Here is a 55,398-nt window from a genome sequence, read left to right on the forward strand (position 1 = left end):
GGGTCGCGGCCCGCACGCATAAGTACAAGAGGCACAGGGGTCGCGGCCCGCACGCATAAGTACAAGAGGCACAGGGGTCGCGGCCCGCACGCATAAGTACAAGAGGCACAGGGGTCGCGGCCCGCACACGTAAGGGCGAGAGGCACGGGGTCGCTGCCCGGCGAGGCGGTCGGGGGTGGATCAGGTGTTCGGTCTGCGGGCCTCGAAGAGGTGGCGGGTGCTGTGGGCGACGAACGGGCCGTCGGACTCGATCCGCTCGTGCAGGGCGCGCAGTTGGGGCCGGTAGGCCTCGACCGTGAAGCCGGGGACCATCCAGATGACCTTGCGCAGGAAGTGGACGACCGCGGCGATGTCGTGGAACTCCATGCGGAGTTCCTCGGCGCGCAGGTCGACGATCTCCAGGCCGGCGACCTCGGCGTCGGCCCGTTCGCGCTCGGGGTGACGGCCGCCGCGGACCTCTTCCGGCTGGGGGCCGAGGAAGTACTCGACGAGTTCGAAGACGCTGTGCGGCCCGACGTGCTGGGCGAAGTACGTGCCCCCGGGCCGGAGCACCCGGGCGATCTCCTGCCAGGGCGCCCGAACCGGATGCCGGCTCGTGACGAGGTCGAACGCCGCGTCGGCGAACGGCAGCGGCGCGTCCTCGGGCGAGGCGACGACCGGAACGCCGCGCGCGGCGAGCAGGGCCGTGGCCTTGGCCACGTTCGGCGGCCAGCCCTCGGTGGCGACGGTGAGCACGGGCGCCTTCGCGGCCCGGCCGAGAGCGAAGTCCAGGACCTCCCCGCCCCCGGTCTGGAGGTCGAGCGCGGCGGTCGCGCCGGCCAGCCGGTCGGCCAGCGAGACGGCGTATCCCCAGCTGGGCCGCGCCTCGGTGGCCCGCCCCTCGAACCACGAGAAGTCCCAGCCCTCGGTGGGCACGGTGGCGCCCTCGGCGACCAGCTCCTCGAACGACCTGCCGTCCTGTCCCATGCGGCTCATGATCGCAGGGCGTTGTCCGAGGCCGCTGCTAGTTTTCGGCACCATGAACGACTCGACGTACACCGCTGGTGAGAAGGAAACGCTCCGGGCGAGCCTGGACCGGCACCGGGACGCGGTGCTGTGGAAGCTGGAGGGCCTGGACGACGAGGCGCTGCGCCGGCCGATGACGCCCACCGGCACGAACCTGCTGGGCCTGGTCAAGCACCTCGGCTCGGTGGAGTACGGCTGGTTCGTGTCGAGTTTCGGCGGCGAGGCGGAGCCGCTGTGGTTCGACCCGTACACCGACGAGGACATGCGGGCCGACCAGGGCGAGACGACGCGGCAGATCGTCGAGTTCTACGGCCGTGCCCGCGCCGCCGCCGACCGCGTGATCACCGAGCGCTCGCTGACGGACCTGGGGCGGCCCGCGTGGCGCGAGAGCGAGATGTCCCTGCGCTGGGTGCTGGTCCACATGATCGAGGAGACGGCACGGCACGCGGGCCACATGGACATCCTGCGCGAGCTGCTCGACGGCACGACGGGCGATCAGCCACGGAGCTGATCACCGAGCACGAGCAGCGACGCGTACGTCGTCGGTGTCCCGAGGCGCCTACGGCACCAGGGGTCGGACTTGCTCCGCTGTGAAGCGTACGAAGCCCTCCGGGTCGGGTTCGTCGGCCGTCGGCTGGAGCACGACGGTGTCCGCGCCGGCGTCGGCGAGCCGCTGCACGGCCTTGGCGACGGTGTCCGCGTCTCCGGCGACACCGAGTTCGGGCACGGATCCGACGCCTTCGGCGACGAGTTCGGCCTTCAGCCGGGCGGATGCGTCGGGCCCGGTGGCGGCGAGCAGGTACACGACGATCTCGTGCGGCTCGGCGTCGCCGCGTCCCGCTGCCCGGCGGCCCTCGTCGACGAGCTGCCGTGCCCTGCGCACACCCTCCGGCGGGGTCGACGCGGTGAGCAGCGTCCCGTCGGCGGCCTCGCCGGCCAGCCGCAGCGAGCGGGGTCCGGTGACCCCGGCGATGATCGGCACCGGGTCGGCGGGCGGCCAGTCGAGGGCGACGTCGTCGAGCCTGACGTACCGCCCCTCGACGGTCACCCGCTCGCCGCGCAACAGGGCCCGCAGCACGTCCAGATGCTCGCGCAGCAGCGTCACCGGCGACTCGACCCGCGCACCGACCTGTCCCATCCAGTCCTGCACGCCGTGCCCGAGGGCGAGGATCGGCCGGCCCGGGAACATCCGGTACAGACTGGCGGCCTCCATTGCGGTGATCGCGACGTTCCGCAGCGGCACGGGAAGCAGTCCGACACCGACCCTGAGCCTCTCGGTCCAGGCGAGGGCCGCGGCCGCGGTGGAGATCCCTCCCTCCCGGAAGCAGTCCTCCCAGAGCCACAGCTCTTCGAGTCCCGCCTCGTCGGCGAGCCGGGCGACGGATCGGAGTCGTTCGGGGGCCAGCTGGGGACGGAATACTGCGCCGAGTCCGGTCATGGGGCCTTCCTACCCGGGTAGCACTCGGCGGACAACAGAAAATCCTGGAGGTGGCTGAGGATGGGGCGACGCCTGCGAGACGGGCGGGGGGTGCTGGTCGTTCACGGGGAGCTCGGTGACGTGCCGGTGCCCCTGGAGATCGCCGCGTCGTACCGGGCCCGCACGAAGGGGCTGCTCGGGCGGGACGGCGTCGACGGGGCGATGCTGCTCACGCCGGCCGGCGGCGTGCACACGTTCAGGATGCGCATGCCCATCGACGTCGCCCACCTCGACCGCGGGCTGCGCGTCATCGCCGTGGGCACCATGAAGCCGGGCCGGCTGGGAATGCCCCGGCTCCGCTCACGGCATGTGCTGGAGGCGGAGGCCGGGGTGATGGCGGGGTGGGGCCTGGCAGTCGGGGTCCGGGTCAGCGTGGAGGTGGATTGAGGCCCCGGTTCGCCGGTCAGCCGTCCGAGCGCGGGAAGGACACCTCGACGCGTCGGTTCTTCTTGCGGCCCTCTTCCGTGGAGTTGGGCGAGATCGGGTACTGCTCGCCGTATCCCCGCACTTCATAGGTGACCGAGGAGTCGTTCAGCTCCGACTCCAGGACCCCCTGCACGGCGTTGGCGCGCTTCCGGGACAGGACGTCGCCGTGGGCCGAGGAGCCCAGGTTGTCGGTGAAGCCGAAGACGCGGATCCGGGTGGCGTTCTGCTTCCCGATCTCCTCCGCGATGGAGGCGATACGGGCTTTCGCCTCGCCGGTCAACTTCGCGCTGTCCTTGGGGAACAGCACCTCGGCCTGGAGCGCGAACTTCACGTCCGCGTTGGTGTCCTCCCGACGTTCCTCACCGGTCTGGTCCTCGACCACCTGCTTGATGTCGAGGACCTTGGCTTCTGCCAGCGTCGCGCCCTCCGGGAGCTTCAGATCGGGGTCGTTGGCGTCCACCTCGACGGGCGCGGCGGCGGTGGCCTCGGTGCCGGGCGGCACGCTGGGGTCGTCGTCCGCGTCGGCCGTGGTGGCGACGAGGACGTTGGCGGCGACCATGATCGTGGCCGCGGCGAGGGTCAGGGTGAGGCGGGGAGCGCGGGTCATGGGGGGCCTCACCCGGAGATCGTGATCGGGGCGCTGGCGAACGTCGGCAGCTGGAAGGTGACTTCGGCCGTGTCAGCAGGCGGCGAGGGGAACTGCATGAACACCGGTACGGACGCGCCCGGCTTGATCCTGGGCATGTCCGTGGTCGCCAGCGGACGGCCGTCGGTGTCGCGCAGCACGTAGTAACGCTTCTTGTTGCTGGAGTCGACGAGCGTGGCTCCGCCCAGTGAGTCGCCGTGCCGGGTGATCTCGGTCTCGTCTCCACGTGTCTGGATCGGGACCCGAACGGCCTCGGCGCCGTCGTTCACGATCTCGCCGCTCACGGTGACGAAGCCCCCTGAGTCGCGCTGAGCAGAGGTGATCCTCAGGATCAGTCCGTCCTCGCCCTTGAGCTCGGCAAGGAGATCATCCGTTCCCTCTTGGGCACTCGGGTTGGACCCGTCGTCCTTCGAGGCCGAAGCCGACGTCTTCGGCTTCTTGTCGCCGCCGCCTCCACTGCCGCAGCCGGCCACGCCGAGGGCCAGTCCGGCCGCGACGGTCATCGCGACCATCCCCCTGAGGGCCTTCGTGGTGAACCGAATGCTCATGCCTCTGCTTCCTTCGTCATTCGTCGTTCGCTGTCAGTCGGCCAGGTGGACGTCGAAGAGATCCTCGGGGTGCGGAAGGCTGGCCGGATCATCCGGATCCGGGTCCCAGTTCCCGTCGTCACAGGTGAGTTGCGGAAGCGGCAGTGTGTCACTGCCGTCGCCCTCGTCGTTGTCCTCTTCGGGGAGGTCGAACCCGCAGAGAGGCTCGATCACGGCCGTGGCCGACGCCGTCGACTTGAAGTCCTCCGTGCCGGGGACGATGGACTCACCCACGGACTTGTTGGTCTCCACCACCACCGTGTAGCCGAGCAGCTCCGACTCCCCACACTGCTCGACAGTGGCGTCGTTCTGGTCCGCCAGCTCGTAAGCCCGCCAGCACCCGTCGAACACCGCGCCGTCTCCGTCGAGAATGTCCTGCCACTTCGTGGGGTCGTTCACGACCTCCAACCAGTCCCCCGCCAGTTGGTCCCGGGTTTCCTGCGCCGCGGCCAGCGCCGCCGCGTCCGCGGCTGTCTGGGCGCCGTTCCGATTCGCCGCGGCCTGACCGACCGCAAGGTAGGCGAACGCGAGAAAGAGCAGGCCCGCCACCACCATGATGTAGATGGGGAAAGCCTGCCCTGCGTCGCCGTCCGTGCGGCGCCTGATCAGGTGAGTTCGTCGATCTTGTCGACGATCGCTTGGTAGATCGTCTCGCCGATGTCCGTCCCCGTAATCGCCAACACAATCGCCACCACCACCGCGATGATGCCCAGATACTCCACCGCCGTCTGCCCCTTGTCGTCGCGCGTGGCGCGAGAGCGCAGGTAGGCGACGGTGGTGTTGATCCAGTTGCTCATGGTGTTCCCCTCTGGGCTCCAACGTGCTGTGAGAAGTCTCGGGAGAAAAGTAAGCGGGAATTCCCCGAAGACCAGAGGGTCCCTGGGCCCAATTCCGGGCATCGGCCGAAAAACGTTGCTCCGTCACCGCCGGTCAGCTCCGTCCTGGGTGGGAACCCGGGGCCGTACCCAGCCAGTTGGCGGCGGCCTGCGCCCGGCTGGTGCTGTGGAGTTTGGCGAAGATGCGGTTGATGTGGTTCTTGACCGTCTTCTCGCTGATGAAGCAGGCGGCGGCGATCTGCTGGTTGTTCATGCCCGCCGCGATGAGGTCCATGATCTCCGCCTCCCTCCTGCTCAGCCGGAACCGTGACCTGTCCAGGGACGACTGTCCCACATGTGATTGCACTTGCGAAAGCAGTTCGCCGGAATTCCCTGCAACAGTCGGGAGTTCATCGTTTGCTCGCGCGAGCGACACCGTTGCGGCAGCCGCCGCCGTGGGCGTGAACCGGGTCCGGCCCGCCCTGATCTCCCGTACGGCCTCGATCAGTTCGTCGGTGGTGAACTCACCGTGGACCAGGTAACCGGAGGCGCCTCGCCGCAGGGCCTCGCGGACCGTCTCCGACTCTCCGCTGTACGTCAGCATCATCACCGGCGCGATCCGCACCAGATACGGAAGGGCGGTGATGCCGTCCGTGCCCGGCATCCGTACGTCCAGCAGGATCACGTCGGGGTGGTGCAGGCGGGCCGCCTCGTGGGCCTCGTGGCCGTTCGCCGCCTCGGCCACGACCCTTATGTCGGCGTGGGCGGAGAGCAGGGCCGTCAGGCCCGCCCGGACCACGGGGTTGTCGTCGGCCACCACCAGGCGCAGGGGCGTGGGGGGCGGGGGTGACTGGGCCGTCTTCATGGGGTGGTCGCCTTCGTCGTCGTGAGGGCCGCCAGCGGCAGGTGCAGGCGTACCTCCGTGCCACGGGCGTCGATGCCCTTGCCGAAGTGGATGCGGGCGCCTATCGAGGCGGCTCGTTCGGCCATGCCGAGGAGGCCGAAGTGACCGGTCCTGCGGAGGTGTTCGAGGGTCGTGCCGGGAGGGAGTCCCTCGCCGTCGTCCTGGACGGTCAGGCAGAGCACCTCGCCCTGGACGCCCGCCCGGACGCTGACCCTGGTGGCGTTCGCGTGGCGGTGGGCGTTCTCCATGGCCTCCGCGGTGATGGTGAGGAGCTGGCGGGCGACGGCGGGCGGAACGGGAGGCGCGGGGGCGTCGCCGCGCGGGCCGTAGATCGCCGGTACGCCGGTGCGGGCCGTGAAGTCCGCGGCCTGCCGGGTCAGTTCGGGGGCCACGTCCGTCATCCGGTCCGGGTCGGACTCGCGGCGCAGGTCCGCGAGGAGTTCCCGGGACTCCGCCGCCGCTCTGCGGGCCGAACGGGCGACCAGTTCGGCCTGGTCCCGGATCCGGGCGGGGTCCAGGGGGGCCGTCGCCGCGGAGGCGGCCAGGCCGTCGGCGGCCAGCGCCACGCCGTGCAGCGTCTTCGCCACCGAGTCGTGCATCTCGCGGGCCAGGCGGGCCCGTTCCGCACTCACCGCCTCGGTGACCGCGAGACGTGCCTGGACCGTCGTCAGGGCCTGGGTGGCCGTGCCGAAGCGGAGCATCAGGTGACGGAGGGACGATCCCAGCGCGCCCGTGATGACGCAGAGGCCGGGAAGGAGCAGCTTGTCGACCAGGCTCGCCGACCTCGCGTCGGTGTTGATGGCGTAGGCCAGGAGCAGGATCAGGGACTGCACGCTCGCGAAGACCGCGGCGCCCCGGTAGCCGTAGACGATGCCGGCCAGGAGCGGGGTGCAGACGCTGACGTAGGCCAGGGTCGTGTCCGGGCCCGCGGAGACGAGCAGGAGGGAGGTGAAGAGGGTGTCCGCGGCCAGGAGGGTGGGGTGGCGCAGGAGGAGCGGGCCGAAGCGTTCCCAGTCGCGGAACAGGACGTAGGAGCCCATGAAGGTGACCACGACGGCCGCGCCGACCAGCCGGGTGCCCAGGCCCGGCGCGGCGTTGAGCAGAGCGGCGGGTGCGGAGAGGGCGATCATCGCGAGCCGGAAGCCGAAGACCTGGCGGCACAGCGCCTGAAGGGCGTTGACCTGAAGCGGTATCGTCGAGGTCCGCTCGGTCCGCTCGGTCCGCTCCGTGCGCCGGGCGTCCGCGCTCGGGACCGCCGTGCCGGGCTGCTCGGTCCGCCGGGCGTCCGCGCTCGGGACCGCCGTGCCGGGCTGCTCGGTCCGCCGGGCGTCCGTGCTCAGGGCCGCCGTACCGGCCCGCTCGCTGCGCGTGGTCCGTCCGGAGCGGGCGGACAGGCGCCGCGCTCGCAGGGACCCGAGGCCGAACCTCGACGCCCGCGCTTCCCTCCCCGCTCCCGTTCCGGTCCTCATCCTCAACGGCATGCCCGCCACGGCCCCTCCCCCCTACTCCCCCGTCAGCGACCCGAAGTCCGTGCCCGAGCCCAGCAGCAGTCCCGCCCCCAGCAGGAGCATCGTCGCCGGAACCATGAACGTGGTGATCATCAGCGTGGCCCTGGGTACCGCGCGGGCCGCCTTGCGGCGGGCGTTCTGGGCGTCGGTGCGGCGCATGTCCTTGGCCAGGGCGACCAGCGTGTCCACGATCGGCGCGCCCAGTTCCTCGCCCTGCTGGAGTGCCGTCACGAACATCGCCACCTGTTCGGAGTCGTTCCTGCGGCGCAGTTCCGTGAAGGCCTGGCGGCGGCTCATGCCGAGGTCCATCTGGCGCAGGGTGATGCGCAGTTCGTCGGCCCAGGGGCCCTCGTACTTGGAGGCGACCCGGTCGAGCGCCTGGCGGAAGCCCAGGCCCGCGCTGACGACGACCGCGAGGACGTCCAGGAAGTCCGGCAGGGTGCGCTCGATCTCGTCCTTCCTGATCCGGATCGCCGACCAGATGCCGACCTCGGTCCAGAAGGCGCCGAACGCCAGCAGCAGGAGCGCGACCAGGATCTGGCCGCGCAGCAGGAACACCAGGAAGCCGACCGCGCCGAGGAAGCCGTACACCGCCCGCCTGGCCGCGTAGCGGTCGATCGTCAGACCGCCGGGGTTGCCCGCGAGGTCGATCCTGCGGCGGTACTTGGCGACCAGCTTCGGGCCCATCAGCCGCAGTACGGCGGGCGCGTAGCGCATGCCCATGCGGTCGACGAGCGAGTCCACGGCGCCGGTGCGGGTCGCGCCGACCTCCAGGGCCAGCGCGAGATCGCTGGGCAGCCTGGTCTCCGCCCGGTACATGCGGACGGCGGCGAAGACGCCCCCGACACCCAGGGCCATCACCGTCGCGAGGAGGAGTCCGATTCCCATGAGCCGTCCCCGCCCCTCAGACGTCGATCCGCGACATACGGCGGATGAGGATGAAGCCCACCGCGTACAGTCCGAACGCGATCAGCACCGCCGCCTGGCCCAGGGGTGAGCCGGTCATCCGGTCCAGGGCGCCGTCCTTGACCCCGTTCATCAGGAACAGCGACCCGATGCCGAGCACCGGGACGGCGTACGACGTCATGCTGACCTGTGAGAGCTGGGTGCGGACCTCGCGCCGGGTCTCCTTGCGCTCCTCCAGCGTCTCGGTGAGGTTGCGCAGGGCGCTGACGACCTGGCCGCCGGCCCGGTTGGACAGCACCAGGGTGGTCACGAGGACGACCAGTTCGCGGGACGGGAGGCGTTCGGCGAGCTCACCGAGGGCGTCGTCCATGGAGGCGCCCAGCGCCAGCTGGTTGGAGACCTTGGCCAGTTCCTCGCCGGCCGGCGCCTCCAGCTCCTCCGCCGCGAGGCCGATCGCGGTGCGCAGGGCGAGACCGGCGTGGGCGGCGTTGGCGAGGATGCGGGCCAGTTCGGGGAGTTGGTTGATGAACCGCTCGATGCGCTTCTGGCGCTGCCAGTTGAGGAACTGGACCGCGGCCCACACGCCCAGCAGGCCGGCGATCGGTCCGAAGAAGGGGGCCAGGGCCGCCTGGCCGACCAGCCACAGCCCGGCCACCGTCACCAGCATGTAGACGAAGAACTCGCCGGGGGTGACGTCCAGGCCCGTCGCCGTCAGCCGCAGCTCCAGCTGCTTGCCCAGCCGTGTGCGGCGCAGACGCCGGTCCAGGTCGGCGAAGCGGCGCCGCCGGCCGCCGGCGCCGGTGAGCTGGCCGGTGGCGGAGAGCCGTTCGACCAGGGCCTGGCGCTGGGCCCGGCCGGCGGCGTAGGCGTGGACGCCCACCACGGCGAGCGCGCAGGTCAGCAGCGCGACGCCGGTGGTGAGCGTGATGCGGGTCTGGAGGTCCATGGGGGTCCTACCTGGCTTCTCGGGTGGCGAGCTCGAGCGGTGACTGGGCGACGCCGAAGGCCTGGGGGATCGGCTGGCTCGCCATGTAGAGGCGGTCCGCGGTGCGGCGCGGCAGCGGGTAGTACGCGAAGGCACCGTGGACGCGGCCGTCCGGGGTCATGGGCTGGGCGTGGAAGCGGGCGACCGTCGCCAGGCGGTACGGCTCCGCCCCGTGGCTGTCCAGGATCGCGATCTCGGTGATCCGGCGGGCTCCGTCCGGGAACCGGGTCAGCTGGATGAGCACGTCCACCGCGGAGTTGATCTGGTCGTGCAGGGCCTCGAAGGGGACGGCGACGTCGGACATGGACGCGAGGGTCTTCAGCCGCATCAGGGCGTCCTCGGCGCTGTTGGCGTGCACGGTGGCCAGCGAGCCGTCGTGGCCGGTCGACATCGCCTGGAGCATGTCGAGGGACTCGCCGCCGCGGACCTCACCGACGACGATCCGGTCGGGGCGCATGCGCAGGGAGTTGCGGACCAGGTCGCGGATGGACACCTGGCCCTTGCCCTCGACGTTCGGCGGGCGGGACTCCAGCCGGATCACATGCCCCTGCTGCAGCTGGAGTTCGGCGGAGTCCTCGATGGTGATGATGCGCTCGGACTCGGGGATCAGACCGGACAGGGCGTTCAGCAGGGTCGTCTTCCCGGTGCCCGTCGCGCCGGAGACGATGACGTTGAACTTCGCCTGCACCAGCCCGGCCAGCAGATACACCATCGGCTCGTCGAGGGAACCGAGGCCGGTCATCTCGTGCAGGGTGAAGGAGCGCGGGAAACGGCGGATGGTGAGGGTCGCGCCGGTCAGGGAGAGCGGGGGGATGATGACGTTCACCCGCTCGCCGGAGGGCAGCCGGGCGTCGACCATCGGGTTGGACTCGTCGACCCGGCGGTTCACGGTGGAGACGATCCGCTCGATGGTCTGCATCAGCTGGTCGTGGGAGGGGAAGCGCAGCGGCAACTGCTCCACGCGGCCCCCGCGTTCGACGAAGATCGCGTCGGGCCCGTTCACCATGATCTCGGTGATGGAGGCGTCCTCCAGGAGCGGTTCCAGGATGCCCAGGCCGAGCGCCTCGTCGACGACCCTGCGGATGAGCTGCGAGCGCTCGACGGTCGACAGCACCGGGCCCTCGCGGCTGATGATGTGCCCGAGCACCCGCTCGAGTCGCGCCCGGCGTTCCGCCGCGGCCAGCGAGCTCATCTCCGCGAGGTCGATCTCCTCCAGGAGCTTGGCCCGGTAGGAGGCGACGAGGTGGCCGTCCTCGCCCCGGCTGCCGTTCTCCTCCGGGGTGTTGATGCGGGACCGCAGACTCATGGGTACCTCGTTCAGTGGTCGAGCGGCATGGTGGCGGTCTTCTGCGCGGGGTCGAAGTCCCAGCCGGGGACGATCGAGGGGATCTCGACGGTGGCGGTGACGGTGACCTGGTCGCCGCCCCGGGCCTCGGAACAGGAGACGGACAGCCAGTCGCTGATGGCGTTGACGCAGCCGTCCTGCGCGCTGTCGTCGAGGGAGGCGGCCCGCGCCCCCGCCCTGGCGGCCGTCCCCGCCTGCTGGGCGCTGTAGGCGATCAGCCCGACCTGGACGCCGGCCATCGCGACGAGGATCAGGACCGGGACGAACCCCAGGTACTCGAGGGCGACCTGCCCGCGGTCCCGCCCCGTACGGCGGGGGAAGAGTCGGTACGGCATCTCAGTCCTTCTCCTCCTGTACGGCGCCGGCGTGGCCCTCGACCGTGAACGGGAAGCCGATCGCGCCGGGGAAGAGGACGGGCACCCGGAGCGTCACATCGGCCGTGACGTAGCCCCCGCTCGCGCCGCACTGCACGCCCGCGTCCCCCTGCCACGCCTCGGGCAGGTGCTGCAGCCCCGCCTCCTCGCAGCCCGCCTGCCCCTGCGACGCCGTCGCCGCCCTGGCGGCCTCGTCCGCAGCATTCCCCGCGAGCGTGAACGTGTACCCCACGAGCACGAACTGCCACATCAGCACCAGGGTGATGACGATCAGCGGCAGCATCCCGAGGAACTCGACCGCGACCTGCCCCTTGTCGCCCCGCCCCCGCCGCGTCACCGCCCTATCTCCTTCCGCCTGCGGAACGTCAGCGCGGCCCGGTCGCCGCCGCCGCGCGTCCGGCCCTCGCGGCGGTGCGGTGCCGCCCCCTCGGTGCCCTTGACCAGGCCGAGTTCGCCCGCGAGACCCCAGAGCGCCTGTTTGACGGTGCTCTTGGGGTCCAGTTCGTGCACCCGGCCGGCGTCGACGGGGCCCTGGAGTTCCTTGAAGTTGGCGGGGATCGCGGTGGCGGCGATGCCGGTGCCGGTGATGCGCTGGATCAGGGCGGGCTGGATCTCCGCGCTGCGGGTGTGGCGGTTGACGACGATCATCGTCTCCTCCGCCTTGCGGATCTGCAGGCGGTCCCACATCCGCACCGTGCGTTTGGCGGCGCGCACCGCGACCACGTCCGGGGTGGTGACGAGGAGGGCGGTGTCGGCCATCTCCACGGCGGCCGCGCTCGCGCCCGACAGCTGGGACCCGCAGTCGATGACGACGACCTCGTAGCGGGAGCGCAGGGCGCTGACGATGTGGCGGGCGGCGCGGTCGGTGACCTCCTCGCCGCGTTCGCCGTCGCCGGGGGCGAGCAGCAGCGCCACGCCCGTGTCGTGCCGGAACACGGCGTCCGCGAGGACGCGCGGCGTGATGTCGTTGATGGCGGCGAGGTCGACGACCGAGCGGCGGAACTGGATGTCCAGGTAGGAGGCGATGTCGCCGGTCTGGAGGTCCATGTCGAGCAGTGCGGCGCCGCGGCCCGACGCCTGGGCGGCCAGGGCCAGCTGGATGGCCGTGAGGGTGGCCCCCACGCCGCCCTTGGCGCCGCTCACCGTCACCACGGTGCCGCCGACCCCGCTGAACACATCGGAACCGGCGCCCAGATGACGCCGTACGCCCATGGACCACTGGGCCACCGCGTTGACCCGGCTGGCCAGTTCCTCGTAGCTGAGGGGCAGCGCGACCAGACCTCGTGCGCCGTAGTCCATGGCGGCCTGGAAGAGGCCGGGGCTCGCGTCGGAGGTGACGAGGATGACGCCGACGGCGGGGAAGCGCAGGGCGACGTCGCGGATGAGCTCCAGGGCCGGGACGGGGCCGATGCGTTCGTGGACGACCACGACCTCGGGGAGCTCGTCGATGGACTCGGCGGCCAGGCGGGCGAGCGTGTCGACGAGCTGGGTGGAGTCGGTGACCGGGGCGACCGGCTCGGCGTCGGGGAGCTGGCTGAGCAGCGTCGTGAGGGACCGGACCGCGTCCGCGTCGCCGACGGCCGGGAGGATCCTCGTGGGCATGGGGGCCTCTCACTTGTCCTTGGCGAGTTCGTACGTGCGGTTCGTCGCGGGGATGTCGGAGTCGGCGCCGGGTGCGACCAGGGCGAGCCGGACCTCGTCGGCGAACGACTCGGCGTACGTCAGGCGCTGGGCGTCGATCGGCTCCAGCGCGAAGGTGATGGGAACGGCCTCGGTGGGCTGCCGGGCCTTGTCGTCCTCGTCCGGCTTGAGGGAGGTCAGTTCGCCCACGTCGATGACCCGGGCGTTCTCCACGATGAGCCGGGACTGGTCGGGGTCGCCGTCGCGTTCGCCTTCGAAGGTGGCGTAGACGTTGACCTTGGAGCCCGGGGTGATCTTGCCGGCCACGCCGGTGGCCGCGTCGATCATGATGGCGAGTTCCTGCTCGCCGGTCTGGAGGGCGGGCTGGTCGACGATCATGTCGCTCTGCAGCAGGGAGCCCGACCTGAGGGCGGTGACGGCGATCTTGCCCTGGATCTCGCGGAGGCTGGTGACCGCGTTCTTCGACAGCCACCGCTCGGGCATCTCGATCTTCTCGAACTGGTCCGCGGTGAGCGGTGTGTAGGGGGCCACGTTCTTCTTGAGCCGGTACGCGGTGACCTCGGGACCGACCTTGGACTTCACGTCGTTGATGACGGACAGGACACCGGCGAAGGCGCCGAGGGCGCAGACGATCGACAGGAGCAGGAGTATCACGCCGCGGCGCTGACGGGAGTTCATGAACCGTGCAACCTCATTGGGGGAATCGGTCGGGGGCGGTCGGGCGGGGCTCGGGTCCGGTCAGCCTGCGCGGGCCGGTTGCTCGTGGACGGGCGGGGTGGCGGAGCAGAAGACGCAGCGGTCGCCGATGACGTCGATGCCACACCAGTGACAGGAGTTCTGCCGTACGGAGGTGACGAGCTGGTAAAGCACCGACAGCTCGGGCAGATAGGCGCAGAACTCGATGAGCTTGGGCGTCCCCCACCAGGTGGCCGACTCGGCGGGCAGGGGGACCTCGCGCAGGCCCTGCGCGTTCCAGGACGGGGCCAGGGTCGCGGTGACCCAGTCGGACTGGAGCTGTCCCTGTGCGACCAGCATCGACGTGCCGAACTCCGGGCCGGGGAGGGTGACTCCGGGCGCGATGCGCGCGAGGTGCGGGGCCGGGTGGGCGAGCACGCCGAACTGGCTGCCGGGCATCCAGGACTTGGCGTGCGACTTGAGGTCGACGGGGACGCGGTCGAGCCGGGTGACGGAGCCGAGGAGGGCCCCCGCGTGTATGTAGTGGGTGAGCAGCCGGCCGGCCGAGGCGAGGACGCCGGGGCTGAGGTCGCAGGAGGCGAGCTGGCGGAGCTGGCGGGCCAGGACGGCCAGTCCGAGCGGGGGCAGTTCGGGCCGGAACACGGCGATCCGGTCGCTCTCCAGCAGGGACCGTACGGTGTGCAGGCGCTGCCGCACGCCCCGGGGGACGGCCTGTGAGCAGACGACGATCACATGGCCGTGCTGCTCGACGAGGGTCTGCATGCCCGCCAGCGACCGTTCGAGCGGCTCGCGGTCGAGGTCCTGGAGCACGACGGCGGGCACGGTTCGCTCGTCCTGCGCCGGCAGCGCCATGTCGGCGCTGGTCACGGCAATGGCAGTTGGCACGCGTCGCTCCCCGTTCCCGCCCGGTCCGGTGAACCGGTGTTACTCCGGTGCACCGGGATGACTTCATTGCGTGACTATCCCAGCACTGTATCCACGGCTCGATGGCCGGAGAACAGCGTTTGTGCAGCCGGGAAGGAACTCTGCGCGCACAACTCCCGTCAAAACGGGACAGGTTGCGCACACCAATTCTCCACGACCGGAATCTCTTGACACCCGGATTGGTCTGGACCAACTTGGTTGACATGTTCATACTTAGACGACAGGGGCGTCGTGGCCGACCGGCACGCCTCTGGGCGGCGGCCGTCACCGCCGCCCTCTCCCTGACCTTCCTCGGCGCGGGCCACGCGTCCGCCGCGGACGTCAACAACGCCAAGAACGCCGGCTTCGAGGCCGGCCTGAGCAACTGGACCTGCTCCGCGAACAGCGGCACGACCGTCTCCTCCCCGGTGCACGGCGGCGCGACCGCCCTGAAGGCGACCCCGGCCGGGCAGGACAACGCCCGGTGCACCCAGACCGTGGCCGTCAAGCCCAACTCCTCGTACACGCTGAGCGCCTGGGTCCAGGGCGGCTACACCTACCTCGGCGTGACGGGCACGGGCACCACCGACGTGTCGACCTGGACGCCGGACTCGTCGTCCTGGAAGCAGCTGTCGACCACCTTCACCACCGGCGCCTCGACGACCTCGGTGTCGGTGTACACGCACGGCTGGTACGGGCAGGCGGCGTACTACGCGGACGACCTGTCGGTCTTCGGCCCCGACGGCGGCGGTGGCACCGACCCCACCCCGACGGTCCCCGGCGCGCCGGGCGGGCTCACGGTCTCGGGCACGTCCTCCTCGTCGGTCTCCCTGGCCTGGAACACCGTCTCGGGCGCGACCGGCTACAACGTCTACCGCGGCGGCACCAAGGTGACCGCGGTGACCGGCACCTCCGCCACCGTGACCGGGCTCGCGGCCTCGACCTCGTACTCCTTCCAGGTCACGGCGACCAACGCGGCCGGTGAGTCGCCGAAGTCGACGGCGGTGACGGGGACGACCACGGCGGGCCCGGTGGGCCCCGCCCTGCCCAAGCACGCGGTGACCGGCTACTGGCAGAACTTCAACAACGGCGCCACCGTCCAGAAGCTCGCCGACGTCCAGTCGCAGTACGACATCATCGCGGTCGCCTTCGCGGACGCGACCTCGACGCCGGGCGCGGTCACCTTCAACCTGGACTCGGCCGGGCTGGGCGGCTACACCGTCGACCAGTTCAAGGCGGACATCAGGGCGAAGCAGGCCGCCGGGAAGAAGGTCATCGTCTCGGTGGGCGGCGAGCGCGGCACGGTGGCCGTGAACGACTCCGCCTCGGCGGCGAACTTCGCGAACTCGGTGTACTCGCTGATGCAGACATACGGCTTCGACGGTGTCGACATCGACCTGGAGAACGGCCTCAACGCCACCTACATGACGCAGGCCCTGCGTTCGCTGTCGTCGAAGGCGGGCTCGTCGCTGATCATCACCATGGCGCCGCAGACCATCGACATGCAGTCGACGTCGAACTCCTACTTCCAGACGGCCCTGAACATCAAGGACATCCTCACGGTCGTCAACATGCAGTACTACAACAGCGGTTCGATGCTGGGCTGCGACGGCAAGGTCTACAGCCAGGGCTCGGTGGACTTCCTGACCGCCCTGGCCTGCATCCAACTGGAGGGCGGCCTGGCCCCGTCCCAGGTGGGCCTCGGCCTGCCCGCCTCGACCCGCGGCGCGGGCAGCGGGTACGTGTCACCGACGATCGTGAACAACGCCCTGGACTGCCTGGCCAAGGGCACCAACTGCGGCTCGTTCAAGCCGTCCAGGACCTATCCCGACCTCCGGGGCGCGATGACCTGGTCCACGAACTGGGACGCGACGGCGGGCAACGCCTGGTCGAACGCGGTGGGTCCGCACGTCCACGCACTGCCGTAACCACCCGCGTCACCGGTGGGGTGAGGCGCGGCGGCCCCTCACCCCATCGGCCGGTAGTGGCCGAGCACCCAGGCCAGCTGCGGGAACCACTCCTGCAGCCGCGCCCGCGGTCTGGCCTCCACCACGCACTCGTAGAACCGGCCGTCCACGTGCACCACGGCCACCATCAGGGCCTTGCCGTCCGGGCTCGCCTTGTAGTGCACGCCCTGGATCTCCGGCCAGCGGAACTCCATCGTGAAGGCCGACATCTCGAAGACGACGCCCGACGCGTCCACGACGACCGCGTTGCGCTTGTCGACGGCCAGGAACTCCGGGCCGCCCGGAGCCGGCTGGGGCGGGACCGGGGCGTACGGGGGCGGTACCGGCGCGTGCGGGGGCGGCGCCGGCGCGTACTGCGGTGGGGGCGGGCCGAAGCCCGGGCCGGGCGGGGGTGGCTGCTGGGTCATCCGTCGGGTCCTGGATCCTTGTTCTCGTGCGCGGGGTCAACTTCTCGGTGCTGCGGTGAAACATTCTCCCCGGCCCACCGCATCAGTGAAGTGAGGACCTCACCGACAGCCGGCGCACAGCAAACAGGGGGACGCATGAGCCAGGCCCGCGCGGACGACTATGCGCAGTTCGCGGTGGCCCGGGCCGGGCATCTGTACCGCTCGGCCTGTCTGCTGACGGCCGGGGACACCCATCTCGCCGAGGACCTGGTGCAGGAGACGCTCGGACGGCTGTACGTGCGCTGGGCGCGGGTCTCGCGGACGGACAACCCGGCCGGCTACGCGCAGACCGTCCTCACCCGGACCTTCCTCGCCCATCAGCGGCGGCGCAGCAGCACCGAACGGGCCACCGACGTGCTGCCGGACCACGCGGCCGAGGGCGGGCCGGGTGACCTGCCGTTGCGGCTGACCCTGCTCCAGGCGCTCGCCCGGCTGCCCGCCAAGGACCGGGCCGTGGTCGTCCTGCGGTACTGGGAGGACCGGTCCGTCGAGGAGACCGCGAACGCGCTCAACGCCAGTTCCGCCGCGGTGCGCACGCGGTGCACCCGGGCGCTCGGGCGGTTGCGTGCGCTGCTCGGCGAGGACCTCGGCGAGTACGCGACCCCCTGACCCCCGGCGTCCTCCAGCCGACCCGACCCTGACGAACGGTGGATCTGCCATGCCTGTGGAACACGACGAGGAACACTTCGAAGGGCGGCTCGGTCACGCCCTGCACGACCTCGGTGACCGCTTCGAGGCCGACCGTGCCGCACTCGCCGACGCGGGCCGGGCGCGGGGGCACCGGCTGCGGCTCAGGCGCCGGGCCGCGGTGGCCGGCGGCGCGGCCGGCATCGCGCTGGTCGGTGTGGGCGGGGCCCTGCTGGTGCCCTGGGACGGCACGCCCGCACCGCGGCCGGCGAGCTCCGACGTGGCGGAACGGCCGTCGGGGAAACCGGCCCCGGATCCCGTCACCGGCGCCGAGCTCATCCGCGGGCTCGAAGAACTGCTTCCCGACGGCACGACGAGCAACGAGGAGGCCCGCGGCACCGCGGACTCGCCGCCCTCGCCGTACGTGCGCCTCGTGTTCGACGACGGCAAGGGCCCCGCGGCCGTCGCCGTCTCCATGGACCGGGTGGAGCCGGGCAGCGAGAACGCCCGCCAGTGGACCACCTGCCCGGACAAGGCCCTTGTCCCGTACGACCACTGCGAGGTCCACCGCAGCCCCGGCGGCGACGTGGTCATGAGCGTGCAGGGCTACGAGTATCCGGACCGCCGCGTGGACACCAAGCACTGGTACGCCTCGCGCGTCACCCCCGAGGGTCACCACATCATGATCAGCGAGTGGAACGCCGCGGCGGAGAAGGACGCTCCCGTCACCCGGGACGAACCGCCGCTGCGCCCCGAGTTGCTGGTCGCCGTCATCACGAGGGGCCCGTGGCAGGCCGCCGTCGACGCGATTCCCGAGCGCCAACACAAGCCGACCGCCACGGCCGCCCCCGACGACGCCCCCGCCGAGCCGGACACCAAGGACGTCCTCGCCACCTTGCAACCGCTCCTCCCCAAGGGCGTCAAGGTGGTCGAGAAGGGCAGCAACTACACCTACCTCGTCCTCGACGACGGCAAGGGCAGGAGCTACCTCCAGATCGACGTCCAGCACGGCATGGGCGACGTGGCGGACGAGCTCTTCGGGAACGACTCCGAGACCCTGCCCGACGGCACGAGGGTCGGCTTCCGCGAGAACGGCGGGGACAAGGGGGTCGCGGGCGCCGTGATGTGGACCGTCGACACCCTGCGCACCGACGGCTTCCGTGTCGTCGTCAGCGCCCTCAACGCCGGAACCCAGCACGACGCCCCGACCCGGAAGACGCCCGCCCTCACCAAGGAACAGCTCCGGGAGATCGCCCTCAGCCCCGAGTGGGACCGGTACCGCTAGAAGAACTCCGACCAGGGCTGGTCCCAGACCTGCTTCACGCACAGCACCAGGAACAGCAGCCCCGCGATCGCCAGCATCACGTTGCTGAGCGGGCCGTTGCGCCATGGCGCGGGCGTGCGGGAGGAGTTGAGGAGCCAGATCAGGGTGCCGGCGAGGAACGGCAGGAAGGCCGCGCCCAGGACGCCGTAGATGATGATCAGGCGGAAGGGTTCGCCCTGGAAGAGCAGGACCATGGGCGGGAAGGTCAGCCACAGCAGGTACGCGCGGAACGGCCAGGAGCGTTCGCGTGTGCCGGAGGCGACCTCCTCGCCCTTCTGCTCGCCCTGGCCCCGGAAGCGGGCCACGAAGTCCGCGAACATCAGGCTCACGCCGTGCCAGACGCCGATCAGGGAGGTGTAGGAGGTGGCGAAGAAGCCGATCAGGAAGAACTTGGCGGTCGCCGTGCCGTACTCCTCCTCCAGGATGTCGCTGAGCTGCAGCAGACCCTTGTCGCCGCTCGCGATGGCCACGTTCGCGGAGTGCAGCAGCTCCGCGCCGACGAAGAGCATCGCGACCACGAAGATGCCGGTGGTGATGTACGCGACGCGGTTGTCGAGCCGCATCACCTTCATCCAGCCGGTGTTCGTCCAGCCCTTGGCGTTGACCCAGTAGCCGTACGCGGCAAGGGTGATGGTGCCGCCGACTCCGCCGATCAGGCCGAGGGTGTTGAGGATGGAGTCCTTCTCGTCGGGCAGGACCGGCAGCAGGCCGGCGAAGGCGTCCCCGAGGTTCGGCGTGACGCGGATCGCGAGATACACCGTCACCACGAACATGACGCCCACCAGGACCGTCATGACCTTCTCGAAGACCGCGTACTTGTTGAACCAGACGAAGACCAGGCCGACCAGGCCGCAGGCGATGGCCCACCACTCAAGGTCCATCACGTCCGGGAACAGGGCCTGCAGCGGCAGCGCGCTGGAGGACATGGCGGCCGCGCCGTAGACGAAGCCCCAGATCACGGCGTAGACGCCGAAGAACCAGATGGTCCAGCGGCCGAGGCTCGCCCAGCCGTCGAACAGGGTGCGGCCGGTGGACAGATGCCAGCGTCCGGCCGCCTCGGCGAGCGAGATCTTGACCAGGCAGCCGATGACGGCGGCCCACAGCAGGGTGTAGCCGAAGTTGCTGCCCGCGATGAGGGTGGCGACCAGGTCACCTGCGCCGACGCCGGTCGCGGCGACGACGATGCCGGGCCCGATGTACCGCCAGCGGGACCTGCCCGGTGGGGGGTTGGTGCCGGAGGATGCCTCAGTGTCCGTGGGGTTTCCTGTGGTGTCCGCCATGCAGATCAAGAAAGCGTAAAGAGGCGGAACCGGCAAGGGGGCGGGAACGGATCAGTCCGCACCGCGGAACGACCCGCCGACGACCAGCCCGGGCGCGCACCGGCAGGTGCCGAGCTCGAACCACACCGTCTTGCCCACCCCGTCGCGCACCTCGCAGCGCAGGGTCCCGTGCGCGGCGGACAGGGTGAGCCGGAACCGGCTCTCCGCCGCCTGCCGCAGGGCGTTCGCGGCGAGGTCGCTCACCAGCCGCTCCGCCATGTCCGCCAGGTCGAGGTCCGCCAGCCCCCATCCCTCCAGCTGGCGGCGGACCTCCGCACGGGCCTCGCCGACCGCGGTGGGGCGTGGGTCGTACTCGACGCTCAGGTGACCGGCCCCCAGGGGCGGTTGGGGATAAGAGCCGTACAGCATGGGTCCAGGGTGGCGGGTGCGGCGGTGTGTCCACAGGGGGAGAAATACCCGATTCCCTACCTGTGTGCGGACTCCGCTACCCGTACTGCAGCCGTACGCTCGCCCCCTCCCGCTCGTCGCGGACGTCGACATACGTGCACACCTGGCGGGCGAACCACAGCCCCTGCCCGGGTTCCGGTTCCACGCGCGGCGGCGGTACGAAGCCGAGCAGCGGGTCGTCGACACGGCGGGCGACGCGCAGCTCGCAGACGCACGCCGGGGCCTCGCCCCACAGCAGGGCGCCGTCGAGCGGGCCGAGTGCGGCGGCCGCCTCGCTGACGGCGGTGGCGAACAGTTCCACGTCCGCGGCGGGCAGTCCCTGGACGGTGGCCCAGGTGCGCACCGCGTCGGCGGCGGGGGCCGGGCCGGGCAGCCGCTCGGCGTCGGCGGGCGGGGCCGGCAGGGGCACCGCGTCGAGCTCGGCGGCGAGCAGCACCGGGTCCACGTACACGCCGGAGTCGGGGTGGGCCCGGCGGGCGGCGGCGACGATGGCGTGGCCCGCGACCCGGGAGTCGTAGGCGCACAGGGCGGTCGTGGCGAGCGGGGCGAAGAGCAGGTTGGCGAGCGCCTCGTAGCGGATCCACTCGGCGGTCTCGCGCGGCGAGCGGCCGGCACGCCCGCCCCAGACGGGTTCCATGAGGAGATGGATACGGCCGCCGGGGCCGGCGTGGGCCGCGAGGTGACCGGCGCTGCGGGCCACGGCGTTGGCCGCGGAGCCGGTGTACCACTCGGTGTGCGGGACGAGGTCGACGTTCTTCACGTCGGCGCCGAGGGCGTCGCGCAGGAGGTCCAGGTTGCCGGGCGCGGCGATGGCCACGGGCGGGGGCTCACCGGGCGCCCCGAGGGCCTCGGCGAGAAAGGGCAGGGCGGCGGCGAGGAACTCGTCGTCACTGCCGAAGACGGCCATGCGGTGGTCGAAGCAGTCCTGCGCCGGGGTGGGCGGGGCGGGTCGGGTGGTCATCGGTACGGACTCCCCTCGGATACGAGTCGGTGGCGGTCGGGTCGGCGCTGTGGGCCGTGGGTGTCAGCGCTGCGCCGCCACCCAGGCGGCGATCTGGCTGCGTTTGTTGAAGCCGAGCTTGCGCAGGACGCGTTCGACGTGGCCCTCGGCGGTACGGCGGGCGATGACCAGACGGTCGGCGATCTGCTGGTTGGCGAGTCCCTGGGCGACGAGTTCGGCGACCTCGCTCTCGCGGCGGGTGAGGCGGACACCGGTCGTCGAAGGGACGGATCTGTGGCGGCCGTTCGTCCTGCGGGCGGCCGTGGGCCGGAGGGGCCGGGTGTCGTCGCCGACGGCGTACTCGACGGTCCGGGCGAGGTCGAGCGCGGCACCGCGTTCGTACGCGCGCCGGTAGTCGGCCGGGCCCAGTCCCTCCCGTGCCCGGGTCTCGCTGTCGCGGCGGGTGGCCTTGAGGGTCGCCGATCCCCAGCGGTCGCGGTCGATGGCGGTCCAGGTGCGGTCGGCGGCGCCGAGGAGGGCGGCGGCGCGCTCGTGGATGCCCCGCTCGACGGCGGTGCGGGCCAGGAGGTCGAGGGTGAGGGCGATACCGATGACGTCGTGCACGGCGATCTTCAGGCGCAGGGCCTGCCGGGCGTGCTGTTCGGCCCGGGCCCAGTCGCGCTGCACGGTGCGGGCGAGGGCGAGCATCCGCAGGACGTAGGAGCGCACCCACTCCTCGCCGTGCCGCTCGCACATCCGGCGGGCGCGTTCGCAGACCTCGACGGCACGGTCGGCCTCGCCCAGGAAGCCGAGGGCACAGGCCAGTTCGACCTGGTTCAGGCCGTGCACGCTGAGGTGCTGGCCGGGGACGGCGCCGCGCGCGACGCTCGCCTCGAAGTGCCGGAGCGCGGTCGGCAGGTCGTCCATGAACAGGGTGATGACACCGATGACGTACTCGGCGTGCGCGGTCTCCGCCGCGTCGTGGAGGTCCTGCGCCAGGAGGTGGGCGTCGCGGGCGAGGGCCAGGCCCGCGGTGAGGGCGTGGGTGGCGGCGGCGAGGAGGCCCGCGATCCACAGGCCGCGGGCCCTCTCGGGGGTGGGTTCCGGGTTCGCGGCGAGGGCGCGGTCGAGCCAGTGGCGGCCCTCGCGCGGGGCGCCGCAGGCGTGCCAGTAGAACCAGAGGGTGCCGGCGAGGCGCAGACCCGCCAGGCGCTCGTCCGGGGCGGTGAGGCTGAAGTCGAGGGCGGCGCGCAGGTTGTCCTGGTCGGCGCGCAGCCGGGCGACGATCTCACGCTGGCCGGGCCCGAACCAGGCCCGCTCGCAGGCGGCGGCGCGGCGCAGCATCCAGTCGCGCTGACGCCGGCGGGCGGCGGGCTCCTCGCCGGGGAGAGCGCGCAGGCGGTCCAGGCCGTAGTGGCGGAGGGTGTCGAGGAGGCGGTAGCGGATGCCGTCGGGGCCGGACTCCCGGGAGAGTACGGACTTGTCGACGAGGCCGGTGACGGCGTCCAGGACGTCAGGGCGTCGCAGGGCCGCCTGTTCCTCCTCGCCGGCCGGGCCTGCCGCCGTCGCCTCCGTGCACACCGCCTCGGCGGTCTCCAGGTCGAAGCTCCCCGCCAGCACCGACAGCCGTGCCCAGACCAGTTGCTCGCGGTCGGTGCACAGCTCGTGGCTCCAGTCGACCGCGGCGCGCAGGGTCTGGTGGCGGGGCAGGGAGGCGGGGCTGCCGCCGGTGAGGAGGCGGTAGCGGTCGTCGAGGCGGTCGAGGAGCTGGTCGACGTCGAGGACGCGCATCCGCACGGCGGCGAGTTCGATGGCGAGGGGAAGCCCGTCGAGGCGGTGGCACAGGCGGGCGACGGCGGCCCGGTTGGCGGCGGTGAGGCGGAAGCCGGGAACCACCGCCGCCGCCCGGTCGGCGAACAGGGCCAGGGCCGGGGAGCCCTCGGGCGAGGACAGGTCGCCGTCCGGGTCGGGGACCGCCAACGGCCGTACGTCGAGCAGGTGTTCCTCGGTGAGGCCGAGGCGGTGGCGGCTGGTGGCGAGGATGCGCACGCCGGTCGTGCCGTGCAGCAGGGCCGCGGCGAGTTCGGCGCAGGCCGTCGGCAGGTGCTCGCAGTTGTCGATCAGCAGGAGCAGCCGCCGGTCCCTCAGCTGCTCCACCAGGGCCTGGAGGAGCGGCCGCGCGGAGTGGTCGTGCAGGTCGAGCGCGTCGGCGGCGGCGAGCGGCACGAGTGCCGGGTCGTCCAGTCCGGAGAGCGGCAGGAAGCGCACGCCGTCCGGGAAGGTGCGCCGCAGTCCGGCCGCGAGGCGTGCGGCGAGGCGGGTCTTGCCGACACCGCCGGGCCCGGTCAGCGTGACGAGCCGGGCCCTGGACAGCAGCTCGCGGCCGGCGGCGAGTTCGCCGCGCCGGTCGACGAAGCTGGTCGTCTCGACGGGCAGCTGCCGGTCCTGTCCAGGCGCTGATCCGCCCATGGTCGGCCGTTCCTCCGGGGTGAGGTCGAAGGGAGCCGGATAGTCGGCGGCCAAGGGGCGGCGGGTGCGCCGGTCCCCGCCACGCCGCCGCTCCCGCCGTTCCCCCCTTGCACGGATCACCACACTCCCCCCACCCGCCACCGTCCCGCACGCCCGGATCACACCCCCGGGTGGACTTGGCCGGGGGTCACTCGGACCGGAGGCCGCGCGCGTACACTGCGCGGCCGATTTTCGGATGGTTCACGCCATCGAAGGCCCTTCCGCCCTTGACCTGTCCATGCCACCGCCGCACCATGAGCGCCACATCCGCACTACGTCCGTACGTCGCACTGAACCCCACCCCCCACTCCCACAAGGAGAATTCATGCGACTTCGCATACGCGGCTCAGGTGCCCGCAGCGGCAGACGAACAGCTGCCCTCGCCGGCCTGCTGGCCGTCGCCCTCGCGGCGCCGCTCTCGGCGAACGTGTCCGCGAACGCCGACAGCGCCACCAAGCCGGCCGCCTCGGCCGACGACATCCGCCAGTACGAGGTCCGGCTGCACGCAAGTGCCGCGTCCCGCACGGCACTTCAGCGTGCCGGCGTGACCGTGGACGCCACCGACGACCACGGTGTCGTCGTCTCCGGCCGGGCCGACCAGATCAGGAAGCTGAGGTCGCTCGGCTACGACGTCACCCCGCTCGGCGCGGTCCCCGACCGGTCCGCCGGCGAGGACGACGTCCGGCTCTACGACTTCCCGTCCGGCGACTCGCGCTATCACAACTACGCGGAGATGACGGCCGAGATCAACTCGATCGTCTCGGCCAACCCCTCCATCGCGAGCCAGCGTGTCATCGGTACGTCGTACCAGGGCCGCAACATCGTGGCTCTCAAGATCAGCGACAACGTCGGCACCGACGAGGCCGAGCCGGAGGTGCTGTTCACCCATCACCAGCACGCCCGCGAGCACCTCACCGTCGAGATGGCGCTGTATCTGCTGCGCGAGCTGACCTCCGACTACGGAAGCGACTCCCGGGTCACCGGCCTGGTGAACAACCGGGAGATCTGGATCGTGCCCGACCTCAACCCGGACGGCGGCGAGTACGACATCGCCACCGGCTCCTACCGCTCCTGGCGCAAGAACCGGCAGCCCAACTCCGGCTCGTCGTACGTCGGGACCGACCTCAACCGCAACTGGGCCTACCGGTGGGGCTGCTGCGGCGGCTCGTCCGGTTCGACGTCCTCGGAGACCTACCGCGGCACGTCCGCCGAGTCGGCGCCCGAGGTGAAGGTGGTCGCGAACTTCGTGCGCGGCAGGGTCGTCGGCGGCAAGCAGCAGATCACGGCCGGCATCGACTTCCACACCTACAGCGAGCTGGTGCTGTGGCCGTTCGGGTACACCTACTCGGACACCACGACCGGGATGACGGCCGACGACCGCAACGCGTTCGCCGCGGTCGGGCAGAAGATGGCCGCGAGCAACGGCTACACGCCGGAGCAGGCCAGCGATCTGTACATCACCGACGGGTCGATCGACGACTGGCTGTGGGGCAACCAGAAGATCTTCTCGTACACCTTCGAGATGTACCCGAGGTCCGGGGGCGGCGGGTTCTACCCGCCCGACGAGGTGATCGAGCGGGAGACGTCCCGCAACCGCGACGCCGTCCTGCAGTTGCTGGAGAACGCCGACTGCATGTACCGGTCCATCGGCAAGGAGGCCCAGTACTGCTCGTAGCTACTCGGCGTCGGACTCCTCGGCGGCTTCGGCACCCTCTTCGAAGTAGGCGTCGAGGACCGCGTCGAGCTGCTCGTCCCACTCCGTGAAGCGGCTCCTGGCCGTCGCCTCGATCTCGATCGGGTACCAGCGGCGGTCAGGGGTGTGCACCGTGACGGTGTAGCGCCTGCCGAAGCGCGGTGTCTCGGTCTCGACCGCGCCGATCTCGTCCCAGCGGAACTCGCACTCCTGGTCGTCGAGGGTGAGCCGAACGCCTCTGTGGTCGGCGACGATCCGGGCCCGGCGGTCGGCGGCCTCGAAGGCGGGTCCGTCGACGGGAGCCTCGTCCTCACCGTCGGCGGCGTCCTCCTCATCCGCTTCGTCGGCCCCGTCGACGGCGTCCTCCGCGTCGTCATCGACGGCGTCCGCGGCCTCCGTCCCGGGCTCACCGGAGTCGTCGAGGGCCGTCTCCTCCGCATCGGCCTCCCCGGCCGCGTTCTCCTTCTTCGCACCCTTGGGCGCGACGGACGCGGGCGAGGTGAGACCGGGGATGAAGGCCGGGTCGAACCCGGCACCCTCCAGGGGCTGGCTGCCTGAACCTATGCGCTGCTCCACAGCCGAGCAGTATGGTCGACAACCCTGTGTCCCGCGCAACCAGCCCCCGCATCGTTATACGAACAGGCTCAGCACCGCCGCCACCACGAACCCGGCCACCGACAGGACACTTTCCAGCACCGTCCACGTCTTCAACGTGTCACGCTCGCTGATGCCGAAGTACTTGGCGACGATCCAGAAGCCGCCGTCGTTGACGTGCGAGGCGAAGATCGAGCCGGCCGAGATGGCCATGATGACCAGCGCGACGAACGCCTGGGAGTGGTCGCCCTCGGTGAGGAGGGGGGCGACGATGCCGGCCGTCGTGACGATGGCGACCGTCGCGGAACCCTGGGCCACCCGCAGGACCAGCGAGATCAGGTACGACAGGACGAGCACCGGCAGGCCCACGTCGTTGAAGGTGTCGGACAGGGCCTGGGCGACACCGCTGGCCTTGAGGACGGCGCCGAATACGCCGCCCGCGCCGACCACCAGGAGGATGTTGCCGACGGGCTTCAACGACGAAGTCGAGACCATCTCAAGGGACTTGCGGGACCAGCCGCGGCGGATGCCCAGCAGATAGTAGGCGAGCAGCAGGGCGATCGTCAGGGCCACGAACGGGTGGCCGAAGAACTCGATCACCGAGCGCGGGGTGGAGGGGTCCAGGGCGATCGAGGAGAACGTGGCCGCCAGGATCAGCACCAGCGGCGTACCGATGATGCCGAGGACCGTGCCGAGCGGGACCGGCTTCTCCTGGGTCTCGACCCCGGCGTCCCGCTGCTCGTTGACGACGGCGAGCTTCGCCTCGGCGGCCGCCTCGACCATGTCCTGCGGCACGGCGACGAAGATGCGCTTGCCGACCCAGGCCGAGTACGCCCAGGCGGCCAGTACCGCCGGGATGCCGCAGACGATGCCCATGAGGATGACCCAGCCCAGCTCGACGTGGAGCAGACCGGCCGCCGCGACCGGACCGGGGTGCGGGGGCAGGAAGGCGTGGGTCATCGACAGGCCCGCCAGCAGCGGGAGGCAGTAGAGCAGGACGGACTTGCCGGAGCGCTTGGCGGCGGCGTAGACGAGCGGCGCGAGGACGAAGATGCCGACGTCGAAGAAGACCGGGATGCCGAAGATGAGGCCGGTGAGGCCCATCGCGAGCGGGGCGCGCTTCTCGCCGAAGAGGTTCAGCAGCCGGGACGCCAACACCTCGGCGCCGCCGCTGACTTCGAGGATCGCGCCGAGCATGGTGCCCAGGCCGATGATGATCGCGACATGGCCGAGGATGCCGCCCATGCCGGATTCGATGGTGGACACGGCGTCCGAGCGCTGGACCGTGCCGAAGAGTTCGGTGACGGAGAGACCGGCCATCAGGCCGACGACTATGGAGACCGCGAGGAGCGCCACGAACGGCTGGAGGCGCGTCTTGATGATCAGGAAGAGCAGCAGGGCGATACCGAGGGCGGCGACGGTGAGGAGACCGGCCGTACCGTCGATCAGCAGGAGCAGGCCGCCGGTGTGGGGTGGGGTCTCGGGGGTGGCGGCCGCGGCGAGCGGGTGGGGCATTTGGGGGTCCTCTGGTTAAGTACATGAAGCTTTCGGGCAGGGGGGATCGCGGCACGGCGCCCAGGGGTGCGGGCCGCCATGCCGTTCACGGCGTGCGGGGGGGTGAGGAGGCGTCAGCCCAGTACGGCCAGCGCGTCGATCTCGATGAGCAGACCCGCGGGCAGACCGACGTAGACGGTCGTGCGGGCGGCGGGCGGCTGGGTGAGCCCCTGCTCCTCGAAGTAGGTGTTGTAGATGTCGTTCATCTCGGCGAAGTGGGCGACGTCCGTCAGATAGACGCGGATCATCATCACGTCGTCCCAGGAGGCGCCGCCCTCCTGCAGGATCGCCTTGACGTTGGCGAGGGTCTGGAGGGTCTGCTCGCGCAGGGTGGGACCGGCCGGCGTCGGGGGCTGCCCCTCGACCGCGGGGAGGAAGCCGACCTGGCCCGCGACCTGGAGGATGTTCCCCTTCTTCACGCCGTGCGAGAACTTCGCCGGGGGCGTGGTGTGGGTCTTCGGGGTGAGTGCGGTCTTCTCGGTCATGCCGTGCCCTTCGCTGAGTTTCTGCCGGAGTACTCGCCGCTGATGTCGTCCGCCGTACGGCGCACCAGCGGGAGCAGGGTGAGGAGTTCGTCGGCGGTGACGACGACGTTCGGGGCGGAGACCGACATCGCGGCGACGACTCGGCCGTCGGCGCCGCGGATCGGCGCGGCGACGCAGTTGATGGACTCCTCGTGGCCACCGAGGTCGGTGGCCCAGCCCTGTTCGCGCACCTTGGCCAGTTCCCGGAGGAAGGCCTCCGGGTTCGGTGTCGAACGGGCCGTGTACATGGGGTAGTCGAGCTTGTCGGCGAGGGGCCGGCGCTCGTGCTCGGGCAGGTCGGCGAGCAGCAGCTTCGCCACGGCGGCGACGGTGATGGCGACGGGCTTGCCGATCCGTGAGTACATCCGCACCGGGTAGCGGCTCTCGACCTTGTCGATGTAGAGCACCTCGTCCTCCTCGTACACGGCGAGGTGGACGGTGTGCCCGCACCGCTCGTTCAGCCGGACGAGATGGGGGTGGGCGATCTCGCGGATGTCGAGGTTCTCCATCGCCTCCTGGGCGAGGGCGATGAGGCGGGCGCCGAGGCGGTAGCGCTGGTCGGACTGGCGGTAGACCATGCCGTGCTCGTGCAGGGTGCGCAGCAGCCGCAGCGCGGTGGACTTGTGGACGCCGAGGCGGTCGGCGACCTGGCCCAGGTCCGCGGGGCCCTCGGCGAGCAGCGGCAGGATGCTGAGTGCCCGGTCGACGGTCTGGCTCATGGCGTACGTACCTCCTCGTCGGCCCGCTCGATGGCTTGCGTCCAGCCGGGGCCGAGTCGAAGTTTCTCCCACCCGGCGTCGTCCAGGGCCGCCAGGCGGTCGGCGGTGTCGCGGACGGGGGGCGTGGCGAGGTCTCCGGGGGCGGTGAGGGTGGCGGCGGCCCAGAGGTGGCCGTGACGCAGCCGCTCGCGCGGGGGGAGGCCGCGCAGGGTGGCGGAGAGGAACCCGGCGGCGAAGGCGTCGCCGGCCCCGGTGCTCGCTACCACGTCAACAGCGAGAGCGGGTTCGAATGTGGCTGCACGGTTGGCGGCCGATCCAAGGGGCGCGGGGAACTGCGCGACCAGCCCGCCACCACCCGCGGACGACACGAATGCGGTAGCCCCCACTCCTCCCTGCTTCACCACCAGCACCTGCGGCTCGGGCAGCGCATCACGCACCGCGTCCGGTCCTCCCGCGATCCCCCAGGCCTCCTCCGCCTCGTCCTCCCCGACGAACACGACATCGGCACCACGCGCCAGTTCCAGCAGCACCCGCGGACCGTCGGCGTCACGCCACAGCCCCGATCGGTGATTCACGTCGAAGGACACGAGAGGGCGCCCGGAACGCGGAGCGGTCAGCTCTCGCATCAGGCCGAGACAGTCCTCCGACAACGCCGCCGTGATCCCCGACAGATGCAGCACCCGCCCCGAACGCGCCGCCCTCAGGTCCACGTTCTCCACGGACATCGCCGAAGCCGCCGAACCCGCCCGGTAGTACGCCACCTCGTGCGCGTCGGTGGCCCTGTCGCCGGCCGTACGGAAGTACACCCCCGTGGGCCGCGAGGGATCCCGGCCCACCGCCGAGACATCGACGCCGTATCCCCCGATCGCCTCCACCAGATGGTCCCCGAACCCGTCGGCCCCGACCCTGCTCACCCAGCGCACGGAGTGCCCGGCGGCGGCGAGCCCGCACGCCACGTTGGACTCCGCTCCCCCGATCCCGCGCTCGAACGACGGCACGTCGGCGAGGCGTCCGGGACGCGAGGGCAGGAACGTGACCATGGACTCGCCGAGCGCGACGACATCCACGCCGTCGGGGGCATTGCGGGGTCCGGTGAGGGTCACGATCGTCGTAGCTCCAGGCCTTGTGCGGGTGGATCGGCGGCTCCGTTGACCCGCGGTTGGCCGAGATGTTAGACAGCGGTAAGCGATATACGCAATGGGCGTTGCAGCTAGTGCAACACCACAGATCAGGGAGGTTCCATGAGCAACGAGGCGCTCGCCCGTCTGGCCGAGGAACGCGTCGACCACCGCTTCAAGGGCCTCCCCCCGGACGCCGACGGACTGACCGTCAGCGAGCTCGCGGCCCAGCGCCGCAATCTCTTCACCGACGGCTTCGCCACGCCCGTGCTCGCGCTCTCCGCCGAGCGCCTGGAGCACAACCTCGACCTCATGGAGACGTACGCCACCCGGCACGGCCTCGCCTTCGCCCCGCACGGCAAGACCTCCATGGCGCCGCAGCTCTTCCAGCGGCAGATCGAGCACGGCGCGTGGGGCATCACCCTCGCCGTGCCGCACCAGGTGCGGGTGGCGCGAGCCTTCGGCACCGAGCGGATCTTCCTGGCGAACGAACTGGTGGACGCCGCGTCCCTGCGCTGGATCGCCGCCGAGCTCACCGCCGACCCGGCCTTCCGTCTTGTCTGTTACGTCGACTCCGTGCGCGGGGTCGAGCTGATGGACGCGGCGCTGCGCGACGCCGGGGCGACCCGGCCGGTGGACGTCGTGGTCGAGCTGGCGGCCGGTGACGGCGCCCGGACCGGGGTCCGTACGGAGGCGGAGTGCGCGGCCGTCGCGGACGCGGTGGCGGGCGTGCCGACGCTGCGGCTGGCCGGTGTCGCGGGGTACGAGGGCGAGGTCCCGCAGGCGAACCCCGAGCGGGTGCTCGCCTGGCTGCGCCGCCTGGTGGCGCTGGCCGTCGAGTTCGACAAGGCGGGCCGGTTCGCGGGCCTGGAGGAGATCGTCGTCAGCGCGGGCGGCAGCGCCTGGTTCGACGCGGTGGCGGAGGTGTTCGCCGAGATCCCCGAACTCTCCGTGCCCGTCCTGAAGCTGCTGCGCTCCGGCGCGTACGTCTCGCACGACGACGGCCACTACCGCAAGCTGACCCCCTTCAACCGGGTCCCCGAGGAGGGCGCCCTGGAGCCGGCCTTCCGGCTGTGGGCCCAGGTCGTCTCCCGCCCCTCCGCCGAGCAGGCCTTCGTCAACGCGGGCAAGCGGGACGCCGCCTACGACCTCGACCTGCCGTTCGCGCAGGTGGTCCGCCGCGACGGCGCCGAGCGCCCGGCCACCGGCATCTCCGTGACCGCCCTGTCCGACCAGCACGCGTGGCTGGCGACGACCGGGGAGGCGGACCTTCAGGTCGGCGACTGGCTCGGGATGGGGCTGTCGCACCCGTGCACGTCGTTCGACAAGTGGCAGCTGATCCCGGTCGCCGAGGCGGACGGGACGGTCGTCGACTACATCCGCACGTTCTTCTAGGAGGGGGCGGTCGTGCAGGAACTCGTCATCCGGGACGCGGAGGTCGTGGACGGCGGCGGCGGCGCGTCCTACCGCGCCGATGTCGTCGTCGACGGCGGCAGGATCGTGTCGATCGTGCAGGAGGCGGCCGCGGCCGGCTGCCAGCGCCCGAAGGCGCGCCGGGAGCTGGACGCGGAGGGCCTGGTCCTCGCCCCCGGCTTCATCGACATGCACGCGCACAGCGATCTGGCGCTGCTGCGCGACCCCGACCACAGCGCGAAGGCCGCGCAGGGCGTCACCCTGGAGGTCATCGGCCAGGACGGCCTGTCGTACGCGCCGGTCGACGACCGCACCCTCGCCGAGGTGCGCCGCGCGATCACCGGTTGGAACGGCTCCGGCGACGACATCGACTTCGACTGGCGGTCGGTGGGCGAATACCTGGACCGTCTCGACCGGGGCATCGCGGTCAACGCCGCGTATCTGATCCCGCAGGGCACGGTCCGCGCGCTCGCCGTCGGCTGGGAGGACCGGGAGGCCACCCCGGCCGAACTCGACCGGATGCGGCAGTTGGTGGCGGAGGGCCTGGAACAGGGCGCGGTGGGCCTGTCGTCGGGGCTGACGTACACACCGGGCATGTACGCCAAGGACGCCGAACTGACCGAGCTGTGCCGGGTGGTGGCCTCCTACGGCGGCTACTACTGCCCGCACCACCGCTCCTACGGTGCCGGTGCCCTCCAGGCGTACGAGGAGATGGTGGACCTGACCCGGGAGGCGGGCTGCTCCCTGCACCTGGCGCACGCGACCATGAACTTCGGCGTGAACAAGGGCCGGGCGCCGGAGCTGCTGGCCCTGCTGGACAAGGCGCTCGCGGAGGGCGCCGACATCAGCCTGGACACCTACCCCTACACGCCCGGCTGCACGACGCTCGTCGCGATGCTGCCGAGCTGGGCGAGCGAGGGCGGTCCGGAGGCAGTCCTGGCCCGGCTGTCGGACGACGACACCGCCGAGCGGATCCGCCACCACATGGAGGTCATCGGCGCGGACGGCTGCCACGGCGTGCCCATCGAGTGGGACACGATCGAGATCTCGGGCGTGAGCGACCCGGACCTCGTGGACCATGTGGGCCGCACGGTCCGGCAGTCGGCGGACGCCCGGGGCGAGACCCCCTGGGTGACCGCCCGCCGGCTGCTGCTCCAGGACCGGCTGGGCTCGACGATCCTGCAGCACGTCGGCCACGAGGAGAACGTGCGCGCGATCATGCGGCACCGCGTCCACACGGGCGGCTCGGACGGCATCCTCCAGGGCACCAAGCCCCATCCGCGGGCGTACGGCACGTTCCCGCACTACCTCGGCCACTACGTGCGGGAGTTGGGGGTGCTGTCGCTGGAGGAGTGCGTGGCCCATCTGACCTCGCGCCCGGCGGCGCGGCTGCGGCTGCCGGACCGGGGGCTGGTCCGCGAGGGATACCGGGCGGACCTGGTGCTGTTCGACCCGCGGACGGTGGCGGCGGGTTCGACGTTCGAGGAACCGCGGCGGCTGCCGGCGGGCATCCCGTACGTCCTCGTCGACGGCCGTTTCGTGATCGAGGACGGCCGTAGGACGGATGTGCTGGCGGGGCGGGCGGTCCGCAGGACGACTCGGTGACGTGCGGACCGCCCGCCGCGAGGCGTTACGGCTTGGGCAGCACGCACCCGCTCGCGCTCAGGTCGAGCTTGTTGTCGACGCCGAAGCAGGCGGGGATCTGGTAGGTCTGCTGGGCGTAGTTGATGCCCTGGCGGACGGTGACGTTGCCGCTCTCGTCGACCTCGCACGGGTTGTTGACCGTGCAGCGCTGGCCGTCCTCGTTGCCGGTGTTGTTGACGGCGACGACCTTGTTGGTGGCCTGGTCGATGACGGGGGAGCCGGAGGTGCCGCCGATGGTGTTGCAGGCGGAGGTGTAGCGGACCGAGTCCTTGAAGGTCCAGTCGCCTTCCTTGAGGCGGTAGGCGAACCCGTCGATGTTGCAGCTGTACAGCCGCTTCCAGTAGCCGGAGGCGACCGTGATGGCCGTGCCGGCGGTCGGGTGGGTGTCGGCCACGGTCAGCGCGTTGATCCCGTACGAGCTCTTGATCTGCCCGTACGTGGTGGTGAGCTGATAGATCGACACGTCCGTGTCGGTCATCGTGCCGTAGGCGATCTTGCTGGCCCGCAGCGTGGCGACCTTGTTGCCGGAGGCGTTGAGCAGACCGAACGTCCGGCTGGAGGCCCGGTCGACGACGACCTGACCGGGGCCCGGCATGCCGGTCTCCAGACAGTGGCCGTTGGACATCACCAGCGCGGGGTCGTTGTCCTCCGAGGCGGGGAACCGGACGACCGAGCCGGAGCAGTTGCTGAGCGAGACGGTACCCGCGAAGTTGACGGCCTTGACCTTGGGGTTCAGGACCTGACCGAGGCTCTCCGTGGCGGAGTTGACGGTGTCCTGGACCACGGAGGTGACCGAGTTCGTGTCGACACCCTTGCCGAAGGACTGGGCCGTGTCCGCGTCAGCCGCGGCCGCGGGTGCGGCGCCGGCCCCGGCTATCGCCAGGGCGAGGAGGGCGGCGCCGAGAGGTTTTCTCATGTGGGGGTCCCCTCATACGAGGAGGGTGACCGAAGAATCTCCGGTCACCCGCACTTTTGTCATGCGCATTCTCACGCAAGAGGGGGGTGCGGACAAGGAGTTGGTTACCGGCGGGTTCGGGCCGTAGGGGTTTCCCTATCACGGTGCGCCGGGAGCAGCGGCCCGACGGCGCCGGACGTTCACGAGAGGGTGCCGGGATCACCACATGCGGCGAACTCGGCACTCACGCGCCCTGGGAGGCCGACCCGCGTGCATCCTCCGCGGAGTCGATGCGCAGGCACGACCCGCCGACAGGTGTCCAGTTTGTCGAGCCGGCCCGCAGCCTCCCGGGCACTGGGCACCACACGACCCCGGACCGCACGCACAGGTGGCACCGGTTGAAGCACCTTCAGAAACGCACGCGGCCTCCACGAATCAGCTCGTGGAGGCCGCCGACGTCCGGCTATGTCCCCGTCATTGCTGCGGAGCTGTTACGCCCAGCCCTGCACATTGGACTTCGACTCGACGGGAGGACCGTCAACCGCACCCATTCCCCTGCCAACCTTTTTCAAGACGCATGCGCAACGCGCGTACAGGAAGTGATCGCTTGTTTGGGTAAATTCCAGACCGCCGGGAAAAGCCACCGGAATTTCCCCCAACTCCCGCCGATCCAAAGCATAGAGGGCCTCGTACAGCCCTTCGGCACACCGGATCAAGTCCTCTGGATCCAGCCCGTCAATCCGCTCAGCGACGCCACCCAGAGCTGACCTCACCTCGTCTGCGTCCTGGGCAGGATTCGAGCCGATGATGCGCCAGAAGTCGATCACGTGCGCCGCCCTCACCCGAGTTCCAACTGCTGAAATCCTCTTTCCTGAAGCTTCTTTTACCCGGCGAAGTGATGTCGTTGCCCAACTGCACCCCCTGCTGCTTCAGCTCCTCCATGCGAAGGTGCTCAGCAATGAAAACGCATCCGCACGGCGACTTCACGCTCGACATCGGAGAACGCAAGCACCCGGTACTGACGCAGATCAGCCTCGCCGACACGATCCGGTGGGCTCCTGACGCCCCCACGGAATTGGAGCTCACCGGCCGGTGCACGATCGCCGGATACCCGCAGGGCGGCCTCGCAGTGACGCTGGCGGACGGACAAGGGGGTATTGCCGTCTTCCAAGCTTCCCAAGATCCCGAAGGCACCAGCTTCGTTGTCCGCGTACCCGTCACGGAGCTCCCCGTGGGTATCTGGCGCGGCGAACTCCGACTCGGGAGATGGTCGTTGCCTCTCCCGGCGCTGCCCGGAGACCTCGTCCGGGCAGTCACCATGCGCTTCATGCCCTGAGCCCTGAGCCCTACCCCCATCCGCCCCGTCTTCAGCCCGGCTTCTTCGTGTTCCCCTGCCCCCGTCCCGGTTTGTCGTCCGAGTTGCCCGGCCCGGTCGAGGTGGTGGGTGCGGAAGAAGCCGCGCCGGTGGCCGTCGGGTCGGCCGAGGGCTTGTCGCCGGAGTCGGCGTCGTCCGACGCGGACGGGCTCACGGAGGCGCTCGGCGACGTGGTTCGCGACGGAGCGGTGTCTTCGGACCCCGACCGGAGGGCACCGGCCGAGGAACCTTCGGAGGGCACTCCCGGCACCGGCGAATCGCCGGTCGTCATCGACGTCCCGTCGTCCTTGGTCTTCGCGCCACCCGGCGAGGAGGACCCGGACAGGGAGAAGCCGGCCACCAGCGCGCCCAACGACACCGCCCCCACCAGGCCGGCCGTCAAGGCGGCGCGCCGCGAACGCCACACGCCGGGCTGGTGCCGGCCCCGATGGCTGCGGAGGCCGCCGCGTCCCTCGTCGTAGTCGTCGCCGTAGTCGTGGCCGTCCTCGTAGACATAGTCGTAGCCACCGTCGGCAGCAGAGGCGCCGCGGACGCCTCCGGCGCCACGGTGCTCATGGGCACCGTCCGCCCCATCGACGACCGGAGGCAGCTCGGTCGTCTCGTCGTAGGCGTTCTCCCACCCATGGGCGGCCGCGGGGTCGGCGTACGCGTCGTACACCGGGGCCGGCTCGGCGTGCGGGTGGTACACGTTCGGGGGCGTCTGCGGCCCCTCACCCTCCGGGGGCACGCCGGGGACGCCAGGAGTGGCGGCGGGGGGATTCATGCCGTTCGCTCCGTATATCCCGTCTTCGTGCTCAGGTGGCCTGGACATGGCAGCGCATTGTAGAGACGGGAGGGCCGGGAGAGACAGCTACCGACGATAACGGCCCAAATCGCCACGTCTCACGTGGCGGGAAACACGGCGCAAAGGGCGTTACCGAGCCGTAAGCTCCATGACATGCAGGTGATCCAGTCGACGAAGCTCGCCAACGTCTGTTACGAGATCCGGGGCCCGGTGCTCGAGGAGGCGATGCGGCTCGAGTCGGCAGGGCATCGGATCCTCAAGCTGAACACCGGCAACCCGGCCGCGTTCGGCTTCGAGTGCCCGCCCGAGATCCTGGAGGACATCCTCCGCAATGTGTCGTCGGCGCATGGCTACGGCGACGCGAAGGGACTGCTCGCGGCCCGCCGGGCCGTCGTCATGCACAACCAGACCCTGGGCGTGGAGACCGATGTCGAGCACGTCTTCATCGGCAACGGCGTCTCCGAGCTGATCGTCATGGCCATGCAGGGCCTGCTCGACGACGGGGACGAGGTGCTGGTCCCGGCCCCCGACTATCCGCTGTGGACCGCGGCCGTGTCCCTGTCCGGCGGCACCGCCGTGCACTACCGCTGCGACGAGCAGTCCGACTGGATGCCCGACCTCGCGGACATCGAGCGCAAGGTCACCGACCGCACCAAGGCCCTCGTCATCATCAACCCCAACAACCCGACGGGCGCGGTGTACGACGAGGCCATGCTCCGGGGGCTGACGGACATCGCCCGCCGGCACAACCTCCTGGTCTGCTCCGACGAGATCTACGACAAGATCCTCTACGACGGCGCCACGCACACCCCGACCGCGGCCGTCGCCCCCGATCTGCTCACGCTCACCTTCAACGGCATGTCGAAGGCGTACCGCGTGGCCGGGTACCGGGTGGGCTGGATGTCGATCTCGGGCCCGCGCGCCCACGCCGACTCCTACATCGAGGGCCTCACGATCCTCGCGAACATGCGGCTGTGCGCGAACATGCCCGGCCAGCACGGGGTCGTGGCCGCGCTCAGCGGACGGCAGACCATCAACGACCTGGTGCTGCCCGGCGGACGCCTGAAGGAGCAGATGGACGTCGCCTACGAGCTGCTGACGCAGATCCCCGGCGTGACGTGCGTACGGCCGAAGGGGGCGCTGTACCTCTTCCCGCGGCTCGACCCCAAGGTCTTCAAGATCAAGGACGACCGGCAGATGGTCCTCGACCTGCTGCGGCGCGAGAAGATCATGGTCGTCCAGGGGTCGGGCTTCAACTGGCCGGAGCCGGATCACTTCCGGGTGGTGACCCTGCCGACGGTCACGGACCTGCGGGACGCGATGGGGCGGATCGGACGGTTCCTCGACGGTTACGGCCAGACGTGACCCTGCGCCCACCGACGGGGCCGTGACCCTGCGTGTACACGTGGTCCGCTTTTGTGAACCGCTCAACTTTAGACAGAATCTAAGCTAGGATGGTTTCCTGTCAGCGCACAGGAGGCCATCCCCATGTACGAACCGATCCGAACCAAGTCGGTCCACAGCACGATGGCCGGCAGCCCCACCGACTTCCCGCACCGCTCGCGCGAGGAGGAGCTGGACATCCAGCTCGCCGGCCATCTCGCCGCACTGCTCGCCGTCACGGACGAGCTGCGCGCGTCGGCGCCCTCGGAGGACCTGGACGTCGCGGGCGACCGGCTCGCGGACCAGGTGGCCCGGCTGCGGCAGGGCCGTAAGCCGGCCCGTTCGGTGGCTTCCGGCGGACAGCCGAAGCTCGCGGCGCTGCACCGGCGTGCCCATGCCCTCGCCGGGCGGGCGCTGGTGGTCGCCGCGTCCCGTGCCGACACCGCGGCCGCGATTCTGGCCGCCGAGCGGATGGACGCGCACGCCGCCGCGCAGGCCGAGCCGCAGGAGCTGACCGGCGTCGGCTGAACCCCTTGAACGGCCCCGGTCCGCGTGCACCCGCAGCGACGCGCGGACCGGGTGCCACAGCACTGCGTCGGCTTGGGCCGCCCACCGCCTTCGCCATAAGGGTTCGCGTCGTCGGCGCGGATCCCCCTTGGTCGTGGCTTGTCGCGCAGTTCCCCGCGCCCCCATGGAGTTCACCCGTGTTGTAACGGGACCGGTATGACACCTGCCGTTCATCCCCTTTGACGGGGAACGTTGGATTCCGCGAGCACGCTCCACCGCGTGAGACGTATCGCTGGAATCATCCTCGCGGTGCTGCTGATCGGTGGCGTGGTGGTCGCCGTCGTCGCAGGCCGCAGCAATGGGGACAACGGCACGGCAACGAAGACCGTGCAGGCGGTGATCGGATCGGAGAAGGCGGAGTTCTTCGCCGATCCCGACGTGGTGAAGGCCCTCGCCGCCAAGGGCTACACCGTGAAGGCCGAGACCTCCGGGTCCTGGGCCATGGAAGGGCTGGACCTCAAGGGGTACGACCTCGCGCTCCCCTCGAGCCAGGCGCCCGCCCGTGAACTCGCCGCGAAGTACAAGGTGACGGGGACCCTTCCCCGCCCCTTCTACTCGCCCCTCGTCGTAGTGGCGCACAAGAACGCCGCCGAGGTGCTCGCGGACAACGGGCTGGCCACACTGGACGAGGCGCACCGCGGGACCCTGAAGATGCCGGCCTATCTCGACGCGGCCCGCGCCGACCGGACCTGGCAGCAGCTCAAGGGCGCCAGGAAGTACGGGGAGTTGACGGGCACGCTCTACCTGTCCAGCACCGATCCCGAGACCTCCAACTCCGGCGCCCTGTATCTGGCCGCCGCCTCCTACGTGGAGAACGGCGGCAAGGTGGTCGCCACCGGTGCCGAGGTCGACCGCACCGCTCCGCTGCTGCACAAGCTGGTCAGCGTGCAGGGCGCCCAGCAGTCCGGAAGCGACGCCGTGTTCCGGGACTTCGTCAGCGGCGCCGGCAACCCGCTCGTCGTGGTCTACGAGTCCCAGGTCGCCTCCCTGCTGGCCGAGGGACAGCAGCCCGACGACCTGGTCGTGCTCTACCCGGACACCACGGTCAACAGCGACCACACCGTCGTACCGCTGACCGAGAACGGCAAGGCCGTCGCCGAACTCCTGTCCTCGGACCCGGTGTTGCGCAAGCTGGAGGTCCGGCACGGGTTCCGTCCGCAGGGCGAGGCCACCGGGTTCGCCTCGGACACCACTTACCTCAAGCAGGAACTGACCGGCGTCCACCAGGCCGCCGTGCCCACCTCCAAGGTGCTGCACGAGCTGGCGCTCCGGGCGCGCGGATAAGGGGGGCAACAGCACATGAGCACCAACGACGACACCTTCGTCCTCACCCCGCCGGAGCCCGTGGCCGCGGTGCCGCGCGAGAAGGCCGGCGGACTCGTGCCGGTCGGCGACGGCGTCCGCAGCGAGATGGCCGGCAAGGCCTCCGCCTACGTGGACGCGCTCGCCGGACTCGACGCCCGCTCGCCGGAGTTCGCCGGCAAGGTCGGTGAGATCACCGCGCTCGGCGCCGGCGAGATGCGGACGGCCGCCGCGCAGTCCAACCGCATGCTGGAGCGGACGATCCGGAGCCTGCCCGACAAGGGCGGGGACGCCCAGTCGCAGGTCGCGGGCTCGCTGGTCGAGCTGCGCCGGGTGCTGGAGGACCTGGACCCGCGCGACCTGCCCGCCTCCAAGGGACGCAAGTTCCTCTCGCGGCTGCCCGGTGGCAACAAGCTGCGTGACCACGTCGCCAAGTACGCCTCCGCGCAGGGCACCCTGAACAAGATCGTGGGGTCGCTGCGGGGCGGACAGGACGAGCTGCGGCGGGACAACGCCGCGCTGCAGACCGAGCGGGTGCGGCTGTGGGAGACCATGGGCAAGCTCCAGGAGTACGTCGTGCTGACGGAAGCCCTGGACACCGCGGTCGAACAGCACATCACACAGGTCGCCGACCCGCAGCAGGCCGACGGTCTGCGGGCCGACATCCTCTTCCCGGTCCGGCAGAAGCACCAGGACCTGCTCACCCAGCTCGCGGTGTGCGCGCAGGGCTACCTCGCCATGGACGTCGTACGGCGCAACAACGAGGAGCTGATCAAGGGCGTCGACCGGGCGGCCACGACGACCGTCTCGGCGCTGCGCATCTCCGTCATGCTGGCCTCCGCGCTCGACAACCAGAAGAAGGTCATCGAGCAGGTCAACGCCCTGCGCGGGACCACCGAGGACCTCATCCGCGGCAACGCGGAGATGCTCGCCACGCAGAGCGGGGAGATCCAGCGCATCGCCGCCGATCCGGCGGTCGGCGCGGAGACCCTGCGCAGCGCCTTCCAGCAGATCTACCGCACCCTCGACGCCATCGACTCCTACAAGGTGCAGGCGACCGAGGCGATGGCGGCGACGGTGGAGAACCTCACCGTCGAACTGCAGCAGGCGAGCGGCTATCTGGAGCGCAGCCGCTCGCAGGGTGCGCTGGAGGGTGGTCTCGGATGAGAGCACGCATCCTCGCGCCGGCGCTCGCCGCGCTGGCGCTGCTGACCGCCTGCACCTCGCAGAAGGCGGCCGACGAGCCCGACGACGCCCCCAGACCCGGATCCCTGCGGATCCTCGCCTCCAGCGAGCTCAGCGACATGACGCCGGTCCTGGACCGGATCGCCGACGACACCGGCATCGAGGTCCGGCCCACCTACATGGGCACCCTCGACGCCGTGGAGACGCTGGCGCAGGGCAAGGCCGACGGGCGGTACGACGCGCTGTGGCTGTCCTCCAACGACTATCTGCGGCTGCGGCCCGAGGCGGCGAGGAAGGTCGTCTCGGAGACGCCGGTCATGTCGAGCCCGGTCGCCGTCGGCATCAGGTCGACGCAGCTCGGGAAGCTGGGCGGGAAGCCCGAGGACGTCACCTGGTCGCAGATCGAGCAGGCCGTCCAGGACGGCAGGCTCACCTACGGCATGACCGACCCGGCCCGCTCCAACTCCGGCTTCGCCACCCTGGTCTCCGTCGCCTCCGCCCTGTCCGGCGCCCAGTCCGCGCTCACCGACGCCGACGTCGCGAAGGCCACGCCCCGGCTGAAGGAGTTCTTCAAGGGGCAGAGACTGACGTCGGGTTCGTCGGGCTGGCTGGCGACGGCGTACAAGCGGCGCGGGAACGTCGACGCGCTGCTCAACTACGAGTCCGTCCTCAAGGGCATCCCGGGCCTGACCGTGATCCGCCCCAAGGACGGCGTCGTCACCGCCGACTACCCGCTCTCCTCCCTCGCGTCCACGAACTCCGCGACCCGCGAGGACGTCCGCCGGCTCACCGAGGCGCTGCGCACGGACGACATCCAGCGGCTGATCACCGAGCGCACCCATCGCCGCCCGGTCGTCGCCTCGGTCGAGCCCGCGCCCGGCCTCGACACCGGCCGGCGCCGCGAACTGCCCTTCCCGGGCAGCCGTTCCGTCGCCGACGGCCTGCTGGACTCGTACGAGAACGAGCTGCGCCGCCCCTCCAGGACGGTCTACGTCCTCGACACCTCCGGCTCGATGGAGGGCGACCGTCTGGATCAGCTGAAGAAGGCGCTCACCGACCTCACCGGTGACTTCCGTGAGCGCGAGGAGGTCACACTGATGCCGTTCGGATCGGGGGTGAAGAGCGTGCGCACCCATGTGGTGGAGCCGTCCGACCCGAAGTCCGGTCTCGCCGGGATCCGCAAGGACACCGACGCGCTGACCGCCGAGGGCGACACCGCGATCTACACCTCGCTGGAGGCGGCGTACGAGCATCTGGGCTCCGGACGGGACACGTTCACGTCGATCGTGCTGATGACGGACGGCGAGAACACCGCGGGCGCCGACTCCGCCGACTTCCACGCCTGGTACGTCGGCCTGGACCGCGAGCGGCGCGCGACGCCCGTCTTCCCCATCCTCTTCGGCGACTCCAGCAAGAAGGAGCTGGAGTACATCGCCGAGCTGACCGGCGGCCGGCTCTTCGACGCCCAGCAGGGTTCGCTGGACGGCGCCTTCGAGGAGATCCGTGGCTACCAGTAGGGCAGTGGCGTACCTGGAGTCCCGCAAGAACATCGCCGGGAGCGCGTGCGGGCTGGTCGGCCTGGTGCTGACCTTCACGGGGGTGGCGGGACCGTACTGGCCGGCCGTGGTGGTGGGGCTGTACGGCGCGGGCGCGCTGATCGCCCCGCCGGAGCGGCCCGCGCCGCCCGACTTCCCCGACCCCTCGGCCCAGCTGGACGAGCTGCGGGGCGACTTCGAGAAGCTGCGCGGCTATCTGACGGACGTGGAGCTGTCCGTCACGGCCGCCGCGAGGCTGCGTGAGCTCACCGAGCTGCTGACCGCGCTGCTCGACAAGGGGTGGGTCGCCGAGCTGCTCGCGCACGATCCGGAGGGCGTGCACGTGCTCTCCCGGATCGTGCGGCGCGATCTGCCCGAGGCCGTCGACAGCTTCGCGCGGACGCGGTGGTGGACCCGGATGTCGCCCGGCACCGACTCCCCGGAACTGCATCTGGAGCGGCAGCTCGGACTGCTGAGGAAGGACGCGGAGAGGCTGGCGGCGGGGCTGCGCGAGGTGCAGGCCCGCCGCCAGGAGTCCCACACCCGGTATCTGGAGGACCGGGGCGGGACGGGTGGTGATCAGCGCCTGACGTAGACCGTCGCCGCTGCCGTCGACGGCTGGTGCAGGTCGTCGCCGGGCCAGCTGACGGTGTAGTCCGCGTCGCCGCGGGTGCGCGGCAGGTCGTTGATCGTGAAGGTGCCGTCGGCGCCGACCGTCACCGACGACAGCGTGCCGGTGCCGAGCCGGTCGGTCCGGGTGACCTTGAGGACCGCCCGGTCCGGCAGCGCCTTGCCCTGCGCGGTGAACGTGCCCGCGATCTCCACGCCCGCGCTCAGGGATCCCTCCTCGGGCGCGGTGAGCGCGATCGAGGTGGGCGCCTTGCCGACGGACACCGTGGTGGTGATGTCCTCGGCGGGGCGGTGGGTCAGGTCGCCGAGGTAGGAGACCTTGTACGTGGCGTCGCCGACGAGGTCGGGCTCGTCCAGGACCGAGAAGGTGCCGTCGGCCTTGACCGTGAAGGTGCCCAGGTCGTGGGTGCCGTTCGCGTCGGTGCGGGTCGCCCTGACCTTCAGGGGCTCGGCGGGCGCCGGACCGTCCTGCTCCAGCTTGCCGCGCACGGCGAGCGCCTCGCCGGCGGCGGCCTGGGCGGGGCTGTGGGTGAGGCCGCCGGTGAAGCGGGCGTCGTACTGGACGGCCGGGGGCTGGATGATGTGCAGCCAGTACTGGCTGCCGGCCGCGTTGGTGGTGACCGCGAACAGCCGGGAGCCGTCGGCCGCCCACTCCATGCCGCGCGGCACGACCCTGTCGCCGTCGAGGCTGCCCTCGAAGACGAACTCCAGCGGGGCCGTCGAGTCGGCCGGGTCGGCGGGCTGCACCAGCAGGTCGGGCGTGGAGCCGGTGGCCGAGGCGCCGCGCGCGATGTACTTGCCGTCGCCGCTGAAGGCGACCGCGCTCGACGTCGCCCCGTCGGGCAGCGCCCGGTAGCCGGCGGCCGCGTCGGACAGGTCGGAGGTGTTCAGCAGCCGGGTCCCGGCGGTCGCGTCGGCCACGGCGACCTTGCCGCCGTCGGCGGACAGGGCCAGGTCCTTGACGTCCAGGGCGCCCTTGCCCTCGGCGTCGGCGAAGCGGCGTGCGGCCTCGCGCACGGGGCTCGGGCCGCTGGTGTCGTAGACGGTGAGGAAGGGGTTGGCCGCCTGCGCGTTGCGCGGCTGCCCCATGAGCATCCTGTCCCCGGCTCCGGCCTCCAGCAGGAGATCGCCGTAGTCGTTCCAGCCGGTGCGTGTGTGCACGCCGTTGAGGACGGCGTCCAGGTTGGTCTCGGCGGTGGCGCACTGCGAGAGGGAGGACGCGAGCGGCGTCGTGAAGTAGACCTGCCCGCCGGACTGGGCGACCTCGCGGCCGCAGTAGTCCACGTTGGCGTAGGTGACGACGGTGCGGGCGTAGGTGGTGGTGTCGATGGCCTCGATACGGTCGCGCAGGCCGACGTAGAGCTTGCTGCCGTCGGCGCTGACGGCCAGGCCGGAGACATGGGCCTGGCTGGTGGTGAGCGTCGTGAGGCGCTCGCCCGCGAAGTTGTGGACGGCGATGGTGCCGGAGTTCTGGTAGTAGCCGACATTGCTGTCCGCCACGAAGACGAGCTGGTGGACGTTGTCGACGGCGAGCGCGGAGTACGAGGCGATCGGCAGCTTGGCCACGGACTCGGAGGCCGCCGCGTGGGCCGCGGGCGCGGCGGCGACTGTCAGGCCGGCCCCGGCGAGTGCGGCGGCGAGCAGCGTGGCCGCGAGACGTCTGGGACGGTGTGCTGTATTCAACTGTGCCCCCCACAGGCTGAATTGAGCGGTCACCGGACTCGGTGACGCTCCTGTGGAGACCATGGAACAGCCGTGAAGATCATGCGATCAAGGCGGCGCGACCGTACAGCGGAACGAAAAACAGGCGAGGGCCCGCCGCCGCGCTCCTCCCGTCGGGGCGGACGGGATCATGCGGCGACAGGCCCACAGCCCCGTACGCCGTTGTACGGAACCTCGCCGGTCCTGGGGTGCTGTCACCGCGGCCGGCCGTGACGATGTTGCTGGTCAGGGCATGATCGGAGCCGGCCGCGGCGTCTTGGGGGGCTGAGCTCAGCCCAGGCGCTGCACCAGCGCTTCGTACTCGTCCCACAGCTCCTTCGGCGTGTGGTCGCCGAAGGTGTTGAGGTGGTCGGGGACGAGCGCCGCCTCCTCGCGCCACACCTCCTTGTCGACGGTGAGCAGGAAGTCGAGGTCGGAGTCGGCCAGTTCGAGGCCGTTCGTGTCCAGCGCGCCCTTGGCCGGGAGGATGCCGATCGGGGTCTCGACACCCTCGGCCTTGCCCTCCAGGCGCTCGACGATCCACTTCAGCACGCGGCTGTTCTCGCCGAAGCCGGGCCAGACGAACTTGCCCTCGTCGTTCTTGCGGAACCAGTTGACGTAGTAGATCTTCGGCAGCTTGGCCTGGTCCTTGTCCTTGGCCACGTCGACCCAGTGGGCCATGTAGTCGCCCATGTTGTAGCCGCAGAAGGGCAGCATCGCGAACGGGTCGCGGCGCAGCTCGCCGACCTTGCCCTCGGCGGCGGCGGTCTTCTCGCTGGCCACGTTGGCGCCGAGGAAGACGCCGTGGTTCCAGTCGAAGGACTCCGTCACCAGCGGTACGGCGGTGGCGCGGCGGCCGCCGAACAGGATCGCCGAGATCGGCACGCCCTTGGGGTCCTCCCACTCGTGCGCGATGATCGGGCACTGCGAGGCGGGGACGGTGAAGCGGGCGTTGGGGTGGGCGGCGGGCGTCCCGGACTCCGGCGTCCAGTCGTTGCCCTTCCAGTCCGTCAGGTGGGCCGGAGTCTCCTCCGTCATGCCCTCCCACCAGATGTCGTTGTCGTCGGTGAGGGCGACGTTGGTGAAGACGGAGTTGCCCCACAGGGTCTTCATCGCGTTGGCGTTGGTGTGCTCACCGGTGCCGGGCGCGACGCCGAAGAAGCCGGCCTCGGGGTTGATGGCGTACAGCCGGCCGTCCTCGCCGAAGCGCATCCAGGCGATGTCGTCGCCGATCGTCTCGACCGTCCAGCCGGAGATCGTGGGCTCCAGCATGGCGAGGTTGGTCTTGCCGCAGGCGCTCGGGAAGGCGGCGACGACGTACTTGGCCTCGCCCTGCGGCGGGGTGAGCTTGAGGACCAGCATGTGCTCGGCCAGCCAGCCCTCGTCGCGGGCCATGACGGAGGCGATGCGCAGGGCGTAGCACTTCTTGCCGAGCAGGGCGTTGCCGCCGTAGCCGGAGCCGTAGGACCAGATCTCGCGGCTCTCGGGGAAGTGGGAGATGTACTTGGTGCTGTTGCACGGCCAGGGCACGTCCTGCTCGCCCGCCTCCAGCGGCGCGCCGAGCGTGTGCACGGCCTTCACGAAGAAGCCGTCGTCGCCGAGTTCGTCGAGGACGGGCTGACCCATGCGGGTCATGGTGCGCATGGAGACGGCGACGTACGCGGAGTCGGTGATCTCCACGCCGATCGCGGACAGCTTGGAGCCGAGCGGGCCCATGCAGAACGGGACGACGTACATCGTCCGGCCGCGCATCGAGCCGCGGAAGACGCCCTTCTCACCGGCGAAGATCTCCCGCATCTCGGCGGGGTCCTTCCAGTGGTTGGTCGGGCCCGCGTCCTCCTCCTTCTCGGAGCAGATGAAGGTCCGGTCCTCGACGCGCGCGACGTCGGTCGGGTCGGAGGCGGCGTAGTAGGAGTTCGGGCGCTTGATCGGGTCGAGCTTGCGGAACGTGCCCTTCGCGACCAGTTCCTCGCTCAGACGCTCGTACTCGGCCTCGGATCCGTCACACCAGACCACGCTGTCCGGCTGCGTCAGTTCAGCGATCTCGTTCACCCACGAGACCAGTTCGCGGTGGTTGGTGGGGACGACGGGGGGAGCCGCGATGTCGCGCGCCACGGTTGCTCCTAAATGAGGGATTTTGTCCTGAATATGCCCTTGTATGCCCCGTGGGGGCCGCGACCCGGATGCTTCGCGGATCCGACCGGCTTTTCCGATCTTCCGCGCTCATCCGGTGCCGACCGCACTCATTTGATCATCCGACGCGTCCGCGCATATGTCCAGAGGGCGTCACAGGTGAGCGGCGTGAGCATCGCCACTCATCCACATGTTTTCGCCGCGTCACCGCCGCTTCACCCCGGGTGCGCCCATTGCGGGTACCCCGTGAGACGATGGCCACTTACGGACGCCCATCTGGCCGCTCTGACGCGTAACTTACGGTTCCGTAGGTACGATGCCCCGCATGAATGCGCCCGTCCCCGACGCGCCAACGGACACGCCGGCCGCCGGCCGCGGATCCGCCGCGCCCTCGCTGCCGCACCAGATCGCGCACCACGCACAGCAGCTCTCGGAGGAGATCAAGCCCAAGCTCCGGGGCTGGCTGCACCTCGGCATGTTCCCGGCCGTGCTCGTCGCCGGCCTGGTACTCACGGCCCTCGCGGACTCACCCCGGGGCAGAGTCGCCTGCGGGATCTATGTCCTCACAGCCTGCCTGCTGTTCGGCGTCAGCGCGCTGTACCACCGGGGCAACTGGAGTCCGCGCATGGACGGCATCCTGCGCCGGCTCGATCACGCCAACATCTTCCTGATCATCGCGGGCACGTACACCCCGCTGACGATGCTGCTGCTGCCCGGGGCCAAGGGCCAGTGGCTGCTGTGGGGCATCTGGGCGGCCGCGCTGGCCGGCATCGTCTTCCGGGTCTTCTGGGTGGGCGCCCCGCGCTGGCTCTACACCCCCTGCTACATCGCGATGGGCTGGGCGGCCGTCTTCTTCCTGCCGGACTTCATGCGCTCCGGCGGTATCGCGGTGCTGGTCCTGGTGATCGTCGGCGGCTTGCTCTACAGCGCGGGCGGCGTGATCTACGGCATCAAGCGCCCGAACCCCTCACCGCGCTGGTTCGGCTTCCACGAGGTGTTCCACTCGTTCACGCTGGCGGCGTTCGTCGTGCACTACGTGGGAATCTCGCTGGTGGCGTACCAGCACGCGTAGTCCGCAACCCGCCCCTCGAAAGGCCACGGCTCCCCGCCGTGGCCTTTTTGCTTGCCGAAACCGATTGACAGTCTTTCGCTTTTGAAAGCTACTCTCATTTCATGGACACTGTCTCGCCTCCGCCCTGCCGGCGGCGGCTTTCCTGCCGAGCACACCGGAGGCGGAGCAGGCCGAGGCGGCGGACAGGGCTGCCGAGGCGGCCGATGCCCGACAATGACACCCATGACCCCCGCACAGTCCTCTCCCCCGACCGACCGTCCCCAGCTGGGGCTTCGTGAGCGGAAGAAGATCAAGACCCGGACGGCGATCCGCGACGCGACGTACGCGCTGATCAAGGAGCAGGGCTACGACACCACGACGATCGAGCAGATCGCCGAGCGCGCCGAGGTGTCGCCGTCCACGGTCTTCCGCTACTTCCCGACGAAGGAGGACATCGTCCTCACGGACGAGTACGACCCTCTGATGCGGGAGGAGTTGCGTGCTCGGCCCGCCTCGGAGTCCTGGATGGACTCGGTGCGGTACGTGATGCACCGGTCCATGGACGCGCTGCTGGCCGAGGACCCCGAGGCGGTCCGGATCCGGGCGCACCTGGCGGTCCAGATCCCCGCCGTCCGCGCCCGGATGATCGAGAGCATGTCGGCGACCGGACGGCTGCTGCGGGGCGCCATCGCGGAGCGCTCGGGTCTGGACCCCGACTCCCTCGAAGTGCGGGTCTGTGCGATGTCCCTGGTCGGCGGGCTGATGGAGGTCAACATCGCCTGGGCGGAGAACGACTGCCGGGACGACCTGCGCGAGCTGGTGGACCGGGCCCTGGAGGTCATCGAGCACGGCCTCCCCGCGAAAAAGGGCTGAGGCACGCGCCGCGGACCGTGTCATCCTGGCCGGGTGAACGGTCCCGAGATCGATGTCGAGTTCGCCCCCGAGCTGCGGGTGTTCCTGCCCAACGGCCGCCGCCAGGACGGTGCCGCCCGGGTCACCACCGACGGGGTCTCGACCCTCGGCCATGTGGTGGAGTCCCTCGGCGTCCCGCTGACCGAGGTCGGCGCCCTGGTCGTGGACGGCCGCGAGATGCCGGTGTCCTACGTCCCGACCGCGGGCGCGTCCGTGTCGGTGCGGCCCGTCGCCCGCCCCCAGCGGGTGCCCGGTGCTCCCCTGCGGTTCCTGCTCGACGTCCATCTGGGCACCCTCGCCCGCCGGATGCGGCTGCTCGGCGTGGACACGGCCTACGAGTCGACGGACATCGGCGACCCGGCGCTCGCCGCCCGCTCGGCCGCCGAGAAGCGGGTCATGCTGAGCCGTGACCGGGGGCTGCTGCGCCGCCGTGAGCTGTGGGCCGGCGGCTATGTGTACAGCACCCGTCCCGAGGACCAACTCCGTGACGTTCTCGACCGGTTCCGGCCCGAGCTGCGTCCCTGGACCCGGTGCACCGCCTGCAACGGGCTGCTCAAGGAGGCCACGAAGGAGGAGGTCGCCGAGCAGCTGGAGGGTGGGACGCAGCGGTCGTACGACGTGTTCGCGCAGTGCACCGAGTGCGGGCGGGCGTACTGGAAAGGGGCGCACCATGAGCAGCTTGTCGCCATCGTGGAGCGGGCGGTCGCGTTTCGCGAGGAGCGCCGTTGAGGGGTGAGCGGGGTGGGGAACCGCGGCACCGTTGTGGCTGGTCGCGCAGTTCCCCGCGCCCCTGAAGGGGCACTCAGCGCCCCGGCGTATCACCCTTCCCGCAGGCGACTCCGTCCTTGTTCGGGTCGAGGCGGAGCGGGTCGTCCTTGCCGTTGACCTTCAGACGGCCGTAGTCGTTCTTCTTCAGCCAGTCGCAGCGGGACTTCGTCGTGGGCTTCACGGCCGGCGGGAAGTCCGTCGGGACGCAGACGTTGACCGAGCCGTAGTGGCGGTCGCAGCCGGAGACGGTCGGGCCGACCTTCTGCGAGGTGCGCTTCTTGCCGGGGCCCGTGACCTTGCCCTCCAGGCGGTCGGCGAAGTCGTGGACGTGCGCCGAGGAGTCCGTGGCGCTCAAGGCCGAAGGACCCCGCAGATGGACCCACTTGGCCACCGACGGCACCCCGTTGGCGTCGACCGCGAAGAGCATGTACCAGCCGGGCGGGGCCAGGTCGGGGTTGCTCGTCACGTTCAGGTCGACGTTGTCGCCGTCGACGGACAGCGGCAGATCCACGAACCGCTGGTTGGGGTCGGAGGAGTGGGTCACGGCCGCCGGGCGGATCAGCTCGGCCTTGGCGATCGGGCGGTCGACGGTGATGCGCTGGGTGTCGCCGTACGTCCACTCGCTGTCGATCACCGAAGTGATCGTCGGGCGCTCGCCCTTGAGGAGATAGGGCGGGGTGTAGACCGACACGTCGTGGTTCCAGCTGCCGTTGCCCGGGTTGTCGCCCGTGGCCATCACCCGGCCGTCGGGCAGGAGGAACGCCGAGGAGTGGTAGCCGCGCGCCTCCGGGTCCGCCGCCACCGGGTCGAAGGTGCCCGTCGCCGGGTCGTAGAGCGACGACTCGTACACCGGATCGGCCCGGTTGTGCAGCGCGCCGCCGGTCTCCAGGACCTTGCCGTCGGGCAGGAGCACGGCGGAGACGTACATCTTGCCCTGGTCGCCGGTCTGCGGGACCTTGCCGTTCCCGAGGTCGACGGTGCCCTGCGGCAGCGGCGGTCCCGCGACGTAGGACGGGTCGGGCTGCTTGAGGTCGATGACGTCGGTGAGGCGGTTGGCGTCCGGGTTGGAGTCGATGTTGCCGCCGCCGATGGTGAGGACCTTCTGGTCCTGGGCCGGCGGCAGCAGCACGCTCGCGGACTGGTCCCGCTGGTCCTTGTTCCGCAGGCCGGGGATCTGGGTGACGGTGTTGGCGCCGTAGTCGTAGATCGCCGAACCCGTGCCGGGGATGTTGTTGCCGAAGACGTGGCTGCCGGAGTAGAAGAGACGGCCGTCCTGCATGAGGATCATCGACGGGTACAGACCCCAGTAGGACCAGGTCTGTTTGACCTTCCAGAGCTCCAGCCACTTCTGCTCGGCGTCCGACCACAGCTCGGCGGTCACCGAGCCGGTGGAGTCCTCCTTCAGGCCGCCGAAGGAGATCACGTCACCGTTGCCGAGGATCGTCGCCGACGGATACCAGTGGCCGTCGTTCATGTCGTTGGTCCTGCTGTACGTCTCGGTGACCGGGTCGAAGACGTACGAGTCCTTGTAGCCCTGGTAGCCGATGGTGCCGTCGGCCGACGGATAGCCCTTGTTGCCGCTCATCACGAGCACCCGGCCGTCCTGCAACTGCACATGCCCGGCGCAGAACATGTCCTTCGGCGTCGGGATCTGCTTGTACGTGCCGTTCTCGGGGTCGTAGACCGTGCTGGTGAACGTGCCCGCCTCGAACATCTGCTCACTGTTGCCGGAGCCCGCGATCAGCAGCACCTTGCCGTTGTTGAGGACGACGGAGTGCATGGAGCGGACCGGGTTCTGCGTGGGCAGCACGTCCCAGCGGCCGTTCGCGCACTCCTCGGCCGTGCCCGTGCACACCGGGTCCGGGACGGGGTCGGCGACCTGGTCCATCGTGTAGTCGTCGGTGGTGACCGAGCCGGTGCCGTAGACGGAGACGCCCCAGGCGATCCGGTCGGTCCCGGCCGGCACCTCGGGGGTGCGGACCGTCGCCTCGGTCCAGCCGGCCGCCATGTCCAGCGTCTTGAGGTCGGTCCAGTACTGCCAGCCCGCCGTCGCGTCGTGCCGGAACAGGGTGACCGAAGTGTCGGGGGTGGTCGACCTGTACCAGAGCCCCAGGTCGTACTGCTTGCCCGGCGTGACGACCGGCGCGCACTCGGCGGACTCGGTGATGAGCGCCTTGCGGTCGCCCTCGACCCGGCGGGTGAGCGTGACCTTCATGGCTTTGGAGCCCGAGTGGGCGTCGGCCACGGTCTCGAAGGTGAAGTCGTTGTCGCCCCAGCCGGACTTCTTCCAGCAGTAGGGCATGTCGTCGCTGCCGGCGGTCTCGAAGCCGGGGTTCTTGACGAGGTTGGCGGCGGAGGCGGACTGGGGTGAGGTGAGGAGCAGACCGGCGGTCAGGGCGCCCACCCCGACCAGTGCGGTCCTTCTTCGGTGTGTGGCGACGAGGCGCTTTTTCATGCGGCTCTCCTTGCGGTGCGGCTCCCGGGCCGCCGACCTGAACGACGGCTCGGCAGATAGACCAGCGCTTCGGTACCGACGAAGCGCAGGACGAAGGTGATGACCAGGGCCAGTGCGGTCGCGGGCAGCACGGCCAGCCCGAACTGGCCCACCAGCAGCGCGATCAGCGGGATGCGCAGCACCAGATCGGCGTTGGCGAGCAACGCGAACCGGGCGGTGCGGTCGGCCCAGTGCCGGTGCTGCCGCCGGTCGCGGAACAGCAGCTTCTCGATGAGCAGGAAGTTCCAGGCCACACCGAACTGGTTGGCGACGATCTCGGCGGGCAGATAGTGCAGCCCCATGTGCGTCATCGCCCACAGCGCGGCCAGGTTCGGCACGAACCCGGTGAGCCCGATGAGCCCGAACACCACCATGCGGGACAACGGGTCGGACGTACGCAGCCCGGCGAGGTGCCGCAGGAAGCGCCGGCCCTCCGCCGCCGTCGACTTGGACTCGCCCGCGAACCGCTCCTGGAAGACGAACGGCACCTCGGTGACCGTGCGCGGGCGGCTGCGGACCGCCAGCTCCAGCAGGATCTTGTAGCCGAGCGGCTGGAGCGCCTCGGCGGTGATGTCGCTGCGGCGGATCGCGAAGAAGCCGCTCATCGGGTCGCTGATGCCGTGCAGCCGGCGCGGGAAGAGGGACTTCGTCAGCCAGGTCGCCAGCCGGGAGACGGCCACGCGGTAGCTGCCCGCGAGCCCGGCCCGGCTGCCGCCCTTGATGTACCGGGAGGCGACGACGAGCCCGGCGTTCGCGCGCTCGCCGGTGGCGACCAGCTCCGGCACGAGGGACGGCGGGTGCTGGCAGTCGCCGTCCATGACGACGATCCAGTCCGACCCGGCCGCCTTCATCCCCTCGACGACGGCGCCGCCGAGCCCGCCGACGGGTTCGTCGCGGTGGATGACGGTGACCGGGAACGGGCAGTCCTGCGCGGCCTCCTCGATGACCTGCGGGGTGTCGTCGGTGGAGTCGTCCACGAAGACGACCTCGCACGGCAGCCGGGACGGCACCGACTCGGTGATCTGATGCAGCAACTGCCGTACGTTCGCCGACTCGTTGAAGGTCGGCACGACGATGGTGACGGCGCCCGGCTCGGGCACCTCGACGGCTTCGACGGACGGCTCGCCGAGCTGTCCGGGGGCGGTGGATTCCTGGGTCATCGGACGCCTCCGGAGGCGGTCTGGATCTGGCGGATCTCGATGCGGTCCTCGCCGCGGCCGAACACGGCGACCGGCTTCGAGTGCTCGATGGCCGCCTTGACGTTGGGCAGGTCGACCGCGTCGCGCCGGACCGTCGGGGAGGCGACGACGTAGTCGAGGTCCTTCCAGCCGCGCGGCATCGTCTTCGTGACGGCCGGGTCGAGGTCGGCCTTGTAGAACCAGATGACGCCGAGCCCGGGCTCGTACCCGGCGTGCACCAGGTCCAGCCACAGCGCGTCGTCGACCAGCACCCGGGTGTCGCCCGGGTCCTCCACCTCACTGGCCAGCCACTTCGAGGCCGCCTGGTAGGGCGCGTTGGCGTCGGTGGTGACGGCCGTGCGGTCGCCGTCGTACCAGCGCGGGACGACATGGGCGCCGGCGGAGATCGCGAGTACGGCCGCGAGGGCGTACCGTCCGCCGGTCAGATACCGGTGCTCGGCCTCGGAGTGCCATCGCCGCAGCACGGCGTGGGCGACGGAGGCGGTGCCTCCGGCGAGGACCAGGGCGAGGAAGGGCAGCGCCTGGATGACGTACATGGCGGGCAGATAGCCGTTGGGGCGCATGGCCACCACCGCGAGGATGACCACCGCGAACGACGGTCCGGCCAGGGCACGGGCGGTGACCGACCAGCGCCAGGTGACCAGGAGCAGCAGGCCGCCCGCGAGGCCGCCGAGGAGGAGGACGCGGTCGTAGTAGAGCCACGACTGCAGGACGCCCCAGGAGCCGGAGCCCCGGTCGAGGATGAAGCCCGAACCGGGTCTGGTCATCTGGTACTTGATGCCGTCCCACAGGGAGACATGCCCGCTGCCCGGCAGCAACTCGCCCTTGAGCAGGGCGAACAGGGGGTACGACAGGCCGATCAGCGCGCACGCCGTGATGGCGCCGGTGAGCGCGAACTTGCGGGTGTCGCGGTGGCTGTGCCGCCACATGGTGATGAGGACCGCGGGGAGGACGAAGAGCATCGTCTCCTTGGTCAGCACGGCGGTCGCGGCGGCGATCCCGGCGCCGAAGTGGTGCCACAGATGACGGCTCGGCGAGGCGGCGAGGGCGAACGCGAGCAGCGTCCACATCACCGCGAGGTTGTCGAGGAAGATCTCCCGCTGGAGCACGACCGACAGCGGCGACAGGCCGAACAGGACCATGCCGAGTCCGGCGGCCCAGCGCGGCAGGGACAGCCGCCTCCCGATCACGTACACGAGGACCGCACTGGCGGCGCTGATCACGAGCATCGCGGCGCGCATGGTGCCGACGGTCATCGACTCGGGGCTGAGCGCGGCCGGTATCCAGGTCAGCAGGGCGAGCTGGATCCAGCCGAGCGGCGGGTGGTCGTACCAGTAGGTGTAGTGGGCCAGGCCCCGGCCCTCCTGGACGGCCCAGGCCTGGGCGAGGTAGGTGCCCTCGTCGTCGCTGAGGGTCGGGTAGTCGGCGATGTTCCAGCCCTGTACGACGAGGATCGCGACGAGGAGTACGCCGCACAGGATCAGGTCGGGCCGGGACGAACGCAGCCGGAGCGGTGGGGTCGTTCGACCGGTCGGACGCGCCACAGGCGCAGGCTGCCGCTGCGCGGGGACCTCGGCAGTGGTCACCGCGGGAAGGGTGGAGGTCACGCGGGGACGTCCTCTCGGAGGTCTCGGGCCGTTTCGGCATCGGTGAGATGCGCGCCGACGTGACTGGTCAGCTCCCAGTCGTTCTGGCCGCGCTGCTCACGCCAGACGGCGCGGACGGCGGCGCCGGCGAGAAGGACCTGGTAGAAGGGACCGCCCACGACGAGCTTCAGGTAGTGGACGAGGCGGACGCGCAGTCCGTACTGCTTGCCGAAGTCGTGCAGCCCGACGATCTCGAAGACGAAGGTGACGAGCGCGGTGACGGCCGGCAGGAAGGTGATGAAGGCGACGCTCACGGGCACGTCGACGAAGACCGCGATCGCGATGTTGAGCGGGATGACGAGCCCGGTGAAGGCCTGCATGAACGGTGTCATGAGGGTGTACCGGGCGAGCAACCGCTGCCCGAAGGTGGGCAGTTGCCGCCAGTCCTTCTTCCGGTAGACCTGCAGGAAGCCCTGGTTCCAGCGGGTGCGCTGCTTCAGCAGCGACATCAGGCTGCCGGGCGTCTCCTCCTTGGTCACCATGTCGGAGTCGTAGGCGACGACGACCTTCTTGCCGACGCTGGACAGCCGCACGCCCAGGTCGCAGTCCTCGGCCAGGCAGTTCGGGTCCCAGCCGTCGGCGTCGCGCAGCACGCCGGTGCGCACGAAGACGGTGTTGCCGCCGAGCGGGATGAACCCCTTCTGCGCGTGCAGGTGCAGCCGGGAGCGGAACCAGAAGAAGTACTCCAGGCAGTTGCGCAGGCTGTACCAGCTGGAGTGGAAGTTGATCAGCTGGACCCCGCCCTGCACGACGTCCGCCTCGGTGGTGCGGAAGGCGTGGTCGACGTGGGCGAGGAGCTCCGGGTGGACCTGGTCCTCGGCG

General features: G+C 70.7%; 53 protein-coding genes (1 of these 53 only partly in view). 18 read left to right on the forward strand and 35 right to left on the reverse strand.

Going from position 1 to position 55,398, the window contains the following annotated elements; translation table 11 throughout:
- Positions 1–180: 180 nt before the first annotated feature.
- Positions 181–966 (reverse strand): class I SAM-dependent methyltransferase, encoded by a 786-nt coding sequence (locus ACGFW6_RS42175; RefSeq protein WP_393522352.1) that lies wholly within the window; start codon positions 964–966, stop codon positions 181–183.
- A gap of 52 nt (positions 967–1,018) precedes the next feature.
- On the opposite strand from ACGFW6_RS42175, the gene ACGFW6_RS42180 reads away from it, so the two are divergent.
- Positions 1,019–1,516, forward strand: coding sequence for a DinB family protein (locus tag ACGFW6_RS42180; RefSeq protein WP_393522194.1), 498 nt, complete (start codon positions 1,019–1,021; stop codon positions 1,514–1,516).
- 48 nt (positions 1,517–1,564) lie between these two features.
- Here the strand turns inward: ACGFW6_RS42180 and ACGFW6_RS42185 are convergent, their stop codons facing one another.
- A complete protein-coding gene (locus tag ACGFW6_RS42185) occupies positions 1,565–2,443 on the reverse strand; it encodes an LLM class flavin-dependent oxidoreductase (protein ID WP_393522197.1) in 879 nt (292 codons plus the stop codon).
- Positions 2,444–2,503: 60 nt separating this feature from the next.
- Between ACGFW6_RS42185 and ACGFW6_RS42190 the strand changes: the two genes are divergently transcribed.
- Positions 2,504–2,869 carry a DUF192 domain-containing protein gene (locus ACGFW6_RS42190; RefSeq protein ID WP_393522199.1) on the forward strand — a complete coding sequence of 122 codons (366 nt, stop codon included), beginning with the start codon at positions 2,504–2,506 and terminating at the stop codon, positions 2,867–2,869.
- Between the two features lie 16 nt (positions 2,870–2,885).
- Here ACGFW6_RS42190 and ACGFW6_RS42195 read toward each other — a convergent pair whose 3' ends face one another.
- The 14 genes from ACGFW6_RS42195 to ACGFW6_RS42260 form a co-directional block, all read right to left on the reverse strand.
- On the reverse strand, positions 2,886–3,515 hold the full coding sequence (locus tag ACGFW6_RS42195; RefSeq protein WP_393522202.1) for an OmpA family protein: 630 nt from the start codon (positions 3,513–3,515) through the stop codon (positions 2,886–2,888).
- Between the two features lie 8 nt (positions 3,516–3,523).
- Positions 3,524–4,102 carry a hypothetical protein gene (locus tag ACGFW6_RS42200; protein ID WP_393522205.1) on the reverse strand — a complete coding sequence of 193 codons (579 nt, stop codon included), beginning with the start codon at positions 4,100–4,102 and terminating at the stop codon, positions 3,524–3,526.
- A 33-nt stretch (positions 4,103–4,135) separates the two neighbouring features.
- A complete protein-coding gene (locus ACGFW6_RS42205; protein ID WP_393522208.1) occupies positions 4,136–4,696 on the reverse strand; it encodes a pilus assembly protein TadG-related protein in 561 nt (186 codons plus the stop codon).
- A gap of 50 nt (positions 4,697–4,746) precedes the next feature.
- On the reverse strand, positions 4,747–4,938 hold the full coding sequence (locus ACGFW6_RS42210) for a Flp family type IVb pilin (RefSeq protein ID WP_393522211.1): 192 nt from the start codon (positions 4,936–4,938) through the stop codon (positions 4,747–4,749).
- A gap of 133 nt (positions 4,939–5,071) precedes the next feature.
- Complete coding sequence (locus ACGFW6_RS42215; protein WP_393522213.1) at positions 5,072–5,821, reverse strand: response regulator; 750 nt, start codon at positions 5,819–5,821, stop codon at positions 5,072–5,074.
- The gene (locus tag ACGFW6_RS42220) at positions 5,818–7,329 is read right to left on the reverse strand and encodes a sensor histidine kinase (RefSeq protein WP_393522216.1); all 1,512 of its coding nucleotides are present in this window, start codon (positions 7,327–7,329) and stop codon (positions 5,818–5,820) included. The genes ACGFW6_RS42215 and ACGFW6_RS42220 overlap by 4 nt, the downstream gene beginning before the upstream one ends.
- A gap of 33 nt (positions 7,330–7,362) precedes the next feature.
- A complete protein-coding gene (locus tag ACGFW6_RS42225) occupies positions 7,363–8,256 on the reverse strand; it encodes a DUF5936 domain-containing protein (RefSeq protein WP_393522219.1) in 894 nt (297 codons plus the stop codon).
- Positions 8,257–8,272: 16 nt separating this feature from the next.
- Positions 8,273–9,220 carry a type II secretion system F family protein gene (locus ACGFW6_RS42230; RefSeq protein WP_393522221.1) on the reverse strand — a complete coding sequence of 316 codons (948 nt, stop codon included), beginning with the start codon at positions 9,218–9,220 and terminating at the stop codon, positions 8,273–8,275.
- Between the two features lie 7 nt (positions 9,221–9,227).
- On the reverse strand, positions 9,228–10,565 hold the full coding sequence (locus ACGFW6_RS42235) for a CpaF family protein (protein WP_393522224.1): 1,338 nt from the start codon (positions 10,563–10,565) through the stop codon (positions 9,228–9,230).
- 11 nt (positions 10,566–10,576) lie between these two features.
- Entirely contained in the window at positions 10,577–10,939 is a 363-nt protein-coding gene (locus ACGFW6_RS42240) for a TadE/TadG family type IV pilus assembly protein (RefSeq protein ID WP_393522227.1), read from the reverse strand.
- Between the two features lies 1 nt (position 10,940).
- Positions 10,941–11,261 carry a pilus assembly protein gene (locus ACGFW6_RS42245; protein ID WP_393522355.1) on the reverse strand — a complete coding sequence of 107 codons (321 nt, stop codon included), beginning with the start codon at positions 11,259–11,261 and terminating at the stop codon, positions 10,941–10,943.
- A gap of 50 nt (positions 11,262–11,311) precedes the next feature.
- A complete protein-coding gene (locus tag ACGFW6_RS42250) occupies positions 11,312–12,580 on the reverse strand; it encodes a CpaE family protein (RefSeq protein WP_393522229.1) in 1,269 nt (422 codons plus the stop codon).
- A gap of 9 nt (positions 12,581–12,589) precedes the next feature.
- Positions 12,590–13,297, reverse strand: coding sequence for a Flp pilus assembly protein CpaB (cpaB, locus tag ACGFW6_RS42255; protein ID WP_393522232.1), 708 nt, complete (start codon positions 13,295–13,297; stop codon positions 12,590–12,592).
- A 60-nt stretch (positions 13,298–13,357) separates the two neighbouring features.
- Positions 13,358–14,167, reverse strand: coding sequence for a hypothetical protein (locus tag ACGFW6_RS42260; protein ID WP_393522357.1), 810 nt, complete (start codon positions 14,165–14,167; stop codon positions 13,358–13,360).
- Positions 14,168–14,442: 275 nt separating this feature from the next.
- On the opposite strand from ACGFW6_RS42260, the gene ACGFW6_RS42265 reads away from it, so the two are divergent.
- Positions 14,443–16,146: a chitinase gene (locus ACGFW6_RS42265; protein ID WP_393522234.1), complete on the forward strand. Its 1,704-nt coding sequence runs from the start codon at positions 14,443–14,445 to the stop codon at positions 16,144–16,146.
- Positions 16,147–16,184: 38 nt separating this feature from the next.
- Here the strand turns inward: ACGFW6_RS42265 and ACGFW6_RS42270 are convergent, their stop codons facing one another.
- Positions 16,185–16,592: a hypothetical protein gene (locus tag ACGFW6_RS42270; RefSeq protein WP_393522237.1), complete on the reverse strand. Its 408-nt coding sequence runs from the start codon at positions 16,590–16,592 to the stop codon at positions 16,185–16,187.
- Between the two features lie 135 nt (positions 16,593–16,727).
- Here ACGFW6_RS42270 and ACGFW6_RS42275 point away from each other — a divergent pair, with 135 nt between their 5' ends.
- Positions 16,728–17,240, forward strand: coding sequence for a SigE family RNA polymerase sigma factor (locus ACGFW6_RS42275; protein WP_393522240.1), 513 nt, complete (start codon positions 16,728–16,730; stop codon positions 17,238–17,240).
- 49 nt (positions 17,241–17,289) lie between these two features.
- Positions 17,290–18,543, forward strand: a complete 1,254-nt coding sequence (locus tag ACGFW6_RS42280) for a hypothetical protein (protein WP_393522243.1) — start codon at positions 17,290–17,292, stop codon at positions 18,541–18,543.
- On the opposite strand, the gene ACGFW6_RS42285 is transcribed toward ACGFW6_RS42280, so the two are convergent.
- From ACGFW6_RS42285 to ACGFW6_RS42300, 4 genes are all read right to left on the reverse strand, one after another.
- Positions 18,540–19,862, reverse strand: a complete 1,323-nt coding sequence (locus ACGFW6_RS42285) for an Nramp family divalent metal transporter (RefSeq protein ID WP_393522245.1) — start codon at positions 19,860–19,862, stop codon at positions 18,540–18,542. The genes ACGFW6_RS42280 and ACGFW6_RS42285 overlap by 4 nt on opposite strands.
- Before the next feature lie 51 nt (positions 19,863–19,913).
- The gene (locus ACGFW6_RS42290; RefSeq protein WP_393522247.1) at positions 19,914–20,270 is read right to left on the reverse strand and encodes an ATP-binding protein; all 357 of its coding nucleotides are present in this window, start codon (positions 20,268–20,270) and stop codon (positions 19,914–19,916) included.
- A 76-nt stretch (positions 20,271–20,346) separates the two neighbouring features.
- Positions 20,347–21,270: an anti-sigma factor RsbA family regulatory protein gene (locus tag ACGFW6_RS42295; RefSeq protein ID WP_393522250.1), complete on the reverse strand. Its 924-nt coding sequence runs from the start codon at positions 21,268–21,270 to the stop codon at positions 20,347–20,349.
- A 63-nt stretch (positions 21,271–21,333) separates the two neighbouring features.
- Complete coding sequence (locus ACGFW6_RS42300; protein WP_393522360.1) at positions 21,334–23,718, reverse strand: ATP-binding protein; 2,385 nt, start codon at positions 23,716–23,718, stop codon at positions 21,334–21,336.
- 364 nt (positions 23,719–24,082) lie between these two features.
- On the opposite strand from ACGFW6_RS42300, the gene ACGFW6_RS42305 reads away from it, so the two are divergent.
- Positions 24,083–25,432: a M14 family metallopeptidase gene (locus ACGFW6_RS42305; RefSeq protein ID WP_393522253.1), complete on the forward strand. Its 1,350-nt coding sequence runs from the start codon at positions 24,083–24,085 to the stop codon at positions 25,430–25,432.
- Here the strand turns inward: ACGFW6_RS42305 and ACGFW6_RS42310 are convergent, their stop codons facing one another.
- From ACGFW6_RS42310 to ACGFW6_RS42330, 5 genes are all read right to left on the reverse strand, one after another.
- Complete coding sequence (locus ACGFW6_RS42310; RefSeq protein WP_393522256.1) at positions 25,433–26,026, reverse strand: hypothetical protein; 594 nt, start codon at positions 26,024–26,026, stop codon at positions 25,433–25,435.
- Between the two features lie 54 nt (positions 26,027–26,080).
- Positions 26,081–27,559, reverse strand: coding sequence for a GntP family permease (locus ACGFW6_RS42315; protein WP_393522258.1), 1,479 nt, complete (start codon positions 27,557–27,559; stop codon positions 26,081–26,083).
- A 113-nt stretch (positions 27,560–27,672) separates the two neighbouring features.
- A complete protein-coding gene (locus ACGFW6_RS42320) occupies positions 27,673–28,083 on the reverse strand; it encodes a RidA family protein (RefSeq protein ID WP_030952013.1) in 411 nt (136 codons plus the stop codon).
- Positions 28,080–28,841: an IclR family transcriptional regulator gene (locus tag ACGFW6_RS42325; RefSeq protein WP_393522262.1), complete on the reverse strand. Its 762-nt coding sequence runs from the start codon at positions 28,839–28,841 to the stop codon at positions 28,080–28,082. Before ACGFW6_RS42325 ends, ACGFW6_RS42320 begins: the two co-directional genes overlap by 4 nt.
- Positions 28,838–29,944: a sugar kinase gene (locus ACGFW6_RS42330; protein WP_393522265.1), complete on the reverse strand. Its 1,107-nt coding sequence runs from the start codon at positions 29,942–29,944 to the stop codon at positions 28,838–28,840. Before ACGFW6_RS42330 ends, ACGFW6_RS42325 begins: the two co-directional genes overlap by 4 nt.
- A 138-nt stretch (positions 29,945–30,082) precedes the next feature.
- Between ACGFW6_RS42330 and ACGFW6_RS42335 the strand changes: the two genes are divergently transcribed.
- The gene (locus ACGFW6_RS42335; protein ID WP_393522267.1) at positions 30,083–31,354 is read left to right on the forward strand and encodes an amino acid deaminase; all 1,272 of its coding nucleotides are present in this window, start codon (positions 30,083–30,085) and stop codon (positions 31,352–31,354) included.
- Between the two features lie 12 nt (positions 31,355–31,366).
- Positions 31,367–32,977 carry an amidohydrolase family protein gene (locus tag ACGFW6_RS42340; RefSeq protein ID WP_393522270.1) on the forward strand — a complete coding sequence of 537 codons (1,611 nt, stop codon included), beginning with the start codon at positions 31,367–31,369 and terminating at the stop codon, positions 32,975–32,977.
- A 25-nt stretch (positions 32,978–33,002) separates the two neighbouring features.
- Here ACGFW6_RS42340 and ACGFW6_RS42345 read toward each other — a convergent pair whose 3' ends face one another.
- Together ACGFW6_RS42345 and ACGFW6_RS42350 are read right to left on the reverse strand one after the other, a co-directional pair.
- Positions 33,003–33,932, reverse strand: a complete 930-nt coding sequence (locus ACGFW6_RS42345; protein WP_393522272.1) for a trypsin-like peptidase domain-containing protein — start codon at positions 33,930–33,932, stop codon at positions 33,003–33,005.
- Positions 33,933–34,402: 470 nt separating this feature from the next.
- Positions 34,403–34,738: a DUF4240 domain-containing protein gene (locus ACGFW6_RS42350; protein ID WP_393522274.1), complete on the reverse strand. Its 336-nt coding sequence runs from the start codon at positions 34,736–34,738 to the stop codon at positions 34,403–34,405.
- 131 nt (positions 34,739–34,869) lie between these two features.
- On the opposite strand from ACGFW6_RS42350, the gene ACGFW6_RS42355 reads away from it, so the two are divergent.
- Entirely contained in the window at positions 34,870–35,247 is a 378-nt protein-coding gene (locus tag ACGFW6_RS42355) for a hypothetical protein (RefSeq protein ID WP_393522277.1), read from the forward strand.
- Positions 35,248–35,278: 31 nt separating this feature from the next.
- On the opposite strand, the gene ACGFW6_RS42360 is transcribed toward ACGFW6_RS42355, so the two are convergent.
- A complete protein-coding gene (locus tag ACGFW6_RS42360; RefSeq protein WP_393522280.1) occupies positions 35,279–36,049 on the reverse strand; it encodes a hypothetical protein in 771 nt (256 codons plus the stop codon).
- 174 nt (positions 36,050–36,223) lie between these two features.
- Here ACGFW6_RS42360 and ACGFW6_RS42365 point away from each other — a divergent pair, with 174 nt between their 5' ends.
- From ACGFW6_RS42365 to ACGFW6_RS42390, 6 genes are all read left to right on the forward strand, one after another.
- The gene (locus ACGFW6_RS42365; protein WP_393522283.1) at positions 36,224–37,435 is read left to right on the forward strand and encodes a pyridoxal phosphate-dependent aminotransferase; all 1,212 of its coding nucleotides are present in this window, start codon (positions 36,224–36,226) and stop codon (positions 37,433–37,435) included.
- A gap of 123 nt (positions 37,436–37,558) precedes the next feature.
- The gene (locus ACGFW6_RS42370; RefSeq protein ID WP_393522286.1) at positions 37,559–37,981 is read left to right on the forward strand and encodes a hypothetical protein; all 423 of its coding nucleotides are present in this window, start codon (positions 37,559–37,561) and stop codon (positions 37,979–37,981) included.
- Positions 37,982–38,239: 258 nt separating this feature from the next.
- Positions 38,240–39,304: a hypothetical protein gene (locus tag ACGFW6_RS42375; RefSeq protein WP_393522288.1), complete on the forward strand. Its 1,065-nt coding sequence runs from the start codon at positions 38,240–38,242 to the stop codon at positions 39,302–39,304.
- Between the two features lie 15 nt (positions 39,305–39,319).
- Positions 39,320–40,489 carry a toxic anion resistance protein gene (locus tag ACGFW6_RS42380; protein ID WP_393522290.1) on the forward strand — a complete coding sequence of 390 codons (1,170 nt, stop codon included), beginning with the start codon at positions 39,320–39,322 and terminating at the stop codon, positions 40,487–40,489.
- Positions 40,486–42,024, forward strand: coding sequence for a substrate-binding domain-containing protein (locus tag ACGFW6_RS42385; RefSeq protein ID WP_393522292.1), 1,539 nt, complete (start codon positions 40,486–40,488; stop codon positions 42,022–42,024). The genes ACGFW6_RS42380 and ACGFW6_RS42385 overlap by 4 nt, the downstream gene beginning before the upstream one ends.
- Entirely contained in the window at positions 42,011–42,637 is a 627-nt protein-coding gene (locus tag ACGFW6_RS42390; protein WP_393522295.1) for a hypothetical protein, read from the forward strand. The genes ACGFW6_RS42385 and ACGFW6_RS42390 overlap by 14 nt, the downstream gene beginning before the upstream one ends.
- Here the strand turns inward: ACGFW6_RS42390 and ACGFW6_RS42395 are convergent.
- Positions 42,622–44,355 carry an Ig-like domain repeat protein gene (locus tag ACGFW6_RS42395; protein ID WP_393522298.1) on the reverse strand — a complete coding sequence of 578 codons (1,734 nt, stop codon included), beginning with the start codon at positions 44,353–44,355 and terminating at the stop codon, positions 42,622–42,624. The two genes, ACGFW6_RS42390 and ACGFW6_RS42395, sit on opposite strands and share 16 nt — an antisense overlap.
- Before the next feature lie 309 nt (positions 44,356–44,664).
- On the reverse strand, positions 44,665–46,488 hold the full coding sequence (locus ACGFW6_RS42400; protein WP_393522300.1) for a phosphoenolpyruvate carboxykinase (GTP): 1,824 nt from the start codon (positions 46,486–46,488) through the stop codon (positions 44,665–44,667).
- Between the two features lie 343 nt (positions 46,489–46,831).
- Between ACGFW6_RS42400 and ACGFW6_RS42405 the strand changes: the two genes are divergently transcribed.
- From ACGFW6_RS42405 to ACGFW6_RS42415, 3 genes are all read left to right on the forward strand, one after another.
- Entirely contained in the window at positions 46,832–47,578 is a 747-nt protein-coding gene (locus ACGFW6_RS42405; RefSeq protein ID WP_393522303.1) for a hemolysin III family protein, read from the forward strand.
- A 222-nt stretch (positions 47,579–47,800) separates the two neighbouring features.
- Complete coding sequence (locus ACGFW6_RS42410; protein WP_393522306.1) at positions 47,801–48,430, forward strand: TetR/AcrR family transcriptional regulator; 630 nt, start codon at positions 47,801–47,803, stop codon at positions 48,428–48,430.
- 33 nt (positions 48,431–48,463) lie between these two features.
- Positions 48,464–49,198: a Mut7-C RNAse domain-containing protein gene (locus ACGFW6_RS42415; protein WP_393522308.1), complete on the forward strand. Its 735-nt coding sequence runs from the start codon at positions 48,464–48,466 to the stop codon at positions 49,196–49,198.
- Positions 49,199–49,271: 73 nt separating this feature from the next.
- Here ACGFW6_RS42415 and ACGFW6_RS42420 read toward each other — a convergent pair whose 3' ends face one another.
- The 4 genes in view from ACGFW6_RS42420 to ACGFW6_RS42435 are tightly spaced (each overlapping or abutting the next) and all read right to left on the reverse strand, a layout consistent with a single transcriptional unit that may run on beyond the window.
- Complete coding sequence (locus ACGFW6_RS42420; RefSeq protein WP_393522311.1) at positions 49,272–51,692, reverse strand: galactose oxidase-like domain-containing protein; 2,421 nt, start codon at positions 51,690–51,692, stop codon at positions 49,272–49,274.
- A complete protein-coding gene (locus ACGFW6_RS42425; protein WP_393522314.1) occupies positions 51,689–52,891 on the reverse strand; it encodes a glycosyltransferase in 1,203 nt (400 codons plus the stop codon). Before ACGFW6_RS42425 ends, ACGFW6_RS42420 begins: the two co-directional genes overlap by 4 nt.
- Complete coding sequence (locus tag ACGFW6_RS42430; protein WP_393522317.1) at positions 52,888–54,537, reverse strand: ArnT family glycosyltransferase; 1,650 nt, start codon at positions 54,535–54,537, stop codon at positions 52,888–52,890. Before ACGFW6_RS42430 ends, ACGFW6_RS42425 begins: the two co-directional genes overlap by 4 nt.
- A protein-coding gene (locus ACGFW6_RS42435; RefSeq protein WP_393522319.1) for a glycosyltransferase crosses the window boundary here: on the reverse strand, positions 54,534–55,398 show its 3' portion. Its footprint extends 413 nt past the window's final position; the window shows 865 of its 1,278 coding nt (coding positions 414–1,278); the start codon falls outside the window, past its right edge; the stop codon is at positions 54,534–54,536. The genes ACGFW6_RS42430 and ACGFW6_RS42435 overlap by 4 nt, the downstream gene beginning before the upstream one ends.

The organism is Streptomyces sp. Y7, assembly GCF_043195415.1.
GTDB lineage: Bacteria > Actinomycetota > Actinomycetes > Streptomycetales > Streptomycetaceae > Streptomyces.

What these genes read in the sequence shown, in the direction of transcription:
- ACGFW6_RS42175 (WP_393522352.1), bottom strand. Translation starts at nt 966, where the DNA reads ATGGGACAGGACGGCAGGTCGTTCGAGGAGCTGGTCGCCGAGGGCGCC.
- ACGFW6_RS42180 (WP_393522194.1), top strand. Translation starts at nt 1,019, where the DNA reads ATGAACGACTCGACGTACACCGCTGGTGAGAAGGAAACGCTCCGGGCG.
- ACGFW6_RS42185 (WP_393522197.1), bottom strand. Translation starts at nt 2,443, where the DNA reads ATGACCGGACTCGGCGCAGTATTCCGTCCCCAGCTGGCCCCCGAACGA.
- ACGFW6_RS42190 (WP_393522199.1), top strand. Translation starts at nt 2,504, where the DNA reads ATGGGGCGACGCCTGCGAGACGGGCGGGGGGTGCTGGTCGTTCACGGG.
- ACGFW6_RS42195 (WP_393522202.1), bottom strand. Translation starts at nt 3,515, where the DNA reads ATGACCCGCGCTCCCCGCCTCACCCTGACCCTCGCCGCGGCCACGATC.
- ACGFW6_RS42200 (WP_393522205.1), bottom strand. Translation starts at nt 4,102, where the DNA reads ATGAGCATTCGGTTCACCACGAAGGCCCTCAGGGGGATGGTCGCGATG.
- ACGFW6_RS42205 (WP_393522208.1), bottom strand. Translation starts at nt 4,696, where the DNA reads ATGGTGGTGGCGGGCCTGCTCTTTCTCGCGTTCGCCTACCTTGCGGTC.
- ACGFW6_RS42210 (WP_393522211.1), bottom strand. Translation starts at nt 4,938, where the DNA reads ATGAGCAACTGGATCAACACCACCGTCGCCTACCTGCGCTCTCGCGCC.
- ACGFW6_RS42215 (WP_393522213.1), bottom strand. Translation starts at nt 5,821, where the DNA reads ATGAAGACGGCCCAGTCACCCCCGCCCCCCACGCCCCTGCGCCTGGTG.
- ACGFW6_RS42220 (WP_393522216.1), bottom strand. Translation starts at nt 7,329, where the DNA reads ATGAGGACCGGAACGGGAGCGGGGAGGGAAGCGCGGGCGTCGAGGTTC.
- ACGFW6_RS42225 (WP_393522219.1), bottom strand. Translation starts at nt 8,256, where the DNA reads ATGGGAATCGGACTCCTCCTCGCGACGGTGATGGCCCTGGGTGTCGGG.
- ACGFW6_RS42230 (WP_393522221.1), bottom strand. Translation starts at nt 9,220, where the DNA reads ATGGACCTCCAGACCCGCATCACGCTCACCACCGGCGTCGCGCTGCTG.
- ACGFW6_RS42235 (WP_393522224.1), bottom strand. Translation starts at nt 10,565, where the DNA reads ATGAGTCTGCGGTCCCGCATCAACACCCCGGAGGAGAACGGCAGCCGG.
- ACGFW6_RS42240 (WP_393522227.1), bottom strand. Translation starts at nt 10,939, where the DNA reads ATGCCGTACCGACTCTTCCCCCGCCGTACGGGGCGGGACCGCGGGCAG.
- ACGFW6_RS42245 (WP_393522355.1), bottom strand. Translation starts at nt 11,261, where the DNA reads ATGCTGCCGCTGATCGTCATCACCCTGGTGCTGATGTGGCAGTTCGTG.
- ACGFW6_RS42250 (WP_393522229.1), bottom strand. Translation starts at nt 12,580, where the DNA reads ATGCCCACGAGGATCCTCCCGGCCGTCGGCGACGCGGACGCGGTCCGG.
- cpaB (WP_393522232.1), bottom strand. Translation starts at nt 13,297, where the DNA reads ATGAACTCCCGTCAGCGCCGCGGCGTGATACTCCTGCTCCTGTCGATC.
- ACGFW6_RS42260 (WP_393522357.1), bottom strand. Translation starts at nt 14,167, where the DNA reads ATGGCGCTGCCGGCGCAGGACGAGCGAACCGTGCCCGCCGTCGTGCTC.
- ACGFW6_RS42265 (WP_393522234.1), top strand. Translation starts at nt 14,443, where the DNA reads ATGTTCATACTTAGACGACAGGGGCGTCGTGGCCGACCGGCACGCCTC.
- ACGFW6_RS42270 (WP_393522237.1), bottom strand. Translation starts at nt 16,592, where the DNA reads ATGACCCAGCAGCCACCCCCGCCCGGCCCGGGCTTCGGCCCGCCCCCA.
- ACGFW6_RS42275 (WP_393522240.1), top strand. Translation starts at nt 16,728, where the DNA reads ATGAGCCAGGCCCGCGCGGACGACTATGCGCAGTTCGCGGTGGCCCGG.
- ACGFW6_RS42280 (WP_393522243.1), top strand. Translation starts at nt 17,290, where the DNA reads ATGCCTGTGGAACACGACGAGGAACACTTCGAAGGGCGGCTCGGTCAC.
- ACGFW6_RS42285 (WP_393522245.1), bottom strand. Translation starts at nt 19,862, where the DNA reads ATGGCGGACACCACAGGAAACCCCACGGACACTGAGGCATCCTCCGGC.
- ACGFW6_RS42290 (WP_393522247.1), bottom strand. Translation starts at nt 20,270, where the DNA reads ATGCTGTACGGCTCTTATCCCCAACCGCCCCTGGGGGCCGGTCACCTG.
- ACGFW6_RS42295 (WP_393522250.1), bottom strand. Translation starts at nt 21,270, where the DNA reads ATGACCACCCGACCCGCCCCGCCCACCCCGGCGCAGGACTGCTTCGAC.
- ACGFW6_RS42300 (WP_393522360.1), bottom strand. Translation starts at nt 23,718, where the DNA reads ATGGGCGGATCAGCGCCTGGACAGGACCGGCAGCTGCCCGTCGAGACG.
- ACGFW6_RS42305 (WP_393522253.1), top strand. Translation starts at nt 24,083, where the DNA reads ATGCGACTTCGCATACGCGGCTCAGGTGCCCGCAGCGGCAGACGAACA.
- ACGFW6_RS42315 (WP_393522258.1), bottom strand. Translation starts at nt 27,559, where the DNA reads ATGCCCCACCCGCTCGCCGCGGCCGCCACCCCCGAGACCCCACCCCAC.
- ACGFW6_RS42320 (WP_030952013.1), bottom strand. Translation starts at nt 28,083, where the DNA reads ATGACCGAGAAGACCGCACTCACCCCGAAGACCCACACCACGCCCCCG.
- ACGFW6_RS42325 (WP_393522262.1), bottom strand. Translation starts at nt 28,841, where the DNA reads ATGAGCCAGACCGTCGACCGGGCACTCAGCATCCTGCCGCTGCTCGCC.
- ACGFW6_RS42335 (WP_393522267.1), top strand. Translation starts at nt 30,083, where the DNA reads ATGAGCAACGAGGCGCTCGCCCGTCTGGCCGAGGAACGCGTCGACCAC.
- ACGFW6_RS42345 (WP_393522272.1), bottom strand. Translation starts at nt 33,932, where the DNA reads ATGAGAAAACCTCTCGGCGCCGCCCTCCTCGCCCTGGCGATAGCCGGG.
- ACGFW6_RS42355 (WP_393522277.1), top strand. Translation starts at nt 34,870, where the DNA reads ATGAAAACGCATCCGCACGGCGACTTCACGCTCGACATCGGAGAACGC.
- ACGFW6_RS42360 (WP_393522280.1), bottom strand. Translation starts at nt 36,049, where the DNA reads ATGAATCCCCCCGCCGCCACTCCTGGCGTCCCCGGCGTGCCCCCGGAG.
- ACGFW6_RS42365 (WP_393522283.1), top strand. Translation starts at nt 36,224, where the DNA reads ATGCAGGTGATCCAGTCGACGAAGCTCGCCAACGTCTGTTACGAGATC.
- ACGFW6_RS42370 (WP_393522286.1), top strand. Translation starts at nt 37,559, where the DNA reads ATGTACGAACCGATCCGAACCAAGTCGGTCCACAGCACGATGGCCGGC.
- ACGFW6_RS42380 (WP_393522290.1), top strand. Translation starts at nt 39,320, where the DNA reads ATGAGCACCAACGACGACACCTTCGTCCTCACCCCGCCGGAGCCCGTG.
- ACGFW6_RS42385 (WP_393522292.1), top strand. Translation starts at nt 40,486, where the DNA reads ATGAGAGCACGCATCCTCGCGCCGGCGCTCGCCGCGCTGGCGCTGCTG.
- ACGFW6_RS42405 (WP_393522303.1), top strand. Translation starts at nt 46,832, where the DNA reads ATGAATGCGCCCGTCCCCGACGCGCCAACGGACACGCCGGCCGCCGGC.
- ACGFW6_RS42410 (WP_393522306.1), top strand. Translation starts at nt 47,801, where the DNA reads ATGACCCCCGCACAGTCCTCTCCCCCGACCGACCGTCCCCAGCTGGGG.
- ACGFW6_RS42420 (WP_393522311.1), bottom strand. Translation starts at nt 51,692, where the DNA reads ATGAAAAAGCGCCTCGTCGCCACACACCGAAGAAGGACCGCACTGGTC.
- ACGFW6_RS42425 (WP_393522314.1), bottom strand. Translation starts at nt 52,891, where the DNA reads ATGACCCAGGAATCCACCGCCCCCGGACAGCTCGGCGAGCCGTCCGTC.